This window comes from Streptomyces sp. NPDC056224, assembly GCF_042267665.1.
GTDB lineage: Bacteria > Actinomycetota > Actinomycetes > Streptomycetales > Streptomycetaceae > Streptomyces.
Genome location: NZ_JBHJTK010000004.1, coordinates 240,522 through 297,251 on the forward strand (window position 1 = coordinate 240,522; position 56,730 = coordinate 297,251).

Below are 56,730 nucleotides of genomic sequence, written 5' to 3' on the forward strand. Positions count from 1 at the left end.
GCGGGTCCCCGGCCGCCGCCCGGCGGGCGCGGTTGGGGGGGCCGCCGCGCGGAATACCCCCCGGCGGGGGGGGGGCCCCCCGGGGGGCCCCCCCCCCCCCCACGCCCCGCGTCAAGCAACACGGAGAACCCGACATGCCGACCACCGTGAAGAGCCCCGGCGACGGCGAGGCGTGGAGCGCCCTGCGCCAGCTGCTGGACCTGCTGGCGCAGGGCGCACCGGCCGAGGACTTCGCGCTGCCGGCCGAAGCGGCCCGGCAGGCGAACCTCTCCGCGTCGCGGACGAGGGCGATCACCGAGGCCACCCAGGTGGCGCTCGCCATCCGCCGCACCCTCAGCCAGCACCGCCGGCGCGAAGCCGAACTGGCGGCCCTCTTCGACACCGCCGGAGACCTTGCGGCACTGCGCGACCCGGACGCCGTCCTGCGGGCCATCGTCCACCGGGCCAAACTCCTCCTCGGTACGGACGTCACCTACCTCTCCCTCAACGACGACGAGGCCGGCGACACCTACATGCGGGTGACCGACGGCTCCGTCTCCGCCGCGTTCCAGCAGGTACGACTGGGCATGGGGGAGGGCCTGGGCGGACTCGTCGCCGAGACGGCCCGCCCGTACACCACCGGCGACTACCGCGACGACCCGCGCTTCAAGCACACCGCCACCATCGACGGTGCCGTCGCCGAAGAGGGCCTCCGGGCCATACTCGGCGTTCCGCTGCGCCTGGGCACCCGGGTGATCGGCGTCCTCTACGCCGCCGACCGCACAGCCCGTACCTTCACCCCGGACGAGGTCGCCCTGCTGGCCTCCCTCGCCGACCACGCCGCCATCGCCATCGACGGCGCCCGGCTCCTGGAGGAGACGCGCACCGCGCTGGTCGACCTCAACGCGGCCTCCCAGACGATCGAGGCCCACAACCAGGCCATGAGGCGGGCCGAGGACGCCCACGACCGGCTGACCGACCTGGTACTGCGCGGTGCGGGGATCACCGAAGTGGCCACCGCCATCGGCACCGTCCTGCAGGGCGGCATGCTCATCCACGACGCGGACGGAACCGAACTCGCCCGGGCGGGTGCGGACCCGCAGCCCCCGTCGCCCCAGGCCGTGGCAACGTCCCGGGCGGGTGGCCGCGCGGTTCCCGTCCAGGGCACCTGGGTGTGCGCGGTGCTCGCCGGACACGAACTCCTCGGCAGCATCGCCCTCACCGGCCGCCCCGACCTCACCGACGCGGACCGCCGGCTCTTCGAACGGGCCAGCGTCGTCACCGCCCTGCTCCTGCTCCTGCGCCGTTCGGTCGCCGAGACCGAAGACCGCGTACGCGGCGAACTGCTGGGCGACCTCCTGGGCCGCGTCGCCGACCCCGTGGGCCTGTCGGCCCGCGCCCGCCGGCTCGGCGTGGACCTCGGCCGGCCGCACGCGGTGTTCGTCCTCCACGCGGACGCCGTCCCCCGCCCGCGGCTGCTGGCCGCGGCCGCCCGTACCGCCCAGGCGCGCAAGGGGCTGGCCGGGCAGCACCACGACGACGTGGTCCTCATCTGTCCCTCGGAGGACCCCAGTACGAGCGCCGCCGCGCTCGCCGCGGAGCTGGGCCAGGCCGTGGCCGTGCCGGTCACCGTCGGGGCGGCGGGCCGCCCGGTGACCGGCACGCCCGACTTCGCCGACGCGCACGCGGAAGCGCGCCGCTGCCTGGCCGCCCTGCACGCCCTCGGCAACCGGGGGACCGGGGCCGCCCTGGCCGACCTGGGCTTCGTCGGCCTGCTGCTCGGCGAACGGACGGACCTGGGCGGATACGTACGCCAGACCGTGGGCCCGCTGCTCGACTACGACGCCAAGCGCGGCACCGACCTCACCCGCACCCTGCGCACCTATTTCGCGCTGGGCATGAGCCAGGCCAAGACCAGCGTGGAACTGCACGTCCACATCAACACGGTGGTCCAGCGCCTGGACCGCATCGGCCGCCTGCTCGGACGGGACTGGCAACGCCCGGAGCGGGCACTGGAACTCCAGCTGGCCCTGCGCATAGACCAGGTGTCGGCGGCCCGCACCGGCTAGCCATCCGGCGAGGAGCCGGCTGGGGTCCTGGCCGAACCGCCGTGTGCGGGGGCGTGGCTGATACCGATTAGGTTGCGACCGGCCGTCGGCTCGTGCCCGAGACGTTCCCGCGGCCGTTGCAGGGGCATGGAAGCCATCCACCAGACGTACGCGGTGCTCGACGGCGCCTACTGGCTCGACGACACCGGCACCAACACCGGCACCGGCACCGACAGTGACCGTGCCCACTGCGCCCGCTGCGCGGTCCCACGCGGCTCCGGCGCCCCGGACACCGTGCCGGATCCCGGGCAGGAGGGACTGCTGGAACGGCTCCAGTCCGCCCTCACCTGCGCCGGCCGGGTGCGAGCCGTCATGCTCACCTGCTCGATGGGCACGGTCATCGCGGGAGCGGAGGCGGCGCTCCGCCGCTGAGCGGTGAACTCCGGTCATCTCCACAGGACATGAGACCGTCGTCCCGTCAGCCGGCTTTGATCGACTTCAGTGCTGCGACCTAGCATGTGCACGCCAGAGTCCTTCTGGTGCCCACCGTCGACGAAAGCAGCACATGCGCATCCAGCGGATACTCGCCGTGACCGCCCTCCTCGCTTCGCTCCCCGCACTCGCCGCGTGCGAGGACGCCAAGCCCGTGGCGGCGGGCACGGTGCCGACGGCCATCGCCGGCGCCCCGGAAGCGGCACCGGCGTCCCTGGCCGAAGCGCAGAAGTACGTCCAGCGGTACGCGTCGTGCGAGAACATGGGTACACAGGCCGACGACAGCCGACTGCCTCTGACCGACCTCACCACGGTCGGGAAATGGTCGGTGACCGAGCGGGGCGTGTGCAGCGACCGCGTCGAGCACGGCGAGATGATCTTCTACATGGCCTCGGACATGAAGGAGTTCCAGGCGGGCTACAAGCAGCGCGTCATGGACCAGATCGCGGCCGGCAAGGCGACGTACGGGCTGAACAGCCGGGTGTTCGTCGGCAAGAACTACGCCGTCACCCCGACCGAGACCAAGACGGCCCTCGCCCTCGCCCGGTCGGACCTGCGCATCCTCACCTGCAACCCGACCTTCGGCGTGCCCAAGGGGTACAAGAAGGAGCAGGCGCTGGTGGAGGGCTGCGTGCTCAGCGACTTCGTCGGGAGTTCGGACGGCAGCGGCAGCCCGAACTTCGAGACCCCGCAGGACGACCCGGCCGCCGCGGGCGGGGAGCCCGGGAAGCCGGGCCAGCCGGCGAAGGGCAGCCTCGGCCTGCCCCGGGCCGGCAGCCTCGACGAGCTGAAGAAGCTGGTCCACCCGCACACCGTCGACTGCACGAACATGTCCACCGCTCCCGACGCCGTCGCCGTCGAGTCGATCGACTACCTGCCGGTCGTGGTCGGGGACCCGCTCGGATGGGGCGTCAAGGACCGGGCCGTGTGCGGTGAGGCGGCGGGAGAGCGGCGTGCCCACAACCTGAACTGGCTGGACGTCGTCCGTGACATGAAGACCCTGCAGAGCAAGGCGAAGGCCGCCCAGCAGGCGGACCTGAAGGACGACGGCCGCGTCAAGGCGACCGCCAGCAGGCTCCTGGTCGGCGAGAACATCGCCGTGGAGACCAACAGCCGGGACACCCGCAACGGCCTCTACCAGCTGCAGTTCCTCGCCTTGAACTGTGAGCCGGGCTTCAGTGCCCCGGCGGGCTACCGACTGGAGAAGTCCCAGGTCGAGGGCTGCGTCCTCACGAACTACGAGCGCTGATCACGGGACGGGCCGGTACCGCTCCTCGGCGGTCGCGAACCCCCACGGGGGCCCGCGGCCGCCGTGTGGATTCCGGACCGCCCCGCCGGCCGTACACTCGGCCCATGGGTCGCACACGTAAGACGAGGCAGTGCCCGCCGCGGGCCGCCTCCGCGCTGTGCCCGGAGGCGCCCGAGACGCGCCGCATCGCCCTGCACGGCCACGGCTAGCGATTTCCCGCAGGTTCGTGCCGGTCCTCGCTGCCGGTTCGCAGCTCCTCTCGTATCCCGTACGTCCGGCAGGGCTCTTTTCCCGCCGCGACGAGCCGCCGCGTCCGGCTTCGGACGGACGACGTCACCACCGCGGTCCCCGGCGTGCCGTCGGAGACCGCCGCCCGGCCGAGGCCCGCACGATCGGGGCCGAGCCGCTTCGAAGGGATCATTGTGAAGCTGAGCGAGTTGCTGGCCGGGCAGGAGCACCACGTTCTGCGGGGTGACCCGGCGAAGACCCCGATCACCGCGGGAATCACCTTCGACGTGGAACGGGTCATGCCGGGTTCGGTGTTCATCGCCGTGCCGGGCCACGAGGAGGGTGGTCCCGACTCGGTCCCCGCCGCGCTCGCACGTGGCGCAGCGGCGGTGATCGTCGACGGCGACGGACCGGATCTCCCCGTACCGATGTGGCCGTCCGACGCGTGCGCCGTGCGTGTGCCGAGCACCCGGACGGCCGCCGGGGTCGTGGCCTCCCGCTACTTCGGCGAACCGGGTCGCCAGATGGACATGGTGGCGATCACCGGTACCAACGGCAAGACATCGGTGTCGTACATGGTCGAGTCCGTCCTGCGGATCGCGGAGGGCGCGAAAGTGGGGGTGATCGGGACGGCGGGCAGCCGGATCGGCGACGAGCCCATCCCGATGCCGCGATCGGTGCTGACCACGCCGGAATCGCCGGACCTCCAGTACCTCTTGGGATACATGCGTGACCGCGGGACCGGCAGCGCGGTGCTCGAAGCCACGTCCATGGCCCTGCTGAACCACCGCGTGGACCGGACGTTCATCGACGTCGGAGTCTTCACCAACCTGACGCAGGACCATCTGGACGATCACGGCACGATGGCGAACTACCGGGATGCCAAGCTGCGCCTGTTCCAGGGGCTGTGCCGGCACGCGGTGGTCAACGTGGACGACCCGGTGGGCGCCCGGATCCCGGCGATGATGCCGGAGGCGGTGACCACGTACGCCCTGGACGCACCGGCGGACTACCGGGCCACGGACCTCGTCGTGAGCGCGTCCGGCACTCGCTTCACGCTTCACCACGGCGGGCGCGCCTATCCGGCCTCGATCCCCGTCCCCGGCCGGTTCTCGGTGGCCAACGCACTGGGCACCCTGGCGGCCTGCCACCTGCTGGGCCACGATCTCGGCCCCCTGGTCGCCGCCCTGGACCGGATGCCGCCCGTCCCCGGCCGGTTCGAGCGCTTCCAGACCCCGCTCGGAACATCGGTGATCGTCGACTACGCGCACTCGCCGGACTCCCTGAACAAGGTCCTGACCACGATCCGGGGCTTCGCCCGCGGCCGGATCATCACCGTCTTCGGCTGTGGCGGGGACCGGGACACCACCAAGCGCGCCGAGATGGGGAGCATCGCCGGGACCGGGTCGGACCTGTGCGTCCTCACCTCGGACAATCCCCGCAACGAGGACCCCGGGGCGATCCTCGACCAGATCACCCCCGGCCTCGTGGAGACCGGTACACCCTTCGAACGCTTCCCCGACCGTCGGCAGGCCATCGCCTTCGCGCTGTCCGTCGCCGGTCCCGAGGACACGGTGCTGATCGCCGGCAAGGGGAGCGAACCGCACCAGATCGTCGGCGAGGAACTGATTCCCTTCAGCGACATGGCGACGGTGCGCGAACTCGCGATGGCCGCGTAGCGGCCGTCCGCCCGGCGGTCAGGGACGCGCCCGGTAGAGCTCCCGGGCGCGGGCCGTGTCCACGGGCCCGTCGAGACTCAGGAAGTACTCCAGCTGCCACGCCTGCGCGGCGCCGGCCTGACGGTTGGTCGTGGTCACCCAGGGCGGGTAGACGCGGAAGGCCCGCTTCCCGCCGGAACCGTCCGTGGAGAGGACGCCCCTACGGCGGAGCGCCTCCGGCGGGAAGACGAACTGGCCGGCATGATCCTGGTCGCGGGTGGCGATGACGAACAGGTCGATGGGATCCGCCGCGTCGAAGGGCTGGATCGGGCCGCCCGGGGACCTCTTCCACACGGTGACGAACTGGCCGACCTTGGTCGGTGTGGTCCTGGCCGCGCGGAACCGGACGGAGCGGCCGTCGAGGGTGAACTCGCAGGCGGCGTACGCGGCGCTCTCGGGTTCGGGGACCGGCGGCGAGCAGCTGAACCCGCAGGGGTCGTAGACGAGATCCTTCGCCGCAAGGAAATCGCCGGGGGCCGGAGCGCGCTTCGTGGTCATCCGGCCCACTCTGCCATGGCCGCGGCCCCGGACCCGACCGACCGGGTGGCCGTCCGGCCGGGACGTCGAGGCCGCCTACTCGAAGCGCGAGGTGTCGCCCGCCCCGGGACGCACGATCTCGGCCTCGCCGCTGGAATAGTCGATGACGGTGGTGGGCCTGGTCCCGCAGTCACCCGAGTCGAGCACGGCGTCCACCAGGTGCTCCAACCGCTCCTTGATCTCCCAGCCCTGCGTCATGGGCTCGTCCTCGTCGGGCAGCAGCAGGGTGCTGGAGAGCAGGGGTTCACCGAGTTCGGCCAGCAGCGCCTGAGTGACGACGTGGTCGGGAATCCGGACTCCGACCGTCTTCTTCTTCGGGTGGAGCAGCTGGCGCGGTACCTCGCCCGTCGCGCGGAGGATGAAGGTGTACGGGCCGGGCGTCGCCGCCTTGATCGCGCGGAACACGTCGTTGTCGAGGTACACGAACTGGCCCAGCTGCGCGAAGTTCTGGCACACGAGGGTGAAGTGGTGCCGGTCGTCGAGATTGCGGATCGACCGGATCCGGGCCATGCCGTCGCGGTTGCCCACCTGGCAGCCCAGTGCGAAGCACGAGTCCGTGGGGTAGGCGACGAGCGCGCCCGAGCGGATGCTGTCCGCGACATTGCCGATGGTGCGCGGCTGGGGATTTTCGGGGTGCACGTCGAAGTACTTCGCCATCCACCGAGCGTACAGGGAGCCGGCGGCAGCCCCGAGCCGTGGCCGGACGGATGAGGAGCGGGCGCCCCCAGCCCCGATCGGTGGAATGCACGGCCACCCCTCCGGGGAAGACGTGCGTCGCCCCATCGTTCTCGCCACCCGTCGTTCTCGGCACACCGCGCCCGGGCTCCTGTGAGCCGCTGGATGCCCGGACAGCACGGCCGCGTCCGGGAACCGGCCGCAGCCGTCTCCGTGCGCCGTCCGCGCGGCGGCGGTACGGGACGCCGTGTCGGCCACGGGCCGCAGCAGCGCCCGGATGGGCCGGACGGGGGAACTCGGCGCCGGGATCCGGACGTTCGCCGTGACGGCCACCGACGACTTCGACCGGCCGCGGACCGCGGGCGGCTCGGGTTCGACCAGCCCGGGGGCGGGGTCTCCACCGTGACTCCCCGGCCCGTCCGTGACCACCGTGACCACCGTGACCTTCACCGACCCGGCAAGCCGGTCCGGGCACACCGCCGTCCGATGAGGACAGAGTCCCGGTAGCCGCGCTCTGCGGCGTCCTCACGGGCCGACCCCGCGAGGAGGCCGGCGCCGGGGCCGGGAACGCCCTGCTCCGTCAGTCCGGCAGCGGGCGGGCCTGGACCCCTTGGGCGGGTACCTGCTGGCTGCTCGACGGGAGCATCCGGACTTCGCCCTGGTCGCTGATCTCCGCCTGGACGATGCCGGTCTCGTCGGAGTAGACCGGATGCCCGCCGGGGCCGCTGCGGTCCGTACGGGTCACCACCACCACGTCCTGGCCGTCCGCGACGCCATCGGGGATCACCAGCTGGTACCTCTCCGCGTGCATTTCGCTCCCTTCGGCAGGCCGACCCGCAGCTTCATCATGCGGGCCGCGCGCCGAGACCGCATCGCCGTGCGATCACGGGGAGTGAGCGGGCCCCCGGAAGCCGCCGGGCTGCCGGGGGGCCACGTGCCACCGTCCTCGCGCGCTACGGCCGCACGTACGGCCGCGTCATGATCTCCATGTTGTGGCCGTCCGGGTCGTCGAAGTACGCACCGCGACCGCCGAACAGGTGGTTGATCCGTCCGGGTTCGGTGTGGCTCGGATCGGCGTAGTAGGTGACGCCGACGGCCTCCAGCCGGGCGATCACGGTGTCGAACTGTACGTCGGGCACCAGGAACGCGTAATGCTGCGACTGGATCGGCTCGTCACGCTTCTCGTAGTAGTCGATCGTCACGCCGTTGCCGAGGTCCACGGGGAGGAACGGCCCGAACGGGCGGCCGACCTCCAGCCCCAGGACCGCGGCGAGGAACTCGGCCGACAGGTGCCGGTCGTTGGCGTAGACGGCGATGTGGTTCAGCTGGACGGCGGTCACCGTCTCGGGCTCGCATGCGTGCGAGTACTGCTGGTCGTGCGACATCGGTGATGTTTCTCCGGGTCTTCGGGATCCGCTGGAACGGAGCGCCGCGCGGGGCGCTGGAAGCAAAGACGCGGAGAAGTGGCGGGCCTCGTGCCCGCCTCGCGCTCACGCGGAGGCCGGGAGTCCCACTCGTGTATGGCCCATGGCCGACCCGGCAGTCACGCGAGTGATCGTAATGCGTGTCACGGGGCCGGAACAACGCCATTTCCGGGCCCGCTCCCGGCCAGCCGGAAGGTCAGGTCAGGAGAAGAGCCAGCGCGTCTGGCTGTAGCCGCTCTTGCCGAAGCCGAAAGCCGTGCGCGGGGGAACCGAGAAGACCAGGGCCTCGCCCGCTCCGGGGACGACGAACACGCCGTCGCCCACGTTGAAATGCCATTCGGGGCCGTACTTCGCTTCCCAGGCCGCGGCGAGCTCGCGCAGCCGGCCGGGGTCCGTCACGCGGGCCGCCTCGCCTTCGACGACCAGGTCGAAGCCCTCGTGGAGGGCGTTGCACCCGGTGGTGAGGACGACGTGCGCGTTGCCCCGGAGGTTCTTGGCCTTGCGTTCCTCCGGGCCCGTGCAGAAGTGCAGCGCGCCGTCCGACCAGACGCCGATCAGCGGGGTGACGTGCGGCCGCGCGTCCGGACGTACGGTCGTCAGCCAGTACAGCTCCGCCTCGGCCAGCCGGGTGACGGCCTGCGACCACGGCACGGCCGTCGCCCGCTCGTCGCTGTAGCGCTCGTCCAGCTCGGTACGGGGTTCCTCGTCGGGCATGGGGTGTCCTCCTGACGCAGTCGGACTCCAGCCTGTGCCCTCGTGGCACGGCCGTCCACCGCGGGCGCGGGCGAGGTGGCGGAGCGGGGGCCGTCGTGGGAGGCCGCCGGCGAACCGCGCGGGCAGGTCCTGGCCGCCGGACGGGAGTTCCGCGTTTCGGTGACGCTGTACGCCCGCCCGGACCCGTGGGCCACCGGGCCTTCTCCCGGGCCGTCGGCCACGAACCCCTGACGGGTGGGACGGGTGAGACGGGTGGGGCCAGCGGTTCTTTCACGCGGACGGATGCGCACGGCCCTTGAGCTTGGCCCATACGGTTTCCAGCGCCTGGATGTCCCCGTCGTCCAGCCGGTCGTCGAAGACCTCCCGCAGGGCCTCGCGCCGGGTGGCGTCGGCCCGGGCGAAGGCCTCGCGGCCGTCGGCGGTGAGCGCGACGCACACGGAACGGGCGTCGGTGGGGGAGGGGAGCCGCTCCACCAGGCCACGGGCCTGGAGCTGGTCGACCACGCGCGAGACCTGGCTTCGGCTGAGCAGGGTCTTGGCCCCCAGATCGGAGGCGGCGACCGGCTCGCTCTGCCCGTTCAGCCAGAGCATCACCTCGAACCAGGACAGCGGCAGGCCGTGGGCCCGGGACAGGGCCTGGTCGATGCGGGCGGAGAGCGTGGTGCCCGCCCAGATCAGACCGTAGAAGGCATGATCGCGGGAGGTGAGGTCACCCATGGTGAGGTCGGAACGGGCCATGGGGGGAAGGGTACCCGTTTGCGTGTGCGCGCACATATCTCTATAGTGTGTGTGCACGCACATAAATCCTGCCTGTTGCCTGGAGACCCTCATGAGCACGCACCCCAAGACCGTCCTGATCACCGGCACCTCCTCCGGGATCGGCCTCGCCGCCGCGGTGGCGGCCGCGCAGGCCGGCTGGCAGGTCATCGCGACCATGCGCGACACCGGAAAGGCGGACCCGCTCCGCCGCGCCGCCGCCGAGGCGGGCGTCGCCGACCGTGTCGCGGTCAAGCGTCTGGACGTGGTCGACGCCGGCTCCGTCACCGACTGCCTGGAAGAGGTGCTCGCCGAGTACGGCCGTCTCGACGCGGTGGTCAACAACGCGGGAGCGGGCCGGGTCGGCACGATCGAGCAGGGCACGCTCGACGACGTCCGCGCGACCATGGAGGTGAACTTCTTCGGCGTCGTGGAGGTCACCCGGGCCGCCCTGCCGCACCTGCGCGCGTCGAAGGGCCGCGTGATCACCGTCACCAGCGTCGGCGGTGTGATCGGCCAGCCGTTCAACGAGGCCTACTGTGCGGCCAAGTTCGCGGTCGAGGGCTTCATGGAGTCGCTCGCCCCGGTCGCCGCGACCGTCGGCGTCGACGTCACCGTGATCGAACCGGGCGCGGTGGCAAGCGAGTTCGTCGCCAGCGTGGGCGTGGACGTACCGGCGATGCTCGCCGCTGCCGGCCCGTACGCCCCGGCCCTCCAGGCGTACATCGACCGCACGATGAAGACCTTCACTCAGGCCCAGACCTCCGCCGAGGCGGCCGCCCCGATCGTCGAATCGCTGACCGCCGAGAAGCCCGCCTTCAGGGTGCAGACCTCCGACTGGGCCCGCGAGTTCGTCGCCGCCAAGCTCACCGACCTGGACGGCTCGGCCGTCCAGACCCAGACCGGCGACTGGGTCCGCTGAGCCCGGCAGCGGTTCGGGAAGACGAGGGGCCGGGGGAGACCTGCGGAGGCCTACGGAGACAGGGCGACGCCCAGGGAGTCCGCGGCCATCACCCGGGGAGCACCTTCCTCGTAGAAGACGTCGAGTTCCTCGATCCGGAATCCCGCGCCGGTCAGCATGGCGACGACCGGGCGGGTGAGGTGACATCCGCCGAACACGTGCTTGTGCACCGGTTCGATCCGTCGCTGCCAGCGGCGTACGTTCTCGTCCTCCGCCGGGGCGAGCCCGTGTTCGAGGAAGTGCAGGGTCCCGCCGGGCTTGAGGACGCGCCGCAGCTCACGCAGGGCCGCGTCGGCATCGGGGATGGTGCACAGCGTCCAGGTGGACAGGGCGGTGTCGAAGGTGTCGTCCTCGAAGGGCAATGACTGGCCGTCCAGTCCGGCCCGCCGCACCGGCGCGCGCGCAGCCTCGACGCGGCGGGCGGCGAGCTTCCACCCGGCATCGGACGGCTCGACCGCGGCCACGCCGGTCACGGCCTGCGGGTAGAAGGGGACGTTGTGGCCCGAACCGAAGCCGATCTCCACGACCTCACCCGTCAGGCCCAGACACACCCGGCGCCTCAGCGGTCGCGCCGTCTTGAGCCCGCAGACGACATCGAGGATCCGCGGCAGGACCTGGTCGGCGTACAACCCCATGGCTGCCTCCATGTTTCCTCCCCCAGCATGGCACCGGAACGGTGCACCGGCCCGCAGGATCACCGGGCGGGGTTCCGCCGGGTGGGCGGCGCGGGCCGCGAGGGGGATCGACGCGGCGGCGGGCGGCCGGGACGACGCCCGATTCGGCTGGGCCGCTCAGGAGGCCGTGGTGATCCGGTCCGCCCGGGAGTACACGGACCGGCTGCCGGAATTCCCGGCGTGTGGCCGACCGCGTCGGCGCGGTGACCTCGTCGCTCAGCCCCGCCGAGGTGGTGCGCCGGAACACTGACGAGACGTACCTCGCGGAGCTCGCGGCCCACGGGGTCCCGACGGTGCCGATCCGCTTCATCGCGCCCGGCGGCGCCGCGGACCGTCACGGGCGAACGCGCGCCGGTCCTGATCGAGTCCGGTCTCTTCCTGACGGCGGCCGAATGCGGCGTCGAGCGGTTCGTGGAGGGCGTCGTCCGGCTGTGAACACGGGCGACGGCACGGGGTGCGGCTTCGGGAACCGGAGGATGTGAGTACGGTCTGTCCATGCACATCATCGGGCCGACGCAGCAGCGGGGGCATGTACTTCTCGTCGCGGGGGACGTCGCCTTGCGACGCCGCACCGTTCAGGTTGCGCCCAGTGCGAACCTGGCCGCGCTCGGGGTGGTGCCGGTCTCCGCCCTCCTGAACAGCGCGATCCCCAGCGACACGACGTATCTGGACGGGGTCCGGGACCCGAACACGGCGCTGACGAGGCTGCGTACGGCCGCCGCCACGCCGGGCCCGTTGCTGGTCTATCTGTCCGGCCGGCTCACGGTCGACCGCCGAAGCCGCCGGCTCCACCTCGCCCTCGCGGGGACGACGGCCGCCTCGGTCCGCTACACGGCGCTGCCCTGGGAGTGGCTGGGCGCGGAGCTGGGCGGCCGGCCTCCGGGGCTGACCACCGTGCTGCTCGACCTCGCCGCGGACAAGGCGGCGTGGCCGCTGTTGCAGGAGTACGGCAGCCTGCCCGCCGCTCCCTCCACCGAGGTGTACGGAGTGGTCTCACCGCCCGGCTTCGCCGGTGGCGGGAACGTCGTGAGCAGCTACACGCGGCACTGGATCGACCAGCTCCGCAGCAGCCCTTCGCGGCCTGCCAACCTTCACCTGCACGTCCTCGCGGCGGGCGCCGCCGCGCTGCCGCCGGGTGCCCTCGTCCTGCCCACCGCGCGCGAACTCGGCGCGCCGGCCCAGGCTCCGGCCCAAGCTCCGGCCCCGTCTCAGGCCCCGGCTCCGCCGCAGCTCCCGGTTCCGCCCCGGCTCCAGGCCCCGGGCCAGCCCCCGGTTCCGCCCCGGCCCCCGGTTCCGGCCCAGGCCCCGGCTCCGTCCCCGTGGGCGGAACAGGCCGCGGCCCACCAGGCCGTTCCGGCCGTGCAGCCGGAGGCGGCCCCCGGGCCGCGAGCGGCCACGTCCGCGCCCGAGGCCGACCAGGACCCGCGGCCGCACATCCACGCCCTGGCCACATCGGGCCGCCACGTGGAAGCGGCCGCGATCGCGCAGGCGTGGGAACAGCACGCCTCGCAGGCGTACGGGTTCACCTCACCGGAGACGGTCCAGTGGGTGGAGATCCGCGCCGATCTCGCCCGTATGGCGGGCGATTTCCAGCTGGCGACCCGGCTGTGGACCGGGGTCGGCCGGACCCGGTTGGCCTACCAGCGCCCGGACGCGGCCGAGGTCCACGCGGCGGCCGCCGGCGCCCTCTACTGCTGGACCCAACTGAAGGACGGGACGGCGGTCCGCGAAGCCGGCACCGAACTGATGGACCTGCTGCGCTCCTTGCCGTCGGTCGACCCCAAGTACCTGCACATGGCGCAGCAGCGACTGGACCTCCTGCACCACGCACCGAGCCACCACTGACGGCAGGTCAGGAGGTGCGGGGAGGCGTCATGGCCTGGCCGCCGATGCCGGGGGCGCCGCCGAGCTGCCCCTGCCACCAGGTGTGCATGTCGTGCGGGTGCATGGCCGCCCAGGCAGGGGTCCGCTCGACCTGGGCGCTGCCGAGCCGACGGGCCAGCGCGACCAGTTCCCGCCCCGCGGCGCCGCGGGCGTCCTGATAGGCGCGCAGCAGTTCCTCGAAGGAGTCGCAGCGGCGCCAGATGCCGGCGACCGCGGTGGCGTCCTGGAGGGCCTTGGCGGCGCCGCTCGTGTTGTGCGGGCGTACCACGCTGGCCGCGTCCCCGACGAGCAGCAGCCGGCCCGCGGTGGTACGCGCGGTCTCCAGGTCGTAGATGGGCTGGACGAAGGTGTCCGCCGGGTCCGTCAGGGCGAGCGCGCGGCCCCAGTACGGAGGGAACTCCCGGTCGAGCAACGCATCGAGCTGCCCGGCCAGTCCGGGGGTCAGGGCGCCCGGCGGGAAGCTCGTGGGGTCGTCGAAGCGCAGCTGTCCGTCCCGCGGCGGAGGGGCGTAGAGGACCCAGTTCACGCGCGGCCCGTCCGGCCCCGGAATGCGGTAGATGACGCACGTCCCGCCCGGGAAGCACACCGTGGTGACCGCGTCCGGCGCCGAGTCCGCGGCGCCGCCGATCTCCGCCAGCCGCGCGGCGTCGAAGTTCCCCCGCCAGCACACGTACCCGGCGTAGTGCGGACGGGATTCGGGGCAGACCGCCTCGCGCACCACCGAGCGGTACCCGTCCGCGCCGACGACCAGGTCGTACGACTCGGCCCCGCCACCCGCGAGCCGCACCTCGGCACCCGCGGCCCCGACTCCGTCCCCGGCTCGGGTCACGCCCGTCACCGTCTCGCCCTGCCGGTAGACCACCCGGTCCGGGACCGCCTCCCGCAACCCGCGCCACAGCAGGCCCCAGTGGTAGGAGTGGAACGGGAACGGCTGTTCCCAGATCACCCGTCCACCCGCCTGCGCGGGGTCCCGGACCACCCAGCGCCGCCGCTCCAGCCGGTGCGCCGCGATTCCCCCGGGCAGTGCCCCGCTTGCCCCGAGCTCGCCGGCCCGCTCGTCGTTGATGCACAGCCCCACGCCCCGGTCCGCGAGCCGCCCGCGCGTGCGCTCCAGTACCACGACGTCACCGGCGCCCGCCCGCGCCGCCGCCGTGGCCAGCGCGCAGCCCGCGATGCTTCCGCCGACCACGGCGACCGTTCCACCCCGCATGACCGCCTCCTGCTCCCCGTGATCCGCTGCCCGGGGCGCCACACGCTACTGAATCCGGCGCGGCGCCGGACCCGAATCCGGCACGGGGGCGCGGGCGTCTCGCCCATGGGGGTGTACATGCCAGCTGTGGCAGCGCCATGCCAGGTGTGGCAGCGCGGGGCCGGGGCGCGAGAGCGGGTGGGCTCCGTGATCAGGCCCGGCCGAACCAGTCCTGGCCCTCGGCCCACTTCCACCCGGCCGGGCCCGTCGGCCTGGGTACCGTACGGCCTGCGCGCCTCCATTCGCGTACCAGCCGGTCGTAGATCGGTGACCCGGACTCGGCCGGGGACGGCCCGGGCGGTCGGGGGATCCTGGCTCTGTCCTGCGCGGCGAACGTCGTCTCGTGCATACGTGGCTCAACGATTCTGCTGCCCCGGCTGTGGCGGTGCGTGACCGTTTCGTCACCTGCCGGGGGTTATGGTCGGCGTTCTGCGAGGAAGCGAGCGCTGATGAGCGAGATCGTCGAGGAGATCGGCCGAGGTCACCGGCGGGTCGGCAGCCGGCGGGTCGAGGCGGGCGAGGCCGGTGCGGTGCCGCTGCGGCGCACCTGCGACGCGGAGGCCGGCGGCGTGTGGGACGTGGCGGGGCCGCCCGGGCGGATCGGGCCCCGGCTCCCGCCGGTGAGCGGGGAGTCCGCGATCGGCGGGCGGTACCGGCCGGAGGGGAACGCCGGAGGCGGGATCCGCGAGGGTGTCGCGCCGGAGCGACCGCGCGTGTCGTGGCCGTGCGGACCGGCCCCCGGGTTCGGCGGGGCCGCGGACGCGCAGGTCGTGGCGGCGACGCAGACGGCGTCGATCGCGTCCGCCGGGTCCTAGGCCGGTGTCCTCGACGTCCCGTCCGGCCGACGGGGTCCGCCGCGGGTGGGGCCAGTGCGTGCTCGCCGGCGCGGTGTTCGCCGTGTGCATGGCCGGCACCACACTGCCGACCCCGCTGTACGGCCTCTACCAGGAGAAGTTCGGGTTCTCCGAGCTGACGGTGACCGTCGTGTACGCCGTGTACGCCTTCGGGGTCATCGGTGTCCTGCTGCTGGCGGGCGACGCCTCGGACGCCGTGGGCAGGCGGCCGGTGCTGCTGGCCGGGCTCGGGTGTTCGGCGGCGAGCGCCGCCTGCTTCCTGTGTGCCACCGGGCTGGGCTGGCTGTACGCGGGGCGGCTGCTGTCGGGCCTGTCCGCCGGCCTGTTCACCGGGGCCGCCACGGCGTACGTGATGGAGCTGGCGCCGTCCGGCGGAGCCGCCCGGGCCACGTTCGTGGCGACCGCCGCCAACATGGGCGGGCTGGGCTGCGGTCCGCTGATCGCCGGTGTGCTCGCCCAGTACGCGCCGTGGCCGCTGTACCTGCCGTTCGCCGTGCACCTCGTACTGGTGACCGGCTCGGCCGCCGTCCTGCTGCGGCTTCCCGAGACCGTACGGGAGCGGCAGCCGCTGAGCTCGGTACGGCCCCAGCGGCCCGGACTGCCCGCGCAGGTGCGGGCGGTGTTCGCGCCCGCGGCGATCGCCTCGTTCGTCGGCTTCGCGCTGTTCGGGGTGTTCACGTCGGTCAGCCCCGCGTTCCTCTCGCAGTCCCTGGGGGTCGACAACCACGCCGTGAGCGGGCTGATCGTCGCGCTGGCCTTCTTCGCGTCCACCGCCGGGCAACTGATGGTCGGCCGGGTCGGGGTGGGGCGGTCGCTGCCGCTCGGCTGCGCCGGGCTCTTCGCCGGGCTGGCGCTGCTCGCGGGCGCGCTGCGGTGGGACCTGCTGGCCCTGGTCGTGCTGAGCGCGGTCGTCGGCGGGGCCGGGCAGGGGCTGGCGTTTCGCGGGGCTCTGGCCACGGTGGCCGGGGCCTCGCCCGCGGACCGGCGCGCCGCGGTGATCTCGACGCTGTTCGTGGTGGCGTACGCGGGCATCTCGGTGCCGGTGATCGGCGTCGGGGTGCTGGCGGGTCCGCTCGGCCTGGAGGGAGCGGGGCTGGGGTTCATCGCCTGCATGGCCGTCCTGGTCGCGACCGCGGGCGTCTACCTGCTGCGGCGGCCGGCACCCGCCGGGGCCGGGCCGGGGCCCGGCGCCGGGTCCGGACCCCGGTAGTCCTCGGGCGACCGGTTCGATGGGGAAGCGCTGTTCCTCGGCGTCCCGCGCGGTGCACGGCGACCGCTGAACCGGTGTGCGCAGCCGCACGGCGCCCTGTGCCACGGTCAGTCAGTCACAGGCGGTGTGCGTCGGCACGATGCGCAACTGCCGGCCCGGGGCTTCGGGCACCGCGTCGATGCGGAGAGCGGGGTGACCCGGATGGCCGGGCCCGGCGCGGCGGGGCCGACGGCCAGGGCGTGGACGCGCCGCGGCCCGCGGGCTCCGTCGGCATCGCGACCAGGCGGCGCGGGCTGTCGCGGCATGCGCACCACGGCGCCGGGATCGCCCTGCTCCGCGACCTCCACCGCGCACGACAGCGGTGAGGGCCCGGCGGGGGCGCTCGTGATGTGCCCGGCGTGTCTACGAAATATGATGAACGTGATTTTTGTGCCAGGCCCTGACGTGGGCGTACCCCGGAGCGGTCCATGACCTCCCATAGGCCCACGCGGTCGGTGACCGCGGACGACTTGCTGAGCAGACTCGGGCGTCTCACGGCCCAGGCGCGGGAAGGGGCGGAGCTCCACCAGGCTCGGGTGGAGCTGGCCGAGGCGCTGCAGCGGGAGATCCTTCCGGCGTCGCTTCCCAGCCTGCCGGGGCTGCGCACGGCGGCGCGGTACGCGCCCGCCCGTCACGGCCTCAGCATAGGCGGCGACTGGTACGACGGCTTCCGGCTGCCCGGCGGCGCTCTGGGGTTCTCCATAGGTGACGTGGAGGGCCACGACGTCGAGGCGGCCGCCTTCATGGGGCAGGTGCGCATCGCCGTGCGCGCGGTGGCCGCTGCCGCCGCCGACCCGGGTGAGGTGCTCAGCCGGGCCAATGACCTGCTGCTGTCCGTGGACTGCGATCTCTTCGCCACCTGCACGTTCCTGCGCTTCGACCCCGTCACCCGGGAGCTGCAGAGCGCCCGCGCCGGACACGTGCCCGCGGTCTGGGCCACGGTCGACGGCGAGTACGGCGTCGTGGAGGACGAAGGTGGCCTGCCGCTGGGCGTGCTGCCGGGTTCGGAGTACGCCGTGACCCGACGCAGCCTGGCGACGGAGGGCTCGTTCGTCCTGGTCACCGATGGTGTGGTCGAAGGGCCGCCGTTCCCGATGGAAGCGGGGCTGGAGCGCGTGGCGGAGGCGGTCAGGGCGGGGGCCGGCGCGGATCCCGGCGATCTCGCCGCCGAGGTGATGAAGGTCGCCGACTCCACCGGCCACCAGGATGACGCCGCGGTGCTCGTGCTGCGCCACGAGGACGTTCGGGCCCGGGCCGGAGGACGTACCGGATGACGTACCGGATGACGTACCGGATGACGTGGAGGGCGTCATAGCGCGTGTCACGCCCCGTCACCGGGCCCGTGCTGTTGTCTGATGAAGCGATGCGCACCGAGGCCTTCCGACGTCCGTGCCTGGCGGTGCTCCGGATCCTCGTCGTCTCCGCCGCCTACTACGCGGGCGGACGCGTCGGCCTGCTGCAGCAGGTGGTGATCGAGGGCGCGACCGTCACGCCCCTGTGGCCGCCCACGGGGATCGCCCTCGCCTGCCTGCTCTGGATGGGAATCCGCGTCTGGCCGGGGATCGCGATCGGTGCCTGCCTCGTCATCCAGTCGATCAGCCCGATCGACCTCGTCGGCCTCGCGATCGCCGCGGGCAACACCCTCGCTCCCGTCTGCGCCTGGCTGCTGCTCCGCCGGGTCGGCTTCCGCGTCGCGCTCGACCGGTTCCGGGACGGGGTGGCCCTGGTGTTCCTGGGCGGCCTGATTCCGATGCTGATCAGCGCCACCGTCGGAGCCTGGGCGCTGGTGCTCGCCGACAGCCTGCCGCAGAGCGGATTCTGGACCGTGTGGTGGACGTGGTGGGCGGGCGATGCCATGGGCGTGCTCGTGATCACGCCGCTGCTCCTGGTCCTGCGCGAAGCCGGCCTGCCCAAGGACGCCCACCGGTGGGCCGAGGCGACGGCCCTGCTGGTCTCGGCCGTCGTCATCACCCTGCTGGCGACCACGAGCCAGCTGGCGCTGCTCTTCCTCGTCTTCCCGCTCCTCATCTGGGCGGCCCTGCGGTTCCAGCTGGAGGGGAGCGCGCCCTGCATGCTGCTCGTCTCCGTGATGGCGAACGCGGCGGCGATCCACCAGCGCGGTCCCTTCGAACACCACACCCTGGTCCAGGCCATGGCCAACCTCCAGGCGCTCAACGGCAGTGCCGCACTCACCTCGTTGCTGCTGTCGGCGCTCGTCACCGAGCAGAAGGCCATCCGCCGCGGGATCGAACGGGCGTGCCAGGAGCTGGCCGAAGTGGTGGAACGGCTGGCGCCGGGGAGGGCCACCACCCGCTGGACGTCGCAGGAGGAGGACGGGCCGCCCACGGGCGGCGGCGGATAGACCCTCACCCGGCCCGCGGCCCGCCGCCGCCCGTGACGGCGTGGCCTGCGGTGCGGGCGGGTGGCCGTCAGCAGGGGGTCGACGGTCCCTTCTGTTTCGTGAGGTTGTCGTTGGACATCCAGCCCGAGGTTTTCGTTCCGTCGATGCGGACGTAGGTCCACTTGTTGCCGTGCGCGTTGACGACGTAGCAGTGGTACCAGAGCTTCGTGCCCGTCTTGGCCAGGGACACCGCGGGACACGTCTGGTAGGGCCCGGTTTCCAGGTGGTGGTCGCCGGACATGTAGCCGTAGGTCCCCGGGGCGGGATCGCGGTGGCTCCAGCCGCCGCAGCCCGTCGGCACCGGGGTGGGCTTGGCCGCCGAGGAGGCCGACGCCCGGGGCGTCGTGCCGGGCTTCGAAGAGGACGTGGCGGAGGGCTTGCCCGGGGAGCCGGCCGGGGGCGATGCGCTCGGCGCGGCCGCCCCACCCGACGCGCCGCCCGTGCTCGGCCGACCGCTGTCCGATGCCGCACCGGCCCCGGGCCTCGCCGCCTGCGCCCGGCCGCCGCCCCTTCCGCCGTACCCGTCCGTGACGGCGTACGCGACGCCGCCCGCGGCGAGTACGGCGGCGGCTGCCGCCGCGGCGATGACGGTACGGCTGCGGCGCGGCGGGCGGCCCTCGGCCGCTCCGGCGTGGCGCGTGGGCGCGGTCGGCGGCGGAGGGCCGACGTGCGGAGGCTGCGGGAACGGCTGCGGCTGTGGCTGCTGGTACGCGGGCGGCGGCCCGAAGCCGGCCGGTGCGGGAGCCGACGACGCGGCGGCGGACGGGGCGGTGGGCGCGGGTTGGGCACTGACGGGCGCGGGAGTGGGGACGTGCGCGGGCGCGGCCGGGACCGGAGGGGCCGGGACCGTGCTGCCCGCGGCCACCTGCCGCAGCATCGCGCGCGCCTGGTCCGCGGTCGGCCGGCTCTCCGGTTCCTTCGCCATCAGCGCCCGCAGGACCGGGGCGAGCGGTCCCGCCCGCCGGGGCTCGGGCAGCGGTTCGCCGACGATGGCCGACAGCGTGGACCAGACCGAGGTGCGGCGGAACGGCGAGGTGCCCTCCACGGCGGCGTACAACGTCATGCCGAGGGACCAGATGTCGGAGGCCGGACCGGGCTCCCTGCCCTGCGCGCGCTCCGGCGGCAGGTAGTCGAGGGACCCGACGATCTCACCGCTGCGGGTCAGCTTGGCCATGGCGTCGTCCTCGCCGGCCTCCATGCTGGCTATGCCGAAATCGGTGAGCACGACCCGGCCGCCACGCTCCATCAGCACGTTCCCCGGCTTCACGTCCCGGTGCAGCACGCCGGCCCGGTGCGCGGCGTCGAGCGCGTCCATCAGCTCGGCGCCGATCGCCGCGGCCTCGTGCGGTGCCAGGGCGCCGCGTTCCGCCAGGACGTCGTCGAGCGAAGGGCCCTCGACGAGTTCCATGACGATGACCGGCAGGCCCTCGTCGTCCGTCACGTCGTGCACGGTGACGACGCCCCGGTGCCGGATCCGGGCGGCGGCCTGCGCCTCCCGCTGCATCCGGGCACGCAGATCGGCCAGTTCGGCGGCGGACGCGTCGGTGTAGGCCCGCAGTACCTTGACGGCGACTTCCCGGTTGAGCAGTTCGTCAACGGCCCGCGCGACGACGCCCATTCCGCCCCGCCCGACCATGGCGGTCACCCGGTAGCGGCCTCCGAGGACCTTGCCGACCAGCTCTCCGCCCTGCGCGTCCCCCGTCGGCACCGCACACTCCGTCCACTCGTCCATCGCCTATCCGGCGGGCACAAGAGTAGAGGAGTGATCACGAGGGACCGCCAGGATCCGGGCCGGGCAGGGGACTTGATGTCAGGGATGTCAGGGATCTCAGGGCTGGTCGCACCGGGCGAACGCCGTGAGGCGGTCTTGGCGATCAGGCCACTGGCAGGGTGGGGCGAGCCGGCGGATCCGGGCGACGTCGGCGGCCGGCCGCCCCCGTGACCGAGGGGGCGTTGTCAGTGGTCGCACCTATGTTCAGTGGTGTCCCGCCGATGTGGCTCGGACGCCCCCCTGGTGCATAGGAGATGGTGCGTTGTCAGATTGGGAGAGGTCGAGCACGGCGCGGGTGATGACACCCGCGCGGCCGCGCAAGCTCGCCAAAGTCCCGTTCGTCGAGCTGGCCGACGGACGTTTGCAGGGTGTGGTGTCCAGCGGCTCGGACATCGAGCGGGTCTACGTCTCGTCGGTGGTGGCCGGCAGTTACGCGTTCGCCTGCAGCACCAACAACAACCGGCCCTGCGGTGGCGCGCGCGGTTCGTTCTGCAATCACATCAGGGCCCTGATCACCGAGGCGGTGCTGCAGTACGGCGCCGGGCGCGTCGCCCGCTACCTGCGGGTCGAGGCGGCGGCCGGGGAGCCGAGCGCGCTCACCCTCACCGCCGAGATGACGGGCGCCCGGCCGCCGCAGGGAGACACCACGGCCGCCGCGCCCGTCTTCAGCCGGTTCCTGCGCCACCTGGCCTACCTGGAACTCGCACCGACCACCGCGCCGTTGCCGGAGATGCAGTGGTTCCCGCCGACCAGGACGGCGGTGGCGACGGGGGTGCCCCCGCGTGAGCTCGGTTCGAGCGTGGGGGAGCGTGCCGACCTGCTCGCCGAAACCGTCCCCGGGCTCGACGAGGCCCTGGCGGCCGTCGACGCCTTCGACCGGGCCCTCGTCGCCGGCCTGCTCCGCCCCCAGCCCGCCCAGGCCGCGGGCCTGACCGGGCTCGCCCGCGCCGTCGCGGGGACACCACTGGCCTCCACGGTCGCCGAGGCGGCCGAGAAGGCGGCCGCCGGCGCGGCGGGCGAGGACCACTTCCTCGCCCTCGCCGCCGCCCGCACCGCGCTCCTCGGTTCCGTCCACGACGCGCTCACCGCCCGCGTCGAGGAGGTGACGGGCCGCCCCCGCCGCGAGGAGACCGTTCCCGCGCCGGGCGAGAAGCAGCCGGTGAACCTGTGCGCCGCGGCCCGCTCCTGGCTCTGTGACCTGGCGCGCTCCGGGTGGCAGGGCATCGACCACGACGTGGTCGCCGGGTCGGCGCAGGTCGTCTCCGCGATGCTTCCCGACCCGGCTCTGCGCCGCCTCGCGACGCTCCTCGACGGCTTCGCCGCCGAACTCGCCGCGTCCTGCCCGGGCGCGACCCTGGAACGCGTCCCGGCACGCCGCTGGGCCGACCTGTGGTCGCGCGCGATGCTGCTGACGCTGCCCGGTGCCGCCGACGTACACCTGACCGGCACGGTCACCGGCCGGCTCCTTCCCCTCGGCGTCGACGTGCAGGAACACGCGACCGCCGTTCAGGCCCAGGTCCACGCGGTGTTCGAGCCCGCGGACGGCGGAGCGCCCCGCCTGGTGCGTGCCGGGGTGTCGGCGCCGAAGCCCGACACGGTCGTCGGAGCCGGCCTCTGGCAGCTGCTCCGGCCGCACATGTCGCTCCTGGCGGCCGTCAGCGACGGCCGCTCGATGGAGATCGCCGACATGCCGGTCACCGCGGAGGGCGACCTGCTCTGGAGCGACGGTCACGCACGCGTGGGCACGGCCGCCGACGCCTTCGCGACGGCCCGTGTGGCCCTGCCGGCCGCCACCGGGGCACCCACCGCACCGCTGGACCGGCACCCGGCTCGTATCGCCGAACCCGTGTTCCTGGAGGGCTACGCCGCCCAGCAGGACGACGACGAGCTGACCTTCACCGTCGCCGGAGACCCGCTGCCCGTCGACACGGACCGCGTTCCGGCCGCCGGGCCGCTGACTCCCGACGCCGTCGCGGCCTCCCGGGCGTGCATAGGGCTGCTCCGCTGGGACGCGGGGACGTACCGGATCCAGCCCCTGGCCGTCGAGACGACGGTACGCAAGAAGGCCGTCGCGATCCACGCCGGGGGCTGGGCCGGGGGCACGACGGACAAGGCCGGGGTCAAGGCGGAGAAAGCCGCCACCGACGCCGTGGCCGTCCTGCGGGAGCGGGCCGGAAGGCTGCTGCGGAAATGACGGAGCACATGATCGGACCCGCGGTGGACCCCGACGAGAACCGTCGGCAGGTCCTGTACTGGCGGCTCCTCGCCCGGCTCTTCGACCCCGAGGAGCAGGCCGCACTGGAATCGGCGAGCGTCGCCGTCGTCAAGGACATCGGTCTGCCGTCCTCACTGCTGGATCCGCAGGCCTCCGTCGACTCCGTCGTGCAGCGGCACCCGGAGCTGGCCGCCGAATTCGACGGTCTGATGGCGCCCGCGCCGGAGGAGGACGGAGTGCGCGACCGGGCCGCCGAGGTCCGGCGCGCGGCACTGGTGTCGAAGGTGCTGCTGAACGTCTTCGCCTGCCCCTCCGGCAGGGTCACCGCCGGACAGCTGACGCGCTGGCAGTCCGACGCGGGCTGGCTGGAGCGCGCGCTCGGCTGCGAGCCCGGCGAGCTGCGCGGCGGACGCGCCGGGGGAGGGGCCGCCGGAAGGGCCGCGGGACGGGGCGCGGGTACGGGCGTCAGCCCGACCGGCACCGGTGGGCGCGCCGCGGCACCCGATCTCAGCAGGCTGATCCCGGAGATAGGCCCGGAACTCGGCGCCATCGAGGCCGACCTCGTCAAGCGGATGCACCTGCGCGAGGTGCTGGCCGACCCCGGGCTCGCCGCGCGGCTGACCCCGAGCATGTCACTGATCGAACAGCTGCTGCGGGACAAGAACAACCTCTCGGGCGTGGCCCTCGCCAACGCCAAGGCCCTCATCCGCCGCTTCGTCGACGAGGTCGCCGAAGTGCTGCGCACCCAGGTGGAGAAGGCCACGGTCGGCGCCCTGGACCGCTCCGTTCCGCCCAAGCGGGTGTTCCGCAACCTCGACCTCGACCGCACGATCTGGAAGAACCTCACCAACTGGAGCCCGGAGGAGGAGCGGTTGTACGTCGACCGTCTCTACTACCGGCACACCGCCCGCAAGACGACGCCGCAGCGGCTGATCGTCGTCGTGGACCAGTCGGGGTCGATGGTCGACTCGATGGTCAACTGCACCATCCTGGCGTCGATCTTCGCCGGGCTCCCGAAGGTGGACGTCCACCTCATCGCGTACGACACGCAGGCGCTCGACCTCACCCCGTGGGTGCACGACCCCTTCGAGACCCTGCTGCGCACCAACCTCGGCGGCGGCACCGACGGCACGGTCGCCATGGCGCTGGCCCAGCCGAAGATCGCCGAGCCCCGCAACACCGTCGTCGTGTGGATCTCCGACTTCTACGAATGGCGGACCGAGCAGCTCTTCGAGTCCATGGCTGCCATCCACCGCTCCGGAGCCAAGTTCATCCCGGTCGGCTCGGTGACCAGCTCCGGCCGCGGCAGCGTCAACCCGTGGTTCCGGGAGCGCTTCAAGGACCTCGGTACGCCGGTGCTCTCCGGCCACATACGCAAGCTCGTCCACGAACTCAAGACGTTCCTCGCTTAGACAGACAAGAAAGGCCTTGCCATGACCGACATGTTGCGCGCCCCCGCCGAAATCAAGTTCGCCGAGGAGCTGGACTGGCTGGAGTCGATCGACGACAGCCCCAAGCCCTTCTCCTGGCGCCTGTCCCCGAAGATGGTCCGCCTGTTCATCCTGGGCTCCGAGCGCTCCGACGGCCTGGACCGGGAGATCTCGCAGAAGTGGTTCGGCGACCGTAGTTTCGTCGAGCGCTCCATCGTCACCCTGGCCTCCGACCGAGGTCTGCTGCTCATCGGCGACCCCGGCACCGGCAAGAGCTGGCTGGCCGAGTTGCTGTCCGCCGCGATCTCCCGCAACTCCACGCTGGTGGTCCAGGGCACGGCCGGCACCACCGAGGACCACATCAAGTACTCATGGAACGTGTCCATGGTCATCGCCAAGGGCCAGTCACGGGAGTCGATGATCCCCTCGCCGATCATGACCGCGATGGAGACCGGCACGATCGGCCGTTTCGAGGAACTCACCCGCTCCACCAGCGACGTCCAGGACGCGCTGATCTCGATCCTTTCCGAGAAGTACATCTCCGTCCCGGAACTGGACAGTGACGGCATCGTCTTCGCCAAGCCGGGCTTCTCGATCATCGCGACCGCCAACAGCCGCGACCGGGGCGTCAACGACCTGTCCTCGGCGCTCAAGCGCCGCTTCAACTTCGTCCGCATCCCGGTGGTGACGAACAAGAAGAGCGAGGCGGAGATCGTCCGCTTCCGCACCGAGGAACTGCTCCGCCGCCACCAGCTCGAACTGGACGTGCCGCCGTCGCTGCTCGACGTCCTCCTGCAGAGCTTCGCCGACCTGCGCGCCTCGGCGGCAGCGGCCGGCAGCGACGACGAGAAGCTGGAGTCCGCGCTGTCCACCGCCGAACAGATCGGCGTGCTGGAGGACGCGATCCTGCACAGCGACTTCTTCGGCGAACGCGCCCTGACCGCCCGCGCGCTGGCCTCCTCGCTCGTGGGGTCGCTGGCCCGGCGCGAGCCCGAGGACCTGGCGATCCTCAACAAGTACCTGCACGGCGTCGTCGAGCCGCGCAGCAAGGAAGAGGGCGGCTCCTGGCCGGAGTTCCTGGAGGGCGGCCGCGACGCGATCGCCACCCTGTCGTGAGCAGCACGCACGAGGGGACCTTCGACGCGCTGCGCGGGCAGCTCCAAGAGGCCGCGGCGAAGTTCGCTGACGGTCCCGGCGCCCTGGAGGGCATCCTCCTCGGCATCGTCGACGACGTCGACCGCGCGGTGCGCGAGCCACTGGAGATCTTCCCCGTCTGCCACCACTCGCCGGCCTCGGCGACCGCGATGGCGCGCCGCCTGCGGGAGAAGCAGCCGAAGGTCGTGTACCTGGAGCTGTGCGAGGACATGGCGCCGCTCCTGACCGAACTGCGCAACTGCAGGCTCCCCGTGGCGGTCCAGGCGTTCGCGACCGAGATCGACGGCTTCCCGGCCGAGTGGGCCCCGCTGTCGGTGGTCGCGCCGATCACCGAGGCCTCGGCCGAGTACCAGGCGATCGCCTACGCACTGGACACGCCGGGCGTCGAACTCGTCCTCGTCGACCGTTCCTCGGACCACGTCTTCCAGTGGGACGCACGCGGGACGCGCCACGACGGCGAGTGCGCCGATCCCGACGCGCCGCCCGCCGACGAAGAGGCGGCGCTGCACGGCGACGCGGTCGGAGTGGAGATCGGCGACCTGCGGCCCCGCTTCGCGGAGCTGGAGGAACACCTGCTGCGTCACGGCAGGGTGCGGCACTGGTCGGAGTGGTGGCACCAGTACGTCGAACTGCCCCTCGGGGACAGCGACCACGACACGTACCGCCAGGTCATGCTCCTGATCGGCAGCCTCTTCCGGCGCCTCGCACCCGGCGACCCGGGGCGGGTGCGCGTGGACGAGGACCGCGAGCGCTACATGTGGACCAGGATGCGCCAGCACCTGGCCGCCACCGGTACCGACCCCGCGGACTGCCTGTACGTCTGCGGTGCCTTCCACGCGGCCAGCCGCGTCGAGGAGTTCGGCGTCCAGGGCGCCGACACCTACGAGATCAGCCCGCGCAGCGCCACCAAGTGGCTGCACGGCCTGATCCCGTCGAGCCACGCGGCCATCGAGGCGCAGTTCGGCCTCGCGGCCGGTTCGGTGTCGATCGCCGCGACCGTCTGGGCCAAGAACCTGAAGCGCACGCGCGTGGAGCCGTACCGCCTGGCGGGACAGGCGGGCGCGAAGCGGCCGAAGGCCAGGAAGACCGCGGCCGCCGCGGCTCCCGCACCTGCCGTGGCGTCCTCACCTGCCGTGGCGTCCTCCGACAAGCTGACCGGCTTCCTGCGCCTACCCCCCGTCCTGGACCGGCTGGACGAGGCCGAACTGCTCGGCTGGTCCGTCGAGATCGTGCAGGCCGCGCGCCGCAACGGCTACCTCGCCTCGACCGCCGACGCCATCGCGGTGTTCGAGACGTCGATCCTGCTGGCCCGGATGCGCGACCGGGCCAGGCCCACGCCGTACGACTTCCAGGACGCGGCGGTCACCTGCATCGAGAAGGACAGCGTGCCCGGCCGGCGCGACGTGCGCCGCCTCGTCGAGATCATGATGGGCGGCGACCGGATCGGCCAGGTCGGCTACGACGCACTGCCGCCGCTGGCCCGCGACGTGCACGACCGGCTCGCGCCCCTGAACCTGAAGCTCCAGCAGCGTGGAGTGCAGCGGGCGTTGCTGGACATCGCGGGGCGGCCGGAGCTGGAGCAGTGCTCCGACGTGCTGTGGATGCTGCGGTACCTGATGCCGCACGGCACAGCGCGGCCGATCATGGGCGAACGGAGCCTGGGGGAGCGGTCGATCCAGGAGTCGTGGGACCTCGCGCTGGGCACCCACCAGCGTGCGCTCATCGAGCTCGGGTACGAGGGCGTGAGCATCGAGCAGGTCCTGGAGCAGCGCCTGCGCCGCGCCGCGTACGCCCCGCAGGCCACCGCGGCGACGGTCCTGGAGACCGTCGAGGACGCGACGCTGTACCTGCGCAGCCGCCGCCTCGCCGACGAGCTGGGCGCACGCGCGCTGGAGGTGCTGTCGGCCGAACGCGGAGTCGACGGCGCGCCCGAAGTGCTGCGCCGCGTACGGCGCCTGCTGGCGTACTACCGCACCAGCGAACCGGTGCTGCCGCCCTGGATCGAGTCCTTCGCCAAGACCGGATACGCGCACTACTGCACCCTGCTGCCGACGGCGTTCACCGATGACGACGCGACGGTGCGCCACGTGGCCGCGACGCTGGGCTTCCTGTTCGGCATGGAGAGCCTGGCGCTGTCGCTGGGGTGCGACCGCACCCAGCTCGAGCTGGCGGTCGCCCAGTCGCATCCGCGGGACCCGTCGAAGACGGCGCTGCTGTGGGCGGCTCAGGTGCAGCTGGGGAACCTCTCGCGGGCGGACCTGCGCGCGCGCTGCGACGAACTGCTGGGCAACCCCATGGTGGTGCCCGCCTATCCGCGCTATCTCAGCGGCTTCCTGCACGCCCTGGAGCCGGTCCCCGGCCTCACCGACTTCGTCGTCGAGGCCGTGTCGAACGCGTTCGCACGACTGCCGGACCAGGTCCTCCTGCCGTGGCTGCCGACCCTGATCTCCACCCTGCGGGCGGACGGTGCCGAACTGGCCCCGCTGCTGATCCGCGAAGCCGGGCGGATCTTCCCCGGCCGTCTCGCAGCGCTGGACGAGTGGGTGGCGCCGTGGCGGGCGCAGCCGGAGCCGGAGGCCGTGTCCGCCTGGCGGCAGGCGGACGGCGACCGTCAGGGTTGCGCGCTGCTCGCCGCCCATCCGGCGACCTGCGACGCGGTCGCGAGCCTGCTGGGCTGCGACGGGATCTGGCAGACGCCGGAGTCGGGCCCTCGGGGCGCGGTCCTGGTGGGGCTCCACCCGGCCACGGCCGAGGCGCTGGAGGTGCTGCTGGCGCGTCCGTGAACCCACCGGGCGGGCGATGCTGTGGCTGTGGCTGTGGCTGTGGCTGTGGCTGTGGCTGTGGCTGTGGCTGTGGCTGTGGCTGCGGCCGTGGCCGCCCAGCCCGGTCCGCTCGTCCTCGCTACGAGCCGGGCAGCCGGGTCACCTTCGTCACCTTGCAGACGACCGTGTCCGAGGCCTGCGCGAGGGCCGTCGCGGTCACCTTCGCGCGTCGGCCGGGGGCCAGGTTGCTGCTGACGGCGGCCGCCTCCGCGAGGCGCACGCCGTCGGGACCGACGAACTCGACCTCGACGAGGTAGGTGGTGGTCCGGTCGCCGCCGTTGGTGACGGTCAGCCCGGCCGCCGGCCACCGGGTCGCGGGGTCGACCGCGCACGAGGTGATCTTCGCGTCGCCGGTGGGGCCCGCGTCGTGGGAGGCCTCCCGCGCGGCGGTGCTCCGGTCCGGGGAGGCTCGCGGCGTGCCGGGCGGGGGACTCTCCTCGTCCTTCGGGCCGTCGGCCTTGCCGCCGATGCCCGTGAGCACCCCCGCCAGGAGCAGCAGGCACAGGGTTCCGAGCACGCTCAGGGCCACGACCAGGCCGGTCCGCCGCCGTTCGGCGGGCGGCGGTGGTGTGAGGGGCCCGGCCGGCGGGTGCGAGCCCGGCGGAGGCTTCGGCTTCGGCACGGGACACCCCCGGGGCTCGGGTGGCTGGGTACGGCCGGGCATCCGGCCGCGTACTGCCGAGCATCGCACCCACCGCCCGGCCTCACACTTCGGCCCCACACTTCGGGCCCGCCGCGCGGCCCGGGCGGGCAGGGCCGGTCCGTCCGCCGGGGCCGCGCACGAGTGGCGGGTGTGGCGGGAGCGTGCGGCAACTCCCCTCCTCGGTGGTCCGGTTACAGCACTGGTAGGAAACCTTCCTATCCGCTACGCTCCCCGTCGGCGGCTTGGCGCGGTGCCCCAGCACGGGCATGACGCGCTCAGTGAGAGCTCTGCCCCGGCCGCCGTGATGCTGCCCCCTGCCCGCCCCCGGCCGGGGGCGGCGTCCCGCACCGGTGTCCAGCTCTCGCCGTCCCCAAGGCCAGGGAGTCCAGGTATGCGCCTGAATGCCTTAGCTCGAACCCCCTTGTTCCGCAACCCACTTCAGACCTCCCTCCTCATCCTCGCCACCGCGCTCGCGCTCGTCGGCGGGCTCCTGCTCGCCTGGCCCGGCCGGGCCGGAGCCGCCGCCGACCCGCTCATCTCGCGGGGAAAGCCCGCCACCGCCTCCTCCGCCGAGAGCTCCTCGCTCGGCGCCAAGAACGCCTTCGACGGCTCCGCCGCGACCCGCTGGGCCAGCGCCGAGGGCAAGGACCCGCAGTGGATCCGGGTCGACCTCGGCGCCGCCGCCACCATCTCCCGGGTCAGACTGAGCTGGGAGGCCGCCTACGCCAAGGCGTACCGCGTCGAGGTGTCGGCGGACGGGGCGACGTGGACCCCGATAGCCCAGGAGAGCGCCGGAAACGGCGGCACCGACGACTGGACCGGGCTGTCCGGCAAGGGCAGGTACCTGCGCGTCTACGGCACCGCGCGGGGCACGGCGTACGGCTACTCGCTCTTCGAGGCCGAGGTGTACGGCACCGTCGACGGCGGGCCGCCCCCCGCCGGCGCCTTCACGGTGGTCGCCGCCGGTGACATCGCCGCCCAGTGCACGGCCTCCGACAGCGGCTGCGCGCACCCGAAGACCGCCGCGCTCGCCCGGCAGATCGATCCGAAGTTCTATCTGACAATGGGCGACAACCAGTACGACGACGCCCGGCTCGCGGACTACCGCGCCTACTACGACAAGAGCTGGGGCGCCTTCAAGGCGAAGACCCACCCGGTCCCGGGCAACCACGAGACGTACGACCCGGCCGGCTCCCTCGCCGGGTACAAGGGCTACTTCGGGAGCATCGCCTTCCCGCAGGGCAAGAGCTACTACAGCTTCGACGAGGGCAACTGGCACTTCATCGCCCTCGACTCCAACTCCTTCGACCAGGCCGCCCAGATCGACTGGCTCAAGGCCGACCTCGCCGCCAACGGCAAGCAGTGCATAGCCGCGTACTGGCACCACCCGCTGTACTCGTCGGGCGGCCACGGCAACGACCCGGTCTCGAAACCGGTGTGGAAGATCCTGTACGGCGCGAAGGCCGACCTGGTCCTGAACGGGCACGACCACCACTACGAGCGCTTCGCCCCGCAGGACCCCGACGGCAAGGCGACCGCGGGCGGGATCGTGGAGGTCGTCGGAGGCATGGGCGGCGCCGAGCCCTACCCGATCGAGGACGTCCAGCCCAACAGCCAGAAGCGGATCAGCGGCCAGTACGGCGTGCTGAAGCTGGAGTTCACCGACTCCGGCTACGGCTGGACCTACGTCGGCAGCGACGGACAGGTCAAGGACACGAGCCCGAAGTACAGCTGCCACTGATGTACCTGGCCAGCACCGGCCGCCCGGACGCGCCGCCCCGCACCCCAGGGGCCCGGCGGCGCGTCCCCGCCACCGTCCTCGCGCTCGGCGCGGTCAGCCTCGTCACCGACGTCTCCTCCGAGATGGTCACGGCGGTGCTGCCGCTCTACCTCGTCCTGGGCCTCGGCCTCTCACCTCTCCAGTTCGGCTTCCTGGACGGCATGTTCAACGGGGCGACCGCGCTCGTACGCCTCCTCGGCGGCCGGCTCGCCGACCGCGGAAGCCGGCACAAGCGGGTCGCCGGGGCCGGCTACCTGCTCTCGGCGCTCTCCCGGCTCGGGCTGCTCCTCGCCGGCGGCGCCACCGCCGGGATCGCCGCCTCGCTCGCCGCGGACCGGCTCGGCAAGGGCATCCGCACCGCCCCGCGCGACGCCCTGATCTCGCTCAGCGGCCCGCCGGAGACGCTCGGCCGGGCCTTCGGCGTGCACCGCGCCATGGACACCACGGGCGCACTCCTCGGCCCGCTCGCCGCGTTCGCCGTGCTGTGGGCGACCGCCGACGCCTACGACGCGGTGTTCGCCGTCAGTTTCTGCACCGGACTGCTCGGCGTACTCCTGCTCGTCCTGTACGTCCCGTCCGCCGCCACGACCGCCGCCGCCACGTTCGCCGCCCCACCCCCACCCCCACCCCCATCCGTGCACCGGCCGGCCGTCGCCGTGCCGCCGCTCCGGCGAACGGCACTGAGGGACCCCGCCTTCCGCCGTGTCCTGTACGCCGCGTCGGTGCTCGGCGCCGCCACCATTGGCGACGCCTTCCTCTACCTCTTGCTCCAGCGCGGTCTCGACCTCTCGCCCAGCCTGTTCCCGCTGCTGCCGCTCGGCGCCGCGGCCGGGTACCTGCTGCTCGCGGTCCCGGCGGGCCGGCTCGCGGACCGGACCGGGCGGCGGATGCCCTTCCTGCTCGGGCACGCCGCCCTGCTCTGCGCGTACGCCGTGCTGCTCATGCCCCCCGCCTGGCCGTCCGTCGTGGCCGTCCTGGTACTCCTCGGCATCTTCTACGCCTGCACGGACGGCGTCCTGATGGCACTCGCCGGCCCCCTGCTGCCCCCGCGCGGCCGGGCGAGCGGTCTCGCGGTACTGCAGACCGGCCAGGCCCTGGCCAGGCTCCTCGGCGCGGCCGGCTTCGGGGCCGCCTGGACCGTCTGGGGGCAGGGGCCCGCCCTGTGGACGGCGGCGCTCGCGCTGGCCGGGGCGCTCACGGCCGCCTGGCGCATCCTGCCCGCCCCGACCCCCGTCCGCGCCGCCCAGGAGGCACCGTGAAGGCCCGCCCGCAGCAGCTCCGCCTCGCTCTCGTCGTGGCCGCCGTGGTCCTTCTGGCCGGGGGTTCGCTGGGCTACGTACTGCATGCCCGGCATCGCGACCGGCCGACTCAACAGACACACACGGAAGGCTCGTTCAGCCTTGACGAACCCGGGCTCTACTTCCGGGACCCGGCCACCGGGCTCGTCACCCGCGCGTCCGGCAGTCCCGAAGGACCGCGCGTGCCCGGCGGCCCCGCCTGCGACCGGTTCTACGCGGCGGGGGACCGTGCCCTGTGCCTGCGCAGCCTGCCCGGAATCCCGGCGCGCACCCAGGCCCTCGTGCTCGACCGGCGGCTGCGCGAGGTCCGGCGCACGACCGTACCCGGCATCCCCAACCGGGCCCGTGTCTCCGCCTCCGGGCGGCTGCTGTCGTGGACGACGTTCGCGACGGGCGACTCCTACGCGACCTCCGCCTTCTCCACGCGGACGTCGATCCTGGACCTGAACACCGGCTATCTGATCAAGTCCATGGAGGAGATCCCGCTGACCCTGGACGGCGCCCGCCACCACGCCCCCGACGTCAACTACTGGGGCGTGACCTTCGCCCGGGACGACAACCGCTTCTACGCCACCGTCTCGACCAAGGGCCGCACCCACCTCGTCGTGGGCGACCTGCGCAACTGGACGGCGACTGCGGTGCGCGAGAACGTCGAATGTCCGTCCCTGTCGCCGGACGACACCCGGATCGCCTTCAAGAAGAAGGTCTCGCAGGACCCCGCGGCGCCCTGGCGCCTGTACGTCCTCGACCTGGCGACGATGCGCGAGCACCCCCTGTCCGAGCCGCACAGCGTCGACGACCAGGCTGCCTGGCTCGATGATTCCACCGTCGCCTACGCCCTGCCCGGACGCGACGGACGGGCGAGCGACATCTGGTCGGTCCCGGCGGACGGCACGGGCGCGCCCCACCTCGTGGTACCGGGCGGCTCCTCACCGGTCGCCGTGCACTGAGAGATCCTTCGCATGATCGTCTGTTCGGAGATGCAGCCCTAGCATTGGCCCATGTCCCGTATGCCGTCACGCGTCGAACTGTGCCCGCTCACCCTCGCCGACCAGGACGAGTTCTGCTCGCTCGTCACGGCCAGCGCCGAACTGCATGCGCCGTGGATGCAGCTGCCCGCGAACGGGGAGGAGTTCCAGGCCTGGATGCGCCGCTTCGGCGACGGCACCAACCTGGGCTTCGTCATCCGCGTCCGGGAGACCGGTGCAGCTGCCGGCACGGTCAACATCAACTCGATCATCCGGGGCCGCTACCAGGGCGCGTCCCTCGGCTATGCGGCGTTCGCCCCGTCCGCGGGGAGGGGTTACATGACCGAAGGGCTCACCGTCGCCCTGCGGCACGCCTTCCACGACCTGCGGCTCCACCGGATGGAGGCGAACGTTCAGCCGGCGAACAAGGCGTCGTTGGCCTTGGTCCAGCGCCTGGGCTTTCGTTACGAGGGCCTGTCGCCCGCCTATCTCTTCATCGACGGGGCCTGGCGCGACCACGAACGCTGGTCCATCAGCGCACCCTCTCCCTGGACGCCCGACCCTTCCCTTCCCGAGGTCTAATCGCCTTTTCCGTCGCCGGTGGCCGCCCGCCCCGCTTGCTCCCGCGCCCCGCTGCTCGGAAGAGCGGCGTGGTCTGGCCTGACAGGTAAAGAATGCTTGACACCATGTCGTTACTGCTTGACACTCCGAGTGTCTGGTTTTCTTGACATGGGGAGCGGGAGTGGCAGTCGAGGAGAAACGTGCCTGGAGCATGCTGGTGACAGCGCTCGGGTCGTACGCGGTGTACCTGTGCGTCGTGCTGGGGCGTCCCGCGGGAGTGATGCTGACCGAAGCGCCTTACGTGGAAGCCCTGTTGTGGTCGGTCGGCCTGTCGGTCGCCGTGTCGACCGCCGCCCACATCGCCATCGCCGCGTTCTCGCCGCGGGAGGAGGCGAACCTCAAGGACCAGCGCGACCGGGAGATCCACCGCTTCGGTGAGTACGTGGGTCAGTCGTTCGTGGTGATCGGCGGGGTCGCCGGTCTGGTCCTGGCGATGGTCGAGGCGGCACCGTTCTGGATCGCCAACGCGATCTACCTCGCCTTCGTCCTGTCGTCGGTGCTCGGCTCGACGGTCAAGATCATTTCCTACCGGTTCGGTTTCCACCCGTGGTGAAGGCGACGAGGGTCACCAACACGATCCGGGCCCAGCGCTTCGCCCACGGCGAGATGACCCAGGCCGAACTCGCCCGCCGTATCGGCGTGAGCCGCCAGACGGTCATCGCCATCGAACAGGGCCGCTACTCGCCGTCGCTGGAAATGGCCTTCCAGATCGCCCAGGTCTTCGGCGTCCCGCTCGACAGCGTCTTCCAGTATCCCGCAGCCCAGACCGCCGGCTCGGACAAGACCGGCACCGAGGGAGACACCCCATGAGAGCCATCGTCCAGGACGTCTACGGATCGCCCGACGTCCTTCGCCTCGAAGAGATCGACCGGCCCGTGCCCGGCCGCGGCGAGGTGCTCCTGCGCGTGCACGCGGCCGGCGTCGACCAGGGCGTCTGGCACCTGATGGCGGGCCTGCCCTACGCGATCCGCGCGGCGGGCTTCGGCCTGCGGGCGCCCAAACAGCGTGTCCGCGGCATGGACGTCGCGGGCCGCGTGGAGGCGGTCGGACCGGGCGTCGCCCGCTTCCGGCCGGGCGACGAGGTGTACGGAACCTGCACCGGCTCCTTCGCCGAGTTCGCGTGCGCCAAGGAGGACGAGCTGGCTCCCCGGCCGGCCCGGCTCACGCCCGAACAGGCGGCCGTCGTCACGATCTCCGGGAGCACTGCCCTCCAGGCCCTGCGGGCCGGCCGGCTGGAGCCCGGCCACCGGGTCCTGGTGATCGGAGCCTCGGGCGGGGTGGGGACGTACGCCGTGCAACTGGCCAAGGCGCTCGGGGCCGCCCACGTCACCGGGGTCTGCAGCGGTTCCAAGGCGGACCTGGTCCGCTCCCTCGGCGCCGACGAGGTCGTCGACTACGTCCGCGAGGACCCCACCGACGGCGTCCACCGGTACGACCTCGTCCTCGACATCGCGGGCAGCCGTCCGCTGGGCCGGCTCCGCCGGATCCTGACCCCGCGCGGGTGCCTGGTGATCGTCGGCGGGGAGACCGACGGGCGCTGGATCGGCGGCAACGACCGGCAGCTGCGGGCCCTGCTGCTGTCGCTCTTCGTTCGGCACCGGCTGCGGGGACTCGCCTGCGTCCCGCGCCCCGAGGACCTGCGCGTCCTCGGGGAGTTCATCGAGACCGGCTCGCTCACCCCGGTCGTCGACCGTACCTACTCCCTGGCCGAAGTCCCCGACGCGGTAAGGCGCCTGAGGGGTGGCCACGTACGCGGAAAGATCGCGATCCGCGTGTGAGGAGCGGCCCCGTCAGCAGAGCGGGCAGGTCGCGGCGCAGCCTCTGAAGCGGCGCGCGACCGGGGGCCACCCCCTGGGTGGCCCGCCGTCCTCCGGCCGGTGCTCGGCCGGACTATGCGGCCGGGGCCGTCACCGTCGGCGTGTTCCACCCGGAGATCCGCAGCCGTGGCGCGGAGCCGTGCAGGTCGCCGGTCCGGTAGGTGGCCGTCAGCGTGGCCGACTCACCCGGCCACAGGGTGATCTGGTTGTCGCTCCACCGGACGGGCAGGACGGGCTCGCCCGTCGCTCCCACCAGGTGGACGTCGGTGAGCAGGGCCGGGGCCTTCCCCGAGCCCGCGTGGCGCAAGGTCACCGTGGTCGTGGACACCCCCGAACCGTCCGCCGTCGTCGCGGCCGTGGAGGTGACGCCCGCCCGGCCCATCGCATTCAGGCCGGTGAGATCGGCGTACGCAGTGGTGGGCGTGTGGTGCCAGTCGGTGTGCCCGTAGTCGAGCACGTCCGCCTTCGTTGAGAGCCAGTACACGTTGCGGCTCACCTCGCGCCCCGCGCCGTCGGTGAGCAGCAGCCGGGCCAGGTAGGTGGTGGACAGACCCGTGACCGACGCGGGGACGGTCAGCGCGGTGCTGCTCGCGCCACCGCCCGCCACGCTCAGGCCGGCAGCCGTCCGGTCGTACGTCTGGGTGCCGTCGGTATTGAAGAGCGTCACCCGGGCCGTCAGCCCGGAGGCCGCGGACGTCCGGTTGTTGACGACCGACACCGAGCGGTCGTCGTACCCGTACTGGATGTGCAGCGGCTCGTTCGCCTTCTTCGCGCCGAAGTAGGCCCCGCCCTGGTCGAGATACCGGTCCAGCAACTGCCAGTGCAGGGAGGTCCAGCCGCTGTTGAACATCCAGTAGATGACGCCGGTCGACGGTGCGGAGGCGTCCTTGGCGTTGCGGCCGTACGCCTCGAACTGTGCGCGCACGTTCTCGTACTGGGCGAGCTGCGCCTTGCGCACGTAGTCCTCCAGGCCGGCCGGGTGACCGTAACGGCCCGCCAGCGCCGCGCCGTACAGCCGCAGGGTCGCGAAGGTGGCCGAGGGGGAGCGGTGGTACTGGGCGGCGGACGGGTCCTTCCACAGCGTCTCCAGCTCGGCCGGGGACATCATGCGGCGCAGCGTGTCGAGGGTCGGGACATCCGGTCCGGCGCTGGTCTCGGAGTTGAAGCCGGTGGCACCGCCTTCGCGTTTGGCGTACCAGTAGCCGGGCGGGACCCAGTCGTACGGACCGGTCATCCTCATCCCGGAGCGTCCGGTGACCGGTGCGGAGGCGTCGGAGGCCGCGGGGACCACCGGGGTCGGCCAGTCGGCGTCCTCCAGCGCGTCGAGGTACTCCCGCTCGATCTCCTCGTTCGGTGCGGCGTCACTGCCGATCAGGAAGGAGATCACGCTGGGATGGTGGCGCAGCCGGGCCGCCTCGGCGGCCATCGACGCCGCGGCGACGGAGTGGTCGTCGGCGTCCCATCTCTCACCGCTGCCGGATCCGTTGACCTCTCCCTCCCACTTGTCGCAGCACTCCCAGCCGGGAAGCGTCAGGATCCCGTACCGGTCGGCGAGATCGAAGAACTCGTCGGGCTCGATGTGCCCTTCCAGCCGCAGGGTGTTCAGGCCCAGGTCAAGGGCGTACTTCAGGCGGTCCTCGACGTAGGTGCGGTCCCAGCGCAGGAACTCGTCCGGGGACCAGCCCCCGCCCTTGATCAGGAGCGGGCGGCCGTTGACGTGGTACTGCCGGGCGCCGTCGGCGTTCAGCGGTGCCCGCACCTCACGGATGCCGAAGGACTCGTGAGCGGTGTCGGAGGGCGTGCCGTCCACCGTCGCGGTCAGATCGAGACCGTACAGCGGCTGCTCACCCATCGCGGCGGGCCACCACACGCGGGGCGCGCTCAGCCGGAGCGCCGGGTGGTCGGCGGGCGAGAAGACCACGGTCTTGGTCTCGTGGGGGGCCAGCGTCACACTCCGGCTGACGGCGGCCGGACCAGCGGTGCCGGACACCGTCGTGGTGACCGTGGCCGAGGAGTCGTTGCGCACCCGCGCCTTGACGGTCAGGTCGGCCGAGGACATCGAGGGCATGGCCAGGGCGGTCACCACGTGCGCGTCGCGCAGGGCGACCGGCCCGCCGCGCCGCACCACGACGTCACGGACGATGCCCATGTTCTTGTCGGGGGGGCGGTTGCAGCCAGTCGAGCCAGCCCATCGTGAGGTGCTTGCGCGGATCGTTGGGCTGGATCCGGAAGGCGACCGTATTGGTGCCCTCCTTGATCAGGCCGGTGACATCGAGCTCGTGCCTGGTGTACGCGCCGGCGACCGTGCCCGCGGTGGCGATCTGGTGACCGTTGACGAAGACGTCGGCGGCGGAGATCACCCCGCTGAAGTCCAGGTACGTACGAGACGTCGTGCCGGTGCTGACGAAGTCGGACCGGTACCACCAGGGCACGGTGAAGTCCGCGGCCGGGATGAGCTTCTGATGGGTGGAGTAGAAGGGGTCGGGGTGCACGCCGGCGGCCAGCAGCGCCGCGAGGACGGTGGAGCGGGCGCCCGCCGGATACCAGCCGGTCGCCGGATAGCCGGGGCTGGAAACGGCGGCCACCGGGTCCGTGACCTTCGCCGTCGACTGGATCGCGTACCCGGTCAAGGCCGTCGCGCTGCCGGGGGCGGAGGCGACCGTGGTCACCCGCGGCCCGGGAGCCGTCCGCGGAGCGGGAGCCGCACGGGTGGTTCCGGCGGTGAGGGCGAGGACCAGGCCGACGACGGCCAGGGCGGCGGTTCTTCCGCGTACGAGGACGGGGCGGTGGAACACGGTGACCTCCCACGGTGACCTCCCACGGGGACGAGCCGAGTCTGCCACGGAAGGGCGCCCCGGCCGGCGGCGACACCCGCGGGCCCGGGGGATGTGATGGGGCACGGCCATGACCGGGCCGACGCCGCGCGACCGTATCGAGCTCTCCTACGCCCATGTGCCCCTGCTGTTCGCCGAGGCCGAGGAGTTCGGCACGCTGTGGCTGTTCGTACGCCGGGCGGCGGGCTCCTTCGTTCCCCGCCTGGAACCTGCTGCCGGCCGACGCGCGCGAGGTCTTCCGCGAGGCGCTCGGCGTGGACGACGCGACCAGGAACCGCGGCCGGGCGCGGACGCTCTCGCAGGCGCTGGTCGCACTGCCGTACTACCGGAAGGCGAACCCGGCCATGGCGCACGACGCCCGGCACGTGATCCGGGCGGTACCGGGGGACGTCCGAGTGCTCCCGGGGCTGCCGCGCGCGGCCCGGGAGGAGCAGGCACATCGCGGCGCCGAACCCGCCCCGGGACCCCGGATCACGGCTGCGCCGGCGGGAGCTCGTGGAGGGCACCCTCCGCAACGAAGGCGACGCCGCCCCCGACACGCACGGACCGGATGTCCTGACCGTGGCCCTCCGCGCTCACGGTCATCTCGCTGGGGCGCCCGGTGAAGCGACCCTGGCGCAGGACGGACCGCTCGCCCGAGCCGACGCGGCCGTGGCGGCGCAGATAGGCCGCGGCGCAGCCCGCGCCGCTGCCGGTGGCGACGTCTTCGAGAACGCCGTCGTTGTCCCAATGCCGTCCCTCCAGCGCGGCGGCGTCGAGCAGGTAGGCGAACTGGGCGCCGAGGCGCGCCAGCGGAGCGTCGAGCGATGCGAGGACGCGGGCCCGGGCGAGGGCATCTCCGCGGACGGGGAGCACGAGGTAGCGCAGGCCGGTGGAGAGGACTTCCGGGGGCAGGACGGGATCCAGATCGGACGGTTCGAGGCCGAAGAGGGCGGCCAGCGCGGCGAGGGCCTCGACGTCGTGCGGGTCGGTGCGGCCCAGGAACTCGGCGGCGCCCTGGTCGAGGAGGCTCGCGTACCGGCCCGGGCCGCGGCGTTCGGTGGCGACCTCCACCGTCCGGGCCGGCAGGCGCAGGGTCCAGGCCTCGTGGTCCGCGGCGCCGTGGAGGGCGTGCAGTACGGCGGCGGCGCCGATGAGGGGGTGGCCGGCGAAGTCCAGCTCCCCGGTGAGGTCGAAGACCCGCGCCCGCCGGTTGCGGACCCCCGCGCCGTCGCGGAGCAGGAAGACGGACTCGAAGTGGCGCAGTTCCCGGGTGACGCTCTGCATCTGGGCGCCGGTCAGCGCGTCGGCGGCGGGGAACACCGCGAGGCTGTTGCCGCTGTAAGGGCGGTCCGTGAACACGTCCACGTGGTGATAGCGCATGGGGCCGACGCTACCGGGGGAGTTCACCGGGCGCTCCGCAGTGGCGAGAGCAGGAGCGGGAGCGCGGCCGGCGGTTCGCCCCGGGCGCCGGTCGCCACCACGCGGCCGGCCGCCTCGGGAACGCGCTGCCGGAGCGGGTGCGGTGGGCCGGCGACGGCTGCCCGCAGCGCCTCGTCGCGTGCGTGCGTCAGCCGGTCGTGGCGGGCCGCTCCTCCTCCCCGAGCAGCCGGGTGCGGAACAGGTCGAGGACCGTGTCCAGCGCCTGCCGCGTGGGCTGGCCGGGCTCGTCGACCAGGTGTTCCGTCAGGACGGAGTGCGGCGGCAGGGCGCTCGCGGGGTTCGCGGCGCTGTCGTCCAGCTCGACGGCGACGAACGCGTCGCCGAGCTCGCGCCGTAGGTACGCGAACCGGTCACCGGGTACCAGCCGGTCCCCCCGGAACCGCAGCCCCAGCACCTGGAGCCCCTCGCGCTCGCAGCGCCGGCGGACGACGGCGAGTTCCCCGGGGGTGATGTCGATGGTGCCCGCGCGGCTCTTGGTGCAGGCCAGCGGTAGGGAGGGCTGGGACAGGACCGGGGCGACGAGGCGCTCGTCCGTCGCCATGGCCAGGGCGAAACCACCGGTCAGGCACATGCCGACGGCGCCGACTCCGGGACCGCCGCAGCGTTCGTGCTCGGCGGCGGCCAGGGCGCGCAGCCACCGCACGACACCCGAACTCCGCCCCGTGGCCAGCAGCGTGAACTCCCTGCTCACGCACACCTGCCACAGCGCCGACGCCATGGTGCGGCCGACACCCGGCCAGCCGCGGGAGGTGGGGTCCGCGTCACGGCCGGGCGTGCCGAAGAGCACGGGGAGTACGGCCGTGCAGCCGGCCGCGGCCACGTGTTCGGCGAACTCGATCACCTTCGGGGTGATGCCCGGGATCTCCGCCATGATGATCACGGCGGGTCCCGTGCCCCGGCGCAGCACCCGCCGGCCGGCGCCGTCATGGGTGAACGTGCTCTGTGTGAAACCGGTCAGGTCATGGTCCGCCACGTGCCTGCTCCCTCCGCCGACTCTCCTGGGCCACGAGCAAGTTACCGCTAGGTAGAGTCGGTGTGGCCGACGGGGGCATGCCTTTTTCCGGGCAGGTTCCGCCTCCACCGGGCCGGGACGCACCGGGCCGGGCGCGCGCCGGGCCGCTCCGGGAGACGCCGGGGGCGGCGGGACGCTCAGGCAAGCACGCCCGCGGCCGACCGAGGAACTACCCGCCCTTCAGCCGACGGCCGACCTCCTCCGACACGCGGCGCTGCAGTTCGGCGAGTTCCGCGGCGCTGTAGGCACCGAGATCGCCGACGTCACCGGCGGCCTTCCCGCCCTCGCCCTGCTTCTTCTGCTCCTCCTGGCGTTTGAGCTCCTGTTCCTCCGGTGATCCGGGCACCGCGTACGCACACCGGATGAGCGCTCCGTCAGCCGCCTTCAGACAGGTCGCCTCACGGCCGCCGACCTGACCCCTGCCCTCCACCCGGTACCGGATGTTCTGCTCGCTGCCGATGGTGGCCGTCCAGGTGCTGCCGCCGGTGGGCACGACCTCGAACACCATGTCGTCGTTGTAGCAGCAGACGTCCCGGTACTCGGCCTTGATCAGCGCGACGAGTGCCTTCGGTGACGACCACGTCGGATCGAGGCGGTGGACGGTCAGCGGGGCGAGGCCGCCGCCCCGATGGCGGGTCGGCACCGTCGACACGGCCACGACCGAGCTGGCCTCCCCCTGCGGCGTGAGCGGGGTGACGTACGCGCTGCTCCCGGACCCGTCGCGATACTGCAGGGTGAACTCCGACTCGTTGCCGGCATTGGCGCCGTCCTCGGAAGCGTCCCAGCCGCTGCGCTCGAACCACCAGTCGGCGAAGCTGCCGACCGCGGCGGTGGCTTCCCGCTGACGGGCCGCGAGGCTCAGCGGATAGGACGGGCCGGGTACCGCGGTCGTGTCGGTGGTGATCGCGAGCTTCCCGGTCCGCCCGTCGTAGAGCGCGAGTCCGGCGGGCCGTTCGGTCACCACCAGGATCCCGGTCTGGCGCTTGAGGGGCACGACCACGACCGGTGCGCCGCCCGAGCAGGTCACGTAGGCGTCGTCGGCATCGAACCGGACCCAGCGCTCCTCGGCCGAGATCTTCCGGCCCAGGTTGTGGCCGAACCAGCCCCCGATCCGCGCGTCCGCCACGTCCACGTCGAACGCGCAGCGCTGCTGGCTGCGGCTGTTGCCGCCCAGCGGGATGTCCTGCACGAGGCCGACTTCGTAACCGGCCAGCCAGCCGCGCCGTTCGACCAGAGTGGCGAACCTGTCGGAGTCGGGCAGGTAGGTGATGTCCGAGATCTCGCCGGTCACGTCGCCCAGGTGCGGAGCGGCCTGCGCCTTGCCGACCACGTAGGGCGCCCGGGCCGTCAGCTCGGCCAGCGGCTCGGACACGATCCGCACGTCGTCCATGTACGCGCGGTCCTGCAGGTACGCGCCGTAGACCAGCCACGAGACGGCGAGCCCCAACCCGACGACGGCGCCCAGGCATCCGAAGGCCACGGCCGCGTCCGACCCGCCCGAGCCCTGCTCCTTGCGCCGCCGCAGCCGCTTCACGACCAGCCACGGCAGTGCGACGAGCGCAGCGAACAGCAACGGCACGGCCAGCCACGACACGATCTTCCGCAGCTCCCAGACCACGATCGTGGTGTAGTACGAGGCGTACCACAGGGCCAGACCCGCCAGAATCACGGGTATCCCCACGCGCAGTGCCCGACCCATCAGCGCCCCCCGACGTCCGTTCCCCCGATTCTGCACGGCGGACCAGGACATGTCAGCCAGAAGGACGAAGCCCGCGCGCAGGGACATCCGTGGAGTCCGGCCGACGGTGTCCAGTCGCCGGCTGACATGATCAAGGCGTGATCAGTGAACCGTCACGGCCCGGAGCCGTGAAGTACGTCCTCTTCGATGTCGACGGCACGTTGATCGATGCCGTCGACAACCAGCGCCGGGTCTGGCGGACGTGGGCGCAGCGGTACGGGCTGGATCCCGACGAGGTCTACCGGGTGGCTTTGCGGACCAGGCCGGTGGAGACCTTCGCGCACGTCGCCGCCGACCGGGACCCGCGGGAGTGCCTGGCCGCACTGCACGAGCTGGAGGACGAGGACGTCCGGTCCGGTGTCTACGGGGCCTTCGACGGCGCCGCGGAACTGCTGGCCGCGCTGCCGCAGGGCCGCTGGGCGCTGGTGACGTCGAACTACGAGCATCGGGTGCGCGGCCGCTTCGCCCGGACCGGCCTGCCGCTCCCGGAGGTCCTCGTGGACGCCGCCGCCGTCGAGGAGGGCAAGCCGTCGCCGGTGCCCTACCTGCACGCCGCGGCGAGACTCGGCGCCGACCCGAAGGACTGTCTCGTCATCGAGGACGCCCCTTCCGGCGTGCGGTCCGGGCTGCGTGCGGGAATGACCGTGTGGGGGGTCAACGCACCCGTGGCCGTGGACGGTGTGCACCGTCACTTCGGAAGCCTGCGCGCAGCGGTTCGCGACATCCTCGCGTTCGCCTCCGGCGCCCGCCCGGGGCCGTCGTCGGGCTGAGCCGGCGGCACCTGCTCGCGTCGTGCGCGTTGGTGCTCCTCGAAGCGGACGACCTGCGCAGGGCCGTCCACCGCACACCGGACGTCCTCGTCCGGGCCGTGGAACTCGATCGCGAACGCACCCTGCGCCGGACCCGGTTCCTTGCCGTCCGGGCGTCGTTCCGGGGCCGTCGCCACGGATTCCGTGTCGCCCGCCGCGAGCCACGGCGGGACGGGCTCATCGAGTTCACCGACCATCTGGCGACGCTGCTCGCGGATCCGCCCGCCGGCTCTCAGCCTCGTCCGACAGACCGAGGTCGTGACGCATGGCGGCTCTCATGGCTCGGAGGAAGTCCCAGACCTCGTGCTGGGCACGGGCTGCGGTCTCCCTCGTCTCGCCGGGTCCGGGGGCACCGCGTTCGAGGCGTTTGACCTGGCCGTAGACCGTGGTCAGGGCCTGGTTGACGATGCTCGCCCGCATGAGTACGTCGTCGGAAGCGGTCATCTGCGCCTCGGAATACCGATCGCGGTGGGCGTTCTTCGCCTCTTCGAGTGCCCGGCTGTCGGACTCCTCCACGCGGCGTTCTCCGAGCACGTGCAAGTGGCGGTTGAGTGCGGTGGTGAACTGCCGTGCATCACGGTTGAGTTCCACGTAGCAGGCGCGTCGGCGCGAACGGCTCTCGCGGACCTCTTCATGGCCGCGAACCAGCTCTATCTCCCGGCGTTTCGCCCGTTCGAGGCCGCGCTGGGTGAGCAGCGCTCCTCCGAGGGTTCCTGCGACGCCTGCCACCGCGATGAGCACCGAGCCGAGTTCCACCGACGCACCCCCGTGAAGTCCTCCGGCCTCGTGCCCCCTGCGCAAGACCTGGACCGCCATTCTGCCGTGGGCCACAGGGCCGGTGACCTTGTGTGCCGCGGCTCCCGGGCAGGGGCGGTGGCGCATCTTCGCCCCAGACCTCGAGACGTTCCGAACCAGGACGACGTCGACGCGGCCGCCGCACGCACCGGTACTGGGTGACCGCGGTGAATTAGGCATGGGAATAAAGGTCCGTGCACAGGCTTTTGCCGACGCTCTGAATCGTTCCGTCCGAATTCCCCTTCCATCGGACGCCCGGATGGTCGGTGCAGTCGCACGTCTTCGCGGTGGCGTGTCCGCCGTGGGGCTTCGCATCCGTGCCCGGGCAATTCCTGCGGTTCCGAATCGACCGCGTCGGCCGGGCGCCCCCCGGCTGGGACCGGCCTGCAGCAGAACCATGGCCGTGATCAGGGAGTTTGCGGCGGCTCCGGACAGAGCTTCCCTTCGTGCGTGCTTTGAATTCCCCTCGGTTGAGTGGACCGATTCTGCCGCTGTGCTGAATGGAACCAAGAAAGGTGTCTTTGCCGGGCGTTCGCCGCTCCCGGCATTCGGTCGCCCCCTCCGGGACTGGTAACTTGCCGTCATGACCACTCCGCAGCCGCCGTACGGACCGCCGTTCCCTCCGCAGGGGGGCGGGCAGCAATTCCCGCCTCAGCAGCAGCCGTACGGGCCGGTCCCGGGCTCGCCCGGCGCGTATGGTCAGCCGCCGCAGTATCCGCATCCGCATCCGCATCCGCATCCGCATTCGTATCCGCAGCCGTATCCGGCCCCGTACCCGGTGATGCCCCCGCCGCGCCGCAACCGCACCGGACTCGTGGTGGGCATAGTCGTCGCCGCGCTGGTGGTCCTCGGAGGGGTCGGAGCGGGAGCCCGAAGCCTCGCGGGCGCATCCGGCACGGGGTCCTTCCCCGCCGCCGAGTACAAGCTGACGGTCCCGAAGACGCTGCTGGACGGCCAGTACGAACTGCAGTCGGACGAGTCGGCGGAGGCGAAGGAGGAAGCGGCTTCGGAGCGGGCGCGCGAGGCCCGGGGCGCGCGCAACTCCCAGCCCGTGATCGCCCAGTACGAGGGCGCCTCTGCCGCCGGGACGACGCTCACGGTCACCGGGTTGTACGGCCAGTTCAAGGACACCGATGTCTCCCGGGACGGGCTCCTCTCCGGGGCCACCAAAGAGGAGGGCGTCGCCACCGCCGTGCCGGCCAAGGACGTCCGCCCTGCCGGTGCGGAGATGGCCGTGCGCTGCCAGGTCCTGGTGGTGACCGATGAAGGCGTGAAGTCCACGATGCCCATGTGTGCCTGGGGCGACGCGAACACCGCAGCCTGGGTGGCAGTGATCACGCCCGAGATCGTCCGTCAGACACCGCAGTCCGTCGTCCTGGAAAGCGTCGCGCGCACCACACTGAAGGTCCGCACCGAAATGCGTCGGCCACTCGACAAGTGAGTGACGACCGCGCCACCGACGAGGAGCTCACCGCAATGTCGTTGCCACGCATCGGAGTCGTCGTCGTCACGATGGGCACGCGCCCGCGGGAGCTCGACGCTCTGATCGCTTCCGTCATGCGGCAGGACACGCCGCCCGTGCGGGTCGTCCTGGTGGGAAACGCGACTCCTCTCACCCACGTCCCGGCCGGCGTGACAAAGATCCCGCTCGAAGAGAACCTGGGCTGTCCCGGCGGCCGCAACGTCGGGCTGAGTCTTCTGTGCGAGTCGGGCGACGTGGACGTCATCATCGAGCTGGACGATGACGGGCTGCTCATTGCCGACGACGTGTTCCGCAGGGTGCAGCAGCTGTATCTGGCTGACCCCGCGCTCGGGATCGTGTCGTTCCGCGTGGCCGACGAGTTCGGAGAGACCGAGCGACGCTGGGTGCCCCGGCTGCGTGCCGGCGATCCCATGCGCCGGGGGCTGGTGACCTCCTTCCTCGGGGGCGGCCACGCCCTCTCGGTGCCGATGCTCGACGCGATCGGCCTCTGGCCGGGGCAGTTCTTCTTCGGTCATGAGGAGACCGACCTGGCCTGGCGGGCGATCGACGCCGGATGGAAGATCCTCTACGAACCCGAGCTCGTACTGCAGCATCCGAAGACCTCCCCGGCCCGGCACGAGGTGTACTTCCGCAACACTGCGCGCAATCGTGTGTGGCTGGCGAAGCGCCGCCTCCCCCTCCCCCTGATGCCGGTGTACCTGGGCGTATGGACGCTCCTGACCTTGGTGCGAATCGGCTCCCTGTCCGGGCTGAAGTCGTGGACCGCCGGATTCGTGGAAGGGATGCGCACATCGGGCGGTCCCCGCAAGCCGATGAAATGGCGCACGGTGTGGCGCTTGACCCGACTCGGCCGGCCGCCGGTCGTCTGACGTGCGCGGACCCCCGCCGCGTTGTCAGTGCCGAGTGGGAGACTGCCCGGCATGACCGAATCGAAGCCGAAGGCCGACCTTCTCCGTTACCTGCAAGTCGCCCGCGAGGCTCTGCTGTGGAAGCTCGACGGGCTCTCGGAGTACGACATCCGGCGTCCGCTGACGCCGACCGGAACGAATCTGCTGGGGCTGGTCAAGCACGTCGCCAGTGTGGAACTGGGCTACTTCGGGGAGACGTTCGGGCGCCCGTCCGGTGAGCCGCTGCCCTGGTTCGCGGACGACGCCGAACCCGCCGCGGACATGTGGGCCGGTGCCGACGAGTCGCGCGAACAGATCGTCGGGCTGTACCACCGGTCGTGGAAGCACTCGGACGCCACGATCGCGGAGCTGGCGCTCGATGCGACGGGCCACGTGGCGTGGTGGCCGCAGGAGCGGAGCGAGGTGACGCTGCACCAGATCCTGGTGCACATGATCGCCGAGACCCACCGGCACGCGGGGCACGCCGACATCGTCAGGGAGCTCATCGACGGGACGGTCGGTCTGCGCGAGGGGAGCGACAACATGCCGCCGGGTGACCGGTCGGTGTGGGAGAAGCACCGGCTCCGGCTGGAGCACGTCGCCAGGGAATTCGGCGACGGCTGATCGCGTCCTGGGTCGAGGTCGAGGTCGAGGCCGTGGACGGGCGCGGCAGGACCAGGCCGCCACGCCCGCCGCCGCCCCTGCCCCGATCCTCACAATAGGCCCCTGACACGCTGCGCATCGCCGCATGACCCGACGCCCGCCGCCCGGACGGACGCGTACACCCGCCTGGTCCGCTCGCGCGGCGTCGACCGGGTTCCCGTCGGGCGGCGCGGACCGGCCCGTCGGCTCAGGAGACGGCGTACCACTGGCTGGCCCAGCCGGTGTTGATGGTGCTGGTGGACTGTTCGGCGAGGTTCACGGTGGCCGGCAGCGAGGTCTGACCGGTCAGGACGGTGCTGTACCGGAGCTTCGGCGGCGTCAGACCGGCATTGACCGAGATGCCGGCCCCCGTGGACTTCAGCGTGAGGCCGTTGGTGGCCCAGTTGCCGTTGAGGAGCAGGGCTATGAAGTAGGTGCCGGGGGCGGCCGTGAACGGTTTGGCGAGGGGCAGTGGCTTGGCGATCGCGTCGGTCATCAGCTGGGGCGAGATGTCCGCGGTCGCCGCGACCAGGGTCCCGGAGGCGTCGTACACGCCGAGGTAGCAGTTGGCGAGCTGGGCGTTCGGATCGATGCCGGCCAGCCCCAGCCAGATGTTCGACCAGGTGATCTGCTCCTTCAGGACGATCCGCACCAGGGTGACCCGCCCGCCGACCCCGGCGGACGACTGGGCCGTGACGTGTCCCGCGTCGTTGGGATCGCCGGTCCACGCCAGCAGGTTCTGATCCTGGGGCCGGGGCCCCTGGTACCCGGAGTCGGACCCGGATCCGGTGCTCTGCGCGGCCGTGGGGGCTGGCGCGGGCGCGGACGCTCCGGATGTCACCGCCCCGCGCGGGCCCTCGCCCTGTGCGGTGCAGCCGGCCAGTACGAGCAGCGCCGCGAGCGCGGCGGCGAGGCCGGTCGTGGCGGTGGTGGTGCGGGTGCGCATGGTCCCCCCGTGAAGTGCGGATGTGCTGACGGGCCATGGTCACACGGGCGGATCCCCGGCGGGGGAGGGGCTAGGGCCCTGGGGCGGAGCGGAACGCGGGCCGGGCCGCGCCCGGCCGCACGTCCAGTTCACCGGCAGCCTGCGCCGGCCGGCAGCCGACGGCCCGCTCCGGCCGGCTGCCGGCGATGCGGACACAGGTAGGTGAAACTTCAACCGGCTTGTGCTGGGCGCGAGTTGGCCGGATCTCAAGGTGACTGCCGTTGCGTGCCCATGGCATGATCAACCTTGACGTTACCTACGGGTAACACCACTTCCCCCCCAATCCGAAGGTCACACCTCCTTGCGCACGCTCGCCCGACGCCTCCTGCTCCCCGGCCTGACCGCACTGGCCCTCGCCGCCACCGGCTGCTCTTCCACGGCTCACACCAGCGCCGCCGACGAGGCGAGAAAGCCCACCCCGTCCGCCTCGACGACCGACGGCACCCAGCAGCTCGAAGTGGCCGCGGCGCCCGAGGCGTCGGCCACGCCGACGGCCGTGGCCCGTGCCCGATCCGGCAAGGGCCAGCCCGAGAAGTCCTCGCTGAAGGTCGCTTCCTACGACAAGGCGAGCGGACGGGCCGTCATATCCACGCCCCCGCAGGAGCGTCCCGGTTCGCCGAGCCACTCCCCGTCGCCCGGCAAGCCGGTCGCCGACCAGCCCGTCGCCGTGGACGACGTCATCGCCAGCGCACCGGCGCCCGGCGCCCCCGACGGCCTCCTCGCGAAGGTGACCGAGGTCGTCGGGAAGACCGACCGCGGCGTCGAGGTGAAGACCGCTCCCACGACGCTGGCCTCCGTCCTCAAGGAGGACAAGGCCGACGGCAAGGTCCCGGTCGACCCGGCGGCGGTCACCGTCGAGCCCCTGATGAAGGGCGTCACCTTCTCCTGGGCGAAGGGCCAGGGCCTGAAGTTCGGGCCCAAGGGGGCGGAACTGCCCCTCGGCAACCTGCGCCTCGACGTGAACGCCGCGGTGGACACCACCGAAGGTGCCCCGGTCTCGGCCGGAGCCTCGGTGTCCGGCTTCGTCCAGCTCGCCCCCAAGGTGGAGTTCTCGTACGACGGCAGCTCGGGCGGCGGCATCGGTCCGAACTCCGCCTTCCTCGGCATGAGCGGTGACTGGTCCTCGCAGTGGGAGCTCAAGGGCCGCGCCGCGGCCAGCACCGGCTCGCCCAAGCGGATCCCGTTCGCCAAACTGCACAGCGCCCCCGTCATCCAGGTGGGCCCGGTGCCCGTCGTCGTCAATCTGGACCTGACCTGCTACGTCCAGGTGGAGGCCGACGGCCGCGTGACCCTGGACGTGCAGCAGGACGTCAAGGGTGACTTCCGCGTCGGCGGCAGCTACGCGTCGGGCAAGGGCTGGACCCCGGTCAGCACGTCGGCCGTGCAGAGCTCGCCGGTCAAGGCCAGCGTCACCGCCGCCGGGCGCGTCAAGGGCGCCCTCGGCGCCGAGGCCTCCGTCGGCCTCTACGGCGCAGTGGGCGTCTCGGCCGACTTCGCCCCGTACCTGCGTGGCGAGGCCGACGTCAAGGCGAGCGCCTCCACCGACGGCAAGACCTCGGTATCCGGTGCCTGGGCCCTGTACGGCGGTTTCGACCTGAGCGGACAGCTCCACCTCCAGCTGTCCCTGTTCGGTACGCCGGTCTTCGAGCGCCGCATCCCGCTGGGCGCCCTCAACAAGGAGTGGCCGCTGGCCGGCGGCCAGACCGGACGGTAGCCAGCCGATGGCCCGGCACCCCAGGTGCCGGGCCTTCGCGGTGAGGCACGCTCTCACGCGGAGTGCCGGGCCGATCACCCCCGAAGCGGGGCCGAACGGCCCGGACGAACCTCCGCGACCGGCCCGTTCCGGCTCCCGCGCCTATCGTGAGAGCAGCAGGTGCCAACGGTCTCGCGCGCGGGCAGGTGGATCGTGAACAGACCCGAAACCGACTACAAGGCGGTCTTCCGAGCCCTCCCCGGGGCCGTCGCGCTACTGACCCCCGACCTGATGTACCAGGATGCCAACGAGGCGTTCCTGATCATGTCCGGGCGCACCCGCGAGCAGGTCATCGGCCGCTATCTGTTCGACGTCTTCCCCGACAACCCGAACGATCCGGCCGCGACGGGCATGCGCAACCTGAACGCCTCCCTGCAGCGGGTGGCGGCCACCGGCGAACGCGATTCGATGGCCCTGCAGCGCTACGACGTGGAGAGTTCCGACCGGCCGGGGGAGTGGGAGGAACGGTACTGGAGCCCGGTCAACGTCCCCGTCTTCGCCCCCGACGGCACCGTGGCCCTGCTGCTGCACCGCGTCGAAGAAGTCACCGAACTCATCAGAGCCCGCGGTGCCCGCGGCAGCGGGGGCAGCGGGGGCGGCGGCGGTGCCCGCGCCCAGGTCTTCGAAGCCGAGCTCTACACCCGCGCCCGGGAACTCCAGGAGGTCAACGAACGTCTGCGCCAGGCCCACGCCCGCGAACGCGAAGTGGCCCTCCACCTCCAAGAGGCGATGCTGCCCGCGCCCCGCCCGCTCGGCCACCACCAGGCCGCCGTGCGGTACCGGCCCGCCACCGGCGCCCTGAACGTGTGCGGCGACTGGTACGACCTCGTCGACCTGCCCGACGAGAACCGGACGGCCATCGCCGTGGGCGACGTCGTGGGCCACGGACTGCGCGCGGCCGGCGTGATGGGCCAGCTCCGCAGCGCGCTGTCGGCCGCCTCGCGCGTCGCCGGCGGCCCCGCGCGGGCCCTGGAGGTCCTCGGCCTGTACGCCCGCTCCGTCGAAGACGGCGAATCCACCACCGCCGTGTCCGTCTTCATCGACTGGAACAGCCGGACCCTCACCTACAGCAGCGCCGGGCACCCCCCGCCCGCACTCTGCGCCCCCGACGGCACCGTGAGCTTCCTCGACCAGGCCACCGACCCCCCGCTGGGTGCCCGCCCCGAACACATTGCCCGCCCCCAGGCGGACACCGCGTTCACCGAGGGCTCCGTCCTCGTCCTCTACACCGACGGACTCATCGAACGCCGCCGCGAAGACATCGACACGGGTATGCGAAGGCTCGCCGATTCCCTCGTACGACACCTCACCTTGGAGCCCGACAGCCTGGCCGACGCACTGCTGGCCGACCTCCTTCCGCCCGTCGGCATCACCGACGACACCGCCCTGGTCGTCCTGCGCCTGTGACCTCGGCCGAGGCCTGCAGCCGAGGCCTCCGCCCGCCCTCGCCCGCCCGCCCGGACGCCCGCCCGGACGGGAGGGCGGGCATGTCAGTTGTCGGGTTCCGCGGCGGAGATCGCGGAGAGAGCGGAAGCCGGGTCCTGTTCGACCGCCAGATCGCCGAGGGTCACGACGCCGACCAGCACGCCGTCCTCGGTCTCCACGGGCAGGCGCCGCAGCGCGTGCCGGCGCATGAGATCGACGGCGTGGTCGACGCCGTCGTCGGGCCGGACGGTGACCAGCTCATTGGTGCAGACGGACTGCACCGTGGTGTCGGAGGGGTCCCTGCTCTCGGCGATGGCGCGGATGACGAGGTCCCGGTCGGTCAGGATGCCGCGCAGCCGGCCCTCGTCCACCACCAGGACGTCCCCGATGCCGGCGTCGCGCATGACGCGTGCGGCTTCCGCCAGTGACGTCTGCTTCTCGACGGCCACCGGGCGCTCGGTCATCACCTCGTGCACCTGTCGGGTCATGGCTCCTCCTGCCGCCGGCGGCCGTACGCGGGCCGCCGGGTCATGGCCGCGGCCATGGCGGTCTCGTCAGCTGCTGGGAATCGGGGGTGGTTCGAGCTGTCGCGGCTGGGCGTGTGCGGTGGCGCCCAGCGGCCGGGCGTCCTGCCGCTCGGGCCGGTGACCGGCCGCGTCGGTGATCCTCAGGCGTGGTGTGTGGTCCGGTCCCGGCGCTGCGGGAATGAGCCTGCGGGCCAGGAGGCGGCCGACCCAGTGGCGCCCGCACGCCGGGCAGGGTGTGGCTCCCGCGGGGGTGTACGGGGAGGGCACGGCGATGCCGTCGCGCGAGAAGTACTCCCAGATGCCGCCCTGATCATCCGTGTACTGCTGGACGTCGTAGTCGATGCTCCACTCGTACCAGCACCGGCCACAGGTGAACTCCACTCGCTCCAGTGCAAGTCCCGTGATCATTCGTTCTCGCCCCCTCTCGGATGGCCGGCGCTTCCCGACGTGATCGCGGTCGCGTCCGCGAGCGTTCGCGGCGCGTCGCCCTATGTGACCGATATACCCCTTATCGGGATATCTTGACAATATTCGGGGAGGGGTTTTGGGGAGGCGGTCGTGAGGGCGGGGTCCGCGCGGGCCCCGGAGGTGAGGGTGATGGTTCGGTGCGACACCCACGCAGCCGCCCGCGCGGTGCCCTCAGGACTCCAGGGCGTAGGGCGGCTCTGCCGCACCCGGCGGCACGCGGTTCTCCATGGCCGCCCGGAAGGCGCTCATACAGGGGACGCAGTAGCGTTCCGCCACTCCCTCGGACAGGAGCGCGGTGACGGTCAGGTCCGGCGCCAGGGTGTACCCGCACAGGGTGCCGGTGGCCGGGATCTTGGCTATCACGTGCCACAGCATTTCGGATCCGCCAGGGGTGGACTCGGCGCGCATCTCGTACATGGGCGTGCCCTTCTGCCGTCGGCGGCCGGTCGGTGAACGCCGGCCCTGAAGTCCATGAGAGGGCCCTTCCTCCCAAGAGGCCAACCGGGGTAGGCCAACGGGGGGAAGAAGGGGTGCGGCAGGTTTGGCGGAAGGGCCGCCCGGGGTGCGGCGCCGCGTCCCGGCAGTTGACTTGAGCGGACTCTTGTCAAGTTTATTGATGCGAGCTATACAGGTGGTATCGCCACCCTGTACTCCGGGGCTCAGGGCTCAGGGCTCAGGGCTCAGGGGTCGCGCCTGAGAGGAGCGGATGATGGTACGGGCAGTAGGAATCGACCTGGGTACGACCAACTCCGTCGTCGCGGTTCTGGAAGGCGGCGAGCCCTCGGTCATCGCGAACACCGAAGGAAACAGGACGACCCCTTCCGTGGTGGCCTTCGGCAAGGGCGGGGAGGTCCTGGTGGGGGAGGTGGCCAAGCGGCAGGCGGTGACGAACGTCGACCGCACCGCGCGGTCGGTCAAGCGGCACATCGGCGAAACGGACTGGCGTTTCCCGGAAAGCGGCGGCATCGACGGCAAGCGGTACACGGCCCAGGAGATTTCGGCGCGGGTCCTGCAGAAACTGAAGCGCGATGCCGAGGCCTATCTCGGTGAGGACGTGACGGACGCGGTCATCACCGTTCCCGCCTATTTCAACGACTCCCAGCGCACCGCGACCAAAGAGGCGGGCGAGATCGCGGGCCTGAAGGTGCTGCGGATCATCAACGAGCCGACCGCGGCCGCCCTGGCGTACGGGCTGGACAAGGGGAACGACCAGACGATCCTCGTCTTCGACCTCGGTGGCGGCACCTTCGACGTGTCGCTCCTGGAGATCGGCGAAGGACTGGTCGAGGTCAAGGCCACCAACGGTGACACGCACCTCGGCGGTGACGACTGGGACCAGCGGATCGTCGACCACCTCGTGCAGCAGTTCCGGAACGGCTACGGCATCGACCTCTCCAAGGACAAGATGGCGGTCCAGCGTCTGCGCGAGGCCGCCGAGCGAGCGAAGATCGAGCTGTCCTCCTCCACGGAGACCTCGATCAACCTGCCGTACATCACGGCGTCCGCCGAGGGCCCGCTGCACCTGGACGAGAAGCTCACGCGCACCGGGTTCGAGCAGCTGACCGCGGACCTGTTGGAGCGCTGCAAGGGCCCGTTCCACGACGCGATCAAGGACGCGAAGATCAAGCTTGCGGACATCGACCACGTCATCCTCGTGGGCGGCTCGACGCGCATGCCCGCCGTGACCGAACTGGTCAGGGAGCTGACCGGCAAGGACCCGCACAAGGGCGTCAACCCGGACGAGGTCGTCGCCATGGGCGCCACCCTCCAGGCCGGTGTGCTCAAGGGTGAGGTCAAGGACGTCCTGCTCCTCGACGTGACCCCGCTGTCCCTGGGCATCGAGACCAAGGGCGGCATCATGACCAAGCTGATCGAGCGCAACACGACCATCCCGACCAAGCGCTCCGAGATCTTCACGACGGCCGAGGACAACCAGCCGTCCGTGCAGATCCAGGTCTACCAGGGCGAGCGCGAGATCGCGGCGTACAACAAGAAGCTCGGCATGTTCGAGCTGACCGGCCTGCCGCCGGCCCCGCGCGGCGTCCCGCAGATCGAGGTCTCCTTCGACATCGACGCGAACGGCATCATGCACGTCACGGCCAAGGACCTCGGCACGGGCAAGGAGCAGAAGATGACCGTCACCGGCGGCTCCTCACTGCCGAAGGACGACATCCAGCGGATGGTCCGCGAGGCCGAGCAGCACGCCGAGGAGGACCGGCGCCGCAAGGAAGCCGCCGAGACCCGCAACAGCGCCGAACAGCTCGTCCACCAGACCGAGCGGCTGCTGCGGGACAACGCGGCCAAGATCCCGGCCGACCTCAAGACCGAGGTCGAGGCCGCCGTCGCCGAGCTGAAGGAGAAGCTCAAGGGCGAGGACACCACCGCCGTCCGCGCGGCGACCGACAAGGCGGCCGCGGCCGCGCAGAAGATCGGCACCGCTCTGTACGCCGCCGCCCAAGGAGCCGCGGGCGGCGGCGGGCCCGCTGCCGACGCCGGGCCCTCCGGCCCGGACGAGGACGTCGTCGACGCGGAGATCGTCGACGACGACAACGCGAGGGGAGGCACGGGATGAGAGGTCGACCGGCCGACCTGCACCACGGTGCCGCGCCCCGGCTACCGCGTCGGGCAGCACCTGTCGGGCAGCACCTCCCGCGCCCGGCCCGGGTCGCGGTCGGCGAGCCGCCCGACCGGGCCCGCACGGGCCGCTGCACAGCTGGAGCGCGACCGGCGGCGTCCGCCGAATGACCGCTGCGGTCCGAGGGCAGGGGCCGTGACAGGAGGGCTGCTGTGGAGTGGTTCACCGATGACACGTACTGGCTGGGCAGGCTGGTCTTCCAGCGCGGGCTGGCAGCCCTGTACTTCGTCGCCTTCCTCAGCTCCGCCAACCAGTTCCGGGCGCTCATCGGCGAGCGGGGGCTGCTCCCGGTGCCGCGGTTCGTGGCGGCGGTACCCCTGCGCCACTCGCCCAGCATCTTCCACTTCCACTACTCCGACCGGTTCTTCGCGACCGTCGCCTGGACGGGCACGGCCCTGTCCGCGGCCCTGGTGGCGGGCGCGGCAGACCTCGTGCCGCTGTGGGCGTCGATGCTCCTGTGGGCACTCGTATGGGCGCTGTACCTGTCGATCGTCAATGTCGGTCAGACCTGGTACGCCTTCATGTGGGAATCGCTGCTCCTGGAAGCCGGCTTCCTGGCGATCTTCCTGGGCAACGCCAGGACCGGGCCCCCGGTCCTGGTGCTGTGGATGCTGCGCTGGCTGCTGTTCCGTCTGGAGTTCGGCGCGGGGCTGATCAAACTGCGCGGCGACCCGTGCTGGCGCGACCTGACCTGCCTGTACTACCACCACGAGACCCAGCCGATGCCGAGCCCCCTCAGCTGGTTCTTCCACCACCTGCCCAGACCGCTGCACCGGGTGGAGACCGCCGCGAACCACTTCGCCCAGCTCGGAGCCCCCCTGGCCCTGTTCGCGCCGCAACCCGTCGCGAGCGTGGCCGCCGGGGTCATCGTCGTCACGCAGCTGTGGCTCGTGGCATCCGGCAACTTCGCCTGGCTCAACTGGCTGGCCCTGCTGCTCGCCCTCACCGCGATCGACGGCGGGCGGGCCGCCGCGGTCCTGCCGCTGCCCGGCCACGCGGCGCAGGCCGCCCCGCCCGCCTGGTACGAGGGCACCGTGCTGGCCGTCACCCTTGTCGTGGCCGTGCTCAGCTACTGGCCGGTCCGCAACCTGCTCTCCCGGCACCAGGTGATGAACGCCTCCTTCAACCCGCTCCACCTGGTCAACACCTACGGAGCCTTCGGCTCCGTCGGCCGGGTCCGCCACGAAGTGGTGATCGAGGGCACCGACGAGCAGGAGATCACCGACGACACGGTGTGGAAGGAGTACCGCTTCAAGGGCAAACCCGGCGACGTACGCCGCCTCCCACCGCAGGTCGCCCCGTACCACCTCCGCCTGGACTGGCTCATGTGGTTCGCCGCCCTCTCGCCCGCCTACGCGGCGCCCTGGTTCGGAGCGTTCATCGGAAAGCTCCTGGACAACGACCCGGCCACCCTCGGACTCCTGCGCGGCAACCCCTTCCCCACCTCCCCGCCCGCCTGCATCCGCGCACGCCTCTACCGCTACGAGTTCACCGGCCGGCGCGAGCTCCGGAGCAGCCGGACGTGGTGGCACCGCACGCTCGCGGGCGAATTCCTTCCGGCGGTCACGAAGGCCCGATGACGCCGTACCGGGGCCTGGCCCACCGCACGGTCGGCTCACCCGGCACTGCGGGCGGCCCGATACGTTCCTACGCTGGCTGAATGAGCATCAGATCCTCTGGTCGCAGAACCGGCTCCGGCGTGG

49 protein-coding genes and 3 pseudogenes (1 of these 52 cut by a window edge) are annotated in these 56,730 nt (G+C 72.3%); 33 read left to right on the plus strand and 19 right to left on the minus strand.

The window, feature by feature from the left end; genetic code table 11:
• Positions 1-134: 134 nt before the first annotated feature.
• The 4 genes from ACFCZ1_RS08445 to ACFCZ1_RS08460 all read left to right on the plus strand — a co-directional run bounded on the left by ACFCZ1_RS08445 (position 135) and on the right by ACFCZ1_RS08460 (position 5,675).
• Positions 135-2,048, plus strand: coding sequence for a helix-turn-helix domain-containing protein (locus ACFCZ1_RS08445; RefSeq protein WP_376677613.1), 1,914 nt, complete (start codon positions 135-137; stop codon positions 2,046-2,048).
• A 126-nt stretch (positions 2,049-2,174) separates the two neighbouring features.
• Positions 2,175-2,459: a hypothetical protein gene (locus tag ACFCZ1_RS08450; RefSeq protein ID WP_376677614.1), complete on the plus strand. Its 285-nt coding sequence runs from the start codon at positions 2,175-2,177 to the stop codon at positions 2,457-2,459.
• Between the two features lie 133 nt (positions 2,460-2,592).
• On the plus strand, positions 2,593-3,768 hold the full coding sequence (locus ACFCZ1_RS08455; protein ID WP_376677615.1) for a hypothetical protein: 1,176 nt from the start codon (positions 2,593-2,595) through the stop codon (positions 3,766-3,768).
• A gap of 422 nt (positions 3,769-4,190) precedes the next feature.
• Positions 4,191-5,675: a UDP-N-acetylmuramoyl-L-alanyl-D-glutamate--2,6-diaminopimelate ligase gene (locus ACFCZ1_RS08460; protein WP_376677616.1), complete on the plus strand. Its 1,485-nt coding sequence runs from the start codon at positions 4,191-4,193 to the stop codon at positions 5,673-5,675.
• Between the two features lie 18 nt (positions 5,676-5,693).
• Here the strand turns inward: ACFCZ1_RS08460 and ACFCZ1_RS08465 are convergent, their stop codons facing one another.
• The 5 genes from ACFCZ1_RS08465 to ACFCZ1_RS08485 all read right to left on the minus strand — a co-directional run bounded on the left by ACFCZ1_RS08465 (position 5,694) and on the right by ACFCZ1_RS08485 (position 9,064).
• A complete protein-coding gene (locus ACFCZ1_RS08465; RefSeq protein ID WP_376677617.1) occupies positions 5,694-6,212 on the minus strand; it encodes a MepB family protein in 519 nt (172 codons plus the stop codon).
• Between the two features lie 75 nt (positions 6,213-6,287).
• The gene (locus ACFCZ1_RS08470) at positions 6,288-6,908 is read right to left on the minus strand and encodes an L-threonylcarbamoyladenylate synthase (protein ID WP_376677618.1); all 621 of its coding nucleotides are present in this window, start codon (positions 6,906-6,908) and stop codon (positions 6,288-6,290) included.
• A 598-nt stretch (positions 6,909-7,506) separates the two neighbouring features.
• Positions 7,507-7,737, minus strand: coding sequence for a DUF6296 family protein (locus ACFCZ1_RS08475; protein WP_376677619.1), 231 nt, complete (start codon positions 7,735-7,737; stop codon positions 7,507-7,509).
• 142 nt (positions 7,738-7,879) lie between these two features.
• A complete protein-coding gene (locus ACFCZ1_RS08480; protein WP_376677620.1) occupies positions 7,880-8,311 on the minus strand; it encodes a VOC family protein in 432 nt (143 codons plus the stop codon).
• A 240-nt stretch (positions 8,312-8,551) separates the two neighbouring features.
• The gene (locus ACFCZ1_RS08485) at positions 8,552-9,064 is read right to left on the minus strand and encodes a pyridoxamine 5'-phosphate oxidase family protein (RefSeq protein WP_376677621.1); all 513 of its coding nucleotides are present in this window, start codon (positions 9,062-9,064) and stop codon (positions 8,552-8,554) included.
• A gap of 42 nt (positions 9,065-9,106) precedes the next feature.
• On the opposite strand from ACFCZ1_RS08485, the gene ACFCZ1_RS08490 reads away from it, so the two are divergent.
• Positions 9,107-9,295, plus strand: coding sequence for a hypothetical protein (locus ACFCZ1_RS08490; RefSeq protein ID WP_376677622.1), 189 nt, complete (start codon positions 9,107-9,109; stop codon positions 9,293-9,295).
• 39 nt (positions 9,296-9,334) lie between these two features.
• On the opposite strand, the gene ACFCZ1_RS08495 is transcribed toward ACFCZ1_RS08490, so the two are convergent.
• Entirely contained in the window at positions 9,335-9,802 is a 468-nt protein-coding gene (locus ACFCZ1_RS08495) for a MarR family winged helix-turn-helix transcriptional regulator (RefSeq protein ID WP_376677623.1), read from the minus strand.
• Between the two features lie 91 nt (positions 9,803-9,893).
• On the opposite strand from ACFCZ1_RS08495, the gene ACFCZ1_RS08500 reads away from it, so the two are divergent.
• The gene (locus tag ACFCZ1_RS08500) at positions 9,894-10,742 is read left to right on the plus strand and encodes an SDR family oxidoreductase (protein WP_376677624.1); all 849 of its coding nucleotides are present in this window, start codon (positions 9,894-9,896) and stop codon (positions 10,740-10,742) included.
• Between the two features lie 50 nt (positions 10,743-10,792).
• Here the strand turns inward: ACFCZ1_RS08500 and ACFCZ1_RS08505 are convergent, their stop codons facing one another.
• Positions 10,793-11,428, minus strand: coding sequence for a class I SAM-dependent methyltransferase (locus tag ACFCZ1_RS08505; protein WP_376677625.1), 636 nt, complete (start codon positions 11,426-11,428; stop codon positions 10,793-10,795).
• A gap of 522 nt (positions 11,429-11,950) precedes the next feature.
• Here ACFCZ1_RS08505 and ACFCZ1_RS08510 point away from each other — a divergent pair.
• Complete coding sequence (locus ACFCZ1_RS08510) at positions 11,951-13,300, plus strand: hypothetical protein (RefSeq protein WP_376677626.1); 1,350 nt, start codon at positions 11,951-11,953, stop codon at positions 13,298-13,300.
• Between the two features lie 7 nt (positions 13,301-13,307).
• Here ACFCZ1_RS08510 and ACFCZ1_RS08515 read toward each other — a convergent pair whose 3' ends face one another.
• The gene (locus ACFCZ1_RS08515) at positions 13,308-14,549 is read right to left on the minus strand and encodes an FAD-dependent monooxygenase (RefSeq protein ID WP_376677627.1); all 1,242 of its coding nucleotides are present in this window, start codon (positions 14,547-14,549) and stop codon (positions 13,308-13,310) included.
• 488 nt (positions 14,550-15,037) lie between these two features.
• On the opposite strand from ACFCZ1_RS08515, the gene ACFCZ1_RS08520 reads away from it, so the two are divergent.
• From ACFCZ1_RS08520 to ACFCZ1_RS08535, 4 genes are all read left to right on the plus strand, one after another.
• Positions 15,038-15,403 (plus strand): hypothetical protein, encoded by a 366-nt coding sequence (locus ACFCZ1_RS08520; RefSeq protein WP_376677628.1) that lies wholly within the window; start codon positions 15,038-15,040, stop codon positions 15,401-15,403.
• Positions 15,404-15,407: 4 nt separating this feature from the next.
• The gene (locus ACFCZ1_RS08525) at positions 15,408-16,652 is read left to right on the plus strand and encodes an MFS transporter (RefSeq protein ID WP_376677629.1); all 1,245 of its coding nucleotides are present in this window, start codon (positions 15,408-15,410) and stop codon (positions 16,650-16,652) included.
• Between the two features lie 467 nt (positions 16,653-17,119).
• Positions 17,120-17,965 (plus strand): PP2C family protein-serine/threonine phosphatase, encoded by an 846-nt coding sequence (locus ACFCZ1_RS08530; RefSeq protein WP_376677630.1) that lies wholly within the window; start codon positions 17,120-17,122, stop codon positions 17,963-17,965.
• Positions 17,966-18,054: 89 nt separating this feature from the next.
• The gene (locus tag ACFCZ1_RS08535; protein ID WP_376677631.1) at positions 18,055-19,053 is read left to right on the plus strand and encodes an MASE1 domain-containing protein; all 999 of its coding nucleotides are present in this window, start codon (positions 18,055-18,057) and stop codon (positions 19,051-19,053) included.
• A 67-nt stretch (positions 19,054-19,120) separates the two neighbouring features.
• On the opposite strand, the gene ACFCZ1_RS08540 is transcribed toward ACFCZ1_RS08535, so the two are convergent.
• Positions 19,121-20,824, minus strand: a complete 1,704-nt coding sequence (locus tag ACFCZ1_RS08540) for a serine/threonine-protein kinase (protein WP_376677632.1) — start codon at positions 20,822-20,824, stop codon at positions 19,121-19,123.
• Positions 20,825-21,161: 337 nt separating this feature from the next.
• Here ACFCZ1_RS08540 and ACFCZ1_RS08545 point away from each other — a divergent pair.
• The 5 genes and pseudogenes from ACFCZ1_RS08545 to ACFCZ1_RS08565 form a co-directional block, all read left to right on the plus strand.
• Positions 21,162-21,617 (plus strand): annotated as a pseudogene (locus tag ACFCZ1_RS08545) (hypothetical protein); the annotation flags it as partial.
• Between the two features lie 18 nt (positions 21,618-21,635).
• The gene (locus ACFCZ1_RS08550) at positions 21,636-23,057 is read left to right on the plus strand and encodes a hypothetical protein (RefSeq protein WP_376677711.1); all 1,422 of its coding nucleotides are present in this window, start codon (positions 21,636-21,638) and stop codon (positions 23,055-23,057) included.
• Positions 23,054-24,490, plus strand: a complete 1,437-nt coding sequence (locus ACFCZ1_RS08555) for a VWA domain-containing protein (protein WP_376677633.1) — start codon at positions 23,054-23,056, stop codon at positions 24,488-24,490. The genes ACFCZ1_RS08550 and ACFCZ1_RS08555 overlap by 4 nt, the downstream gene beginning before the upstream one ends.
• Before the next feature lie 21 nt (positions 24,491-24,511).
• Complete coding sequence (locus ACFCZ1_RS08560; RefSeq protein WP_376677634.1) at positions 24,512-25,624, plus strand: AAA family ATPase; 1,113 nt, start codon at positions 24,512-24,514, stop codon at positions 25,622-25,624.
• Positions 25,621-28,446, plus strand: a complete 2,826-nt coding sequence (locus tag ACFCZ1_RS08565; RefSeq protein WP_376677635.1) for a hypothetical protein — start codon at positions 25,621-25,623, stop codon at positions 28,444-28,446. The genes ACFCZ1_RS08560 and ACFCZ1_RS08565 overlap by 4 nt, the downstream gene beginning before the upstream one ends.
• Before the next feature lie 118 nt (positions 28,447-28,564).
• On the opposite strand, the gene ACFCZ1_RS08570 is transcribed toward ACFCZ1_RS08565, so the two are convergent.
• Positions 28,565-29,107 carry an FxLYD domain-containing protein gene (locus ACFCZ1_RS08570; RefSeq protein ID WP_376677636.1) on the minus strand — a complete coding sequence of 181 codons (543 nt, stop codon included), beginning with the start codon at positions 29,105-29,107 and terminating at the stop codon, positions 28,565-28,567.
• A 442-nt stretch (positions 29,108-29,549) separates the two neighbouring features.
• On the opposite strand from ACFCZ1_RS08570, the gene ACFCZ1_RS08575 reads away from it, so the two are divergent.
• From ACFCZ1_RS08575 to ACFCZ1_RS08605, 7 genes are all read left to right on the plus strand, one after another.
• Entirely contained in the window at positions 29,550-30,869 is a 1,320-nt protein-coding gene (locus tag ACFCZ1_RS08575) for a discoidin domain-containing protein (RefSeq protein ID WP_376677637.1), read from the plus strand.
• Positions 30,869-32,167 carry an MFS transporter gene (locus ACFCZ1_RS08580; RefSeq protein WP_376677638.1) on the plus strand — a complete coding sequence of 433 codons (1,299 nt, stop codon included), beginning with the start codon at positions 30,869-30,871 and terminating at the stop codon, positions 32,165-32,167. Before ACFCZ1_RS08575 ends, ACFCZ1_RS08580 begins: the two co-directional genes overlap by 1 nt.
• Complete coding sequence (locus ACFCZ1_RS08585; RefSeq protein WP_376677639.1) at positions 32,164-33,156, plus strand: TolB family protein; 993 nt, start codon at positions 32,164-32,166, stop codon at positions 33,154-33,156. The genes ACFCZ1_RS08580 and ACFCZ1_RS08585 overlap by 4 nt, the downstream gene beginning before the upstream one ends.
• Before the next feature lie 51 nt (positions 33,157-33,207).
• Positions 33,208-33,756, plus strand: a complete 549-nt coding sequence (locus ACFCZ1_RS08590) for a GNAT family N-acetyltransferase (protein WP_376677640.1) — start codon at positions 33,208-33,210, stop codon at positions 33,754-33,756.
• Positions 33,757-33,916: 160 nt separating this feature from the next.
• A complete protein-coding gene (locus ACFCZ1_RS08595) occupies positions 33,917-34,348 on the plus strand; it encodes a hypothetical protein (RefSeq protein ID WP_376677641.1) in 432 nt (143 codons plus the stop codon).
• A complete protein-coding gene (locus tag ACFCZ1_RS08600; RefSeq protein ID WP_376677642.1) occupies positions 34,345-34,605 on the plus strand; it encodes a helix-turn-helix transcriptional regulator in 261 nt (86 codons plus the stop codon). Before ACFCZ1_RS08595 ends, ACFCZ1_RS08600 begins: the two co-directional genes overlap by 4 nt.
• Entirely contained in the window at positions 34,602-35,573 is a 972-nt protein-coding gene (locus tag ACFCZ1_RS08605) for an NAD(P)-dependent alcohol dehydrogenase (RefSeq protein ID WP_376677643.1), read from the plus strand. Before ACFCZ1_RS08600 ends, ACFCZ1_RS08605 begins: the two co-directional genes overlap by 4 nt.
• A 112-nt stretch (positions 35,574-35,685) precedes the next feature.
• On the opposite strand, the pseudogene ACFCZ1_RS08610 reads toward ACFCZ1_RS08605, so the two are convergent.
• A pseudogene (locus ACFCZ1_RS08610) lies at positions 35,686-38,407 on the minus strand (exo-beta-D-glucosaminidase).
• 227 nt (positions 38,408-38,634) lie between these two features.
• Between ACFCZ1_RS08610 and ACFCZ1_RS08615 the strand changes: the two are divergent.
• A pseudogene (locus tag ACFCZ1_RS08615) lies at positions 38,635-38,832 on the plus strand (phosphotransferase); the annotation flags it as partial.
• An 85-nt stretch (positions 38,833-38,917) separates the two neighbouring features.
• On the opposite strand, the gene ACFCZ1_RS08620 reads toward ACFCZ1_RS08615, so the two are convergent.
• From ACFCZ1_RS08620 to ACFCZ1_RS08630, 3 genes are all read right to left on the minus strand, one after another.
• Entirely contained in the window at positions 38,918-39,808 is an 891-nt protein-coding gene (locus ACFCZ1_RS08620; RefSeq protein WP_376677644.1) for a PhzF family phenazine biosynthesis protein, read from the minus strand.
• A 187-nt stretch (positions 39,809-39,995) separates the two neighbouring features.
• Positions 39,996-40,841 (minus strand): dienelactone hydrolase family protein, encoded by an 846-nt coding sequence (locus ACFCZ1_RS08625; RefSeq protein ID WP_376677645.1) that lies wholly within the window; start codon positions 40,839-40,841, stop codon positions 39,996-39,998.
• 208 nt (positions 40,842-41,049) lie between these two features.
• Positions 41,050-42,549: a hypothetical protein gene (locus ACFCZ1_RS08630; protein ID WP_376677646.1), complete on the minus strand. Its 1,500-nt coding sequence runs from the start codon at positions 42,547-42,549 to the stop codon at positions 41,050-41,052.
• A gap of 167 nt (positions 42,550-42,716) precedes the next feature.
• Here ACFCZ1_RS08630 and ACFCZ1_RS08635 point away from each other — a divergent pair, with 167 nt between their 5' ends.
• Positions 42,717-43,388 (plus strand): HAD family hydrolase, encoded by a 672-nt coding sequence (locus tag ACFCZ1_RS08635; RefSeq protein WP_376677647.1) that lies wholly within the window; start codon positions 42,717-42,719, stop codon positions 43,386-43,388.
• A gap of 225 nt (positions 43,389-43,613) precedes the next feature.
• Here the strand turns inward: ACFCZ1_RS08635 and ACFCZ1_RS08640 are convergent, their stop codons facing one another.
• The gene (locus ACFCZ1_RS08640) at positions 43,614-44,183 is read right to left on the minus strand and encodes a hypothetical protein (RefSeq protein WP_376677648.1); all 570 of its coding nucleotides are present in this window, start codon (positions 44,181-44,183) and stop codon (positions 43,614-43,616) included.
• A gap of 820 nt (positions 44,184-45,003) precedes the next feature.
• Here ACFCZ1_RS08640 and ACFCZ1_RS08645 point away from each other — a divergent pair.
• The 3 genes from ACFCZ1_RS08645 to ACFCZ1_RS08655 are packed head-to-tail and all read left to right on the plus strand — an operon-like array spanning position 45,004 to position 47,216.
• Positions 45,004-45,663, plus strand: coding sequence for a hypothetical protein (locus ACFCZ1_RS08645; protein ID WP_376677649.1), 660 nt, complete (start codon positions 45,004-45,006; stop codon positions 45,661-45,663).
• A gap of 35 nt (positions 45,664-45,698) precedes the next feature.
• The gene (locus ACFCZ1_RS08650; protein WP_376677712.1) at positions 45,699-46,574 is read left to right on the plus strand and encodes a glycosyltransferase family 2 protein; all 876 of its coding nucleotides are present in this window, start codon (positions 45,699-45,701) and stop codon (positions 46,572-46,574) included.
• A gap of 51 nt (positions 46,575-46,625) precedes the next feature.
• Entirely contained in the window at positions 46,626-47,216 is a 591-nt protein-coding gene (locus ACFCZ1_RS08655; RefSeq protein WP_376677650.1) for a DinB family protein, read from the plus strand.
• A gap of 226 nt (positions 47,217-47,442) precedes the next feature.
• Here the strand turns inward: ACFCZ1_RS08655 and ACFCZ1_RS08660 are convergent, their stop codons facing one another.
• Positions 47,443-48,180 carry a hypothetical protein gene (locus ACFCZ1_RS08660; protein ID WP_376677651.1) on the minus strand — a complete coding sequence of 246 codons (738 nt, stop codon included), beginning with the start codon at positions 48,178-48,180 and terminating at the stop codon, positions 47,443-47,445.
• Positions 48,181-48,520: 340 nt separating this feature from the next.
• Here ACFCZ1_RS08660 and ACFCZ1_RS08665 point away from each other — a divergent pair, with 340 nt between their 5' ends.
• Both ACFCZ1_RS08665 and ACFCZ1_RS08670 read left to right on the plus strand, forming a co-directional pair.
• Positions 48,521-49,933, plus strand: a complete 1,413-nt coding sequence (locus ACFCZ1_RS08665) for a hypothetical protein (protein ID WP_376677652.1) — start codon at positions 48,521-48,523, stop codon at positions 49,931-49,933.
• Between the two features lie 192 nt (positions 49,934-50,125).
• Positions 50,126-51,379 carry a PP2C family protein-serine/threonine phosphatase gene (locus tag ACFCZ1_RS08670; protein ID WP_376677653.1) on the plus strand — a complete coding sequence of 418 codons (1,254 nt, stop codon included), beginning with the start codon at positions 50,126-50,128 and terminating at the stop codon, positions 51,377-51,379.
• A gap of 83 nt (positions 51,380-51,462) precedes the next feature.
• On the opposite strand, the gene ACFCZ1_RS08675 is transcribed toward ACFCZ1_RS08670, so the two are convergent.
• From ACFCZ1_RS08675 to ACFCZ1_RS08685, 3 genes are all read right to left on the minus strand, one after another.
• Positions 51,463-51,885, minus strand: coding sequence for a CBS domain-containing protein (locus ACFCZ1_RS08675; RefSeq protein WP_376677654.1), 423 nt, complete (start codon positions 51,883-51,885; stop codon positions 51,463-51,465).
• 66 nt (positions 51,886-51,951) lie between these two features.
• Positions 51,952-52,332 carry a hypothetical protein gene (locus ACFCZ1_RS08680; protein ID WP_376677655.1) on the minus strand — a complete coding sequence of 127 codons (381 nt, stop codon included), beginning with the start codon at positions 52,330-52,332 and terminating at the stop codon, positions 51,952-51,954.
• Between the two features lie 231 nt (positions 52,333-52,563).
• Positions 52,564-52,809: a hypothetical protein gene (locus tag ACFCZ1_RS08685; protein ID WP_376677656.1), complete on the minus strand. Its 246-nt coding sequence runs from the start codon at positions 52,807-52,809 to the stop codon at positions 52,564-52,566.
• A gap of 292 nt (positions 52,810-53,101) precedes the next feature.
• Between ACFCZ1_RS08685 and dnaK the strand changes: the two genes are divergently transcribed.
• The 3 genes from dnaK to ACFCZ1_RS08700 form a co-directional block, all read left to right on the plus strand.
• Complete coding sequence (gene dnaK, locus ACFCZ1_RS08690; RefSeq protein WP_376677657.1) at positions 53,102-54,964, plus strand: molecular chaperone DnaK; 1,863 nt, start codon at positions 53,102-53,104, stop codon at positions 54,962-54,964.
• Positions 54,965-55,179: 215 nt separating this feature from the next.
• The gene (locus tag ACFCZ1_RS08695) at positions 55,180-56,607 is read left to right on the plus strand and encodes a lipase maturation factor family protein (protein ID WP_376677658.1); all 1,428 of its coding nucleotides are present in this window, start codon (positions 55,180-55,182) and stop codon (positions 56,605-56,607) included.
• Between the two features lie 80 nt (positions 56,608-56,687).
• Positions 56,688-56,730: the beginning of a D-alanyl-D-alanine carboxypeptidase family protein gene (locus ACFCZ1_RS08700; protein ID WP_376677659.1), read on the plus strand. The gene runs 1,157 nt beyond the window's last position; the window shows 43 of its 1,200 coding nt (coding positions 1-43); its start codon is at positions 56,688-56,690; its stop codon lies off the right edge, out of view.

Bases quoted from the DNA above. Each gene is read 5' to 3' on its own strand.
- ACFCZ1_RS08605 (WP_376677643.1), top strand. From the start codon at position 34,602: ATGAGAGCCATCGTCCAGGACGTCTACGGATCGCCCGACGTCCTTCGC.
- ACFCZ1_RS08500 (WP_376677624.1), top strand. From the start codon at position 9,894: ATGAGCACGCACCCCAAGACCGTCCTGATCACCGGCACCTCCTCCGGG.
- ACFCZ1_RS08675 (WP_376677654.1), bottom strand. From the start codon at position 51,885: ATGACCCGACAGGTGCACGAGGTGATGACCGAGCGCCCGGTGGCCGTC.
- ACFCZ1_RS08645 (WP_376677649.1), top strand. From the start codon at position 45,004: ATGCCCCCGCCGCGCCGCAACCGCACCGGACTCGTGGTGGGCATAGTC.
- ACFCZ1_RS08465 (WP_376677617.1), bottom strand. From the start codon at position 6,212: ATGACCACGAAGCGCGCTCCGGCCCCCGGCGATTTCCTTGCGGCGAAG.
- ACFCZ1_RS08475 (WP_376677619.1), bottom strand. From the start codon at position 7,737: ATGCACGCGGAGAGGTACCAGCTGGTGATCCCCGATGGCGTCGCGGAC.
- ACFCZ1_RS08620 (WP_376677644.1), bottom strand. From the start codon at position 39,808: ATGCGCTATCACCACGTGGACGTGTTCACGGACCGCCCTTACAGCGGC.
- ACFCZ1_RS08560 (WP_376677634.1), top strand. From the start codon at position 24,512: ATGACCGACATGTTGCGCGCCCCCGCCGAAATCAAGTTCGCCGAGGAG.
- ACFCZ1_RS08535 (WP_376677631.1), top strand. From the start codon at position 18,055: ATGCGCACCGAGGCCTTCCGACGTCCGTGCCTGGCGGTGCTCCGGATC.
- ACFCZ1_RS08470 (WP_376677618.1), bottom strand. From the start codon at position 6,908: ATGGCGAAGTACTTCGACGTGCACCCCGAAAATCCCCAGCCGCGCACC.
- ACFCZ1_RS08540 (WP_376677632.1), bottom strand. From the start codon at position 20,824: ATGGACGAGTGGACGGAGTGTGCGGTGCCGACGGGGGACGCGCAGGGC.
- ACFCZ1_RS08650 (WP_376677712.1), top strand. From the start codon at position 45,699: ATGTCGTTGCCACGCATCGGAGTCGTCGTCGTCACGATGGGCACGCGC.
- ACFCZ1_RS08685 (WP_376677656.1), bottom strand. From the start codon at position 52,809: ATGTACGAGATGCGCGCCGAGTCCACCCCTGGCGGATCCGAAATGCTG.
- ACFCZ1_RS08510 (WP_376677626.1), top strand. From the start codon at position 11,951: ATGCACATCATCGGGCCGACGCAGCAGCGGGGGCATGTACTTCTCGTC.
- ACFCZ1_RS08455 (WP_376677615.1), top strand. From the start codon at position 2,593: ATGCGCATCCAGCGGATACTCGCCGTGACCGCCCTCCTCGCTTCGCTC.
- ACFCZ1_RS08450 (WP_376677614.1), top strand. From the start codon at position 2,175: ATGGAAGCCATCCACCAGACGTACGCGGTGCTCGACGGCGCCTACTGG.
- ACFCZ1_RS08520 (WP_376677628.1), top strand. From the start codon at position 15,038: ATGAGCGAGATCGTCGAGGAGATCGGCCGAGGTCACCGGCGGGTCGGC.
- ACFCZ1_RS08555 (WP_376677633.1), top strand. From the start codon at position 23,054: ATGACGGAGCACATGATCGGACCCGCGGTGGACCCCGACGAGAACCGT.
- ACFCZ1_RS08590 (WP_376677640.1), top strand. From the start codon at position 33,208: ATGTCCCGTATGCCGTCACGCGTCGAACTGTGCCCGCTCACCCTCGCC.
- ACFCZ1_RS08445 (WP_376677613.1), top strand. From the start codon at position 135: ATGCCGACCACCGTGAAGAGCCCCGGCGACGGCGAGGCGTGGAGCGCC.
- ACFCZ1_RS08680 (WP_376677655.1), bottom strand. From the start codon at position 52,332: ATGATCACGGGACTTGCACTGGAGCGAGTGGAGTTCACCTGTGGCCGG.
- ACFCZ1_RS08480 (WP_376677620.1), bottom strand. From the start codon at position 8,311: ATGTCGCACGACCAGCAGTACTCGCACGCATGCGAGCCCGAGACGGTG.
- ACFCZ1_RS08495 (WP_376677623.1), bottom strand. From the start codon at position 9,802: ATGGCCCGTTCCGACCTCACCATGGGTGACCTCACCTCCCGCGATCAT.
- dnaK (WP_376677657.1), top strand. From the start codon at position 53,102: ATGGTACGGGCAGTAGGAATCGACCTGGGTACGACCAACTCCGTCGTC.
- ACFCZ1_RS08515 (WP_376677627.1), bottom strand. From the start codon at position 14,549: ATGCGGGGTGGAACGGTCGCCGTGGTCGGCGGAAGCATCGCGGGCTGC.
- ACFCZ1_RS08580 (WP_376677638.1), top strand. From the start codon at position 30,869: ATGTACCTGGCCAGCACCGGCCGCCCGGACGCGCCGCCCCGCACCCCA.
- ACFCZ1_RS08530 (WP_376677630.1), top strand. From the start codon at position 17,120: ATGACCTCCCATAGGCCCACGCGGTCGGTGACCGCGGACGACTTGCTG.
- ACFCZ1_RS08655 (WP_376677650.1), top strand. From the start codon at position 46,626: ATGACCGAATCGAAGCCGAAGGCCGACCTTCTCCGTTACCTGCAAGTC.
- ACFCZ1_RS08485 (WP_376677621.1), bottom strand. From the start codon at position 9,064: ATGCCCGACGAGGAACCCCGTACCGAGCTGGACGAGCGCTACAGCGAC.
- ACFCZ1_RS08505 (WP_376677625.1), bottom strand. From the start codon at position 11,428: ATGGAGGCAGCCATGGGGTTGTACGCCGACCAGGTCCTGCCGCGGATC.
- ACFCZ1_RS08660 (WP_376677651.1), bottom strand. From the start codon at position 48,180: ATGCGCACCCGCACCACCACCGCCACGACCGGCCTCGCCGCCGCGCTC.